The 56,881-nt window shown below is 70.5% G+C and carries 51 protein-coding genes (2 of these 51 running past the window's edge); 17 read left to right on the top strand and 34 right to left on the bottom strand.

Features of this window, described 5'->3' with window-relative positions; translation table 11 throughout:
• The 5 genes in view from AMA02S_RS18295 to AMA02S_RS18275 are tightly spaced (at most 51 nt apart) and all read left to right on the top strand, a layout consistent with a single transcriptional unit that may run on beyond the window.
• Positions 1-693, top strand: partial view of an amidase gene (locus tag AMA02S_RS18295; RefSeq protein WP_245667632.1) — the 3' end only. It extends 738 nt beyond the left edge of the window; 693 of the gene's 1,431 nt are visible here — the last part of the coding sequence; the start codon falls outside the window, past its left edge; it ends in the stop codon at positions 691-693.
• A complete protein-coding gene (locus tag AMA02S_RS18290) occupies positions 690-2,129 on the top strand; it encodes an aldehyde dehydrogenase family protein (RefSeq protein ID WP_067459945.1) in 1,440 nt (479 codons plus the stop codon). The genes AMA02S_RS18295 and AMA02S_RS18290 overlap by 4 nt, the downstream gene beginning before the upstream one ends.
• Positions 2,130-2,138: 9 nt before the next feature.
• A complete protein-coding gene (locus AMA02S_RS18285; RefSeq protein ID WP_067459943.1) occupies positions 2,139-3,188 on the top strand; it encodes an Ldh family oxidoreductase in 1,050 nt (349 codons plus the stop codon).
• Positions 3,185-3,958 carry an N-acyl homoserine lactonase family protein gene (locus AMA02S_RS18280; RefSeq protein ID WP_067459942.1) on the top strand — a complete coding sequence of 258 codons (774 nt, stop codon included), beginning with the start codon at positions 3,185-3,187 and terminating at the stop codon, positions 3,956-3,958. The genes AMA02S_RS18285 and AMA02S_RS18280 overlap by 4 nt, the downstream gene beginning before the upstream one ends.
• Before the next feature lie 51 nt (positions 3,959-4,009).
• Positions 4,010-5,011: an ArsR/SmtB family transcription factor gene (locus AMA02S_RS18275; RefSeq protein WP_067459939.1), complete on the top strand. Its 1,002-nt coding sequence runs from the start codon at positions 4,010-4,012 to the stop codon at positions 5,009-5,011.
• Here AMA02S_RS18275 and AMA02S_RS18270 read toward each other — a convergent pair.
• The 5 genes from AMA02S_RS18270 to AMA02S_RS18250 form a co-directional block, all read right to left on the bottom strand.
• Positions 4,986-5,855, bottom strand: a complete 870-nt coding sequence (locus tag AMA02S_RS18270) for a GlxA family transcriptional regulator (RefSeq protein WP_218005018.1) — start codon at positions 5,853-5,855, stop codon at positions 4,986-4,988. The two genes, AMA02S_RS18275 and AMA02S_RS18270, sit on opposite strands and share 26 nt — an antisense overlap.
• A gap of 329 nt (positions 5,856-6,184) precedes the next feature.
• The gene (locus tag AMA02S_RS18265; protein ID WP_067459936.1) at positions 6,185-7,222 is read right to left on the bottom strand and encodes a helix-turn-helix domain-containing protein; all 1,038 of its coding nucleotides are present in this window, start codon (positions 7,220-7,222) and stop codon (positions 6,185-6,187) included.
• Complete coding sequence (locus tag AMA02S_RS18260; RefSeq protein WP_067459935.1) at positions 7,212-8,114, bottom strand: JmjC domain-containing protein; 903 nt, start codon at positions 8,112-8,114, stop codon at positions 7,212-7,214. The genes AMA02S_RS18265 and AMA02S_RS18260 overlap by 11 nt, the downstream gene beginning before the upstream one ends.
• Positions 8,115-8,162: 48 nt before the next feature.
• The gene (locus AMA02S_RS18255) at positions 8,163-9,461 is read right to left on the bottom strand and encodes a lanthionine synthetase C family protein (RefSeq protein ID WP_067459930.1); all 1,299 of its coding nucleotides are present in this window, start codon (positions 9,459-9,461) and stop codon (positions 8,163-8,165) included.
• Positions 9,458-12,487 carry a lantibiotic dehydratase gene (locus AMA02S_RS18250; protein WP_084265281.1) on the bottom strand — a complete coding sequence of 1,010 codons (3,030 nt, stop codon included), beginning with the start codon at positions 12,485-12,487 and terminating at the stop codon, positions 9,458-9,460. The genes AMA02S_RS18255 and AMA02S_RS18250 overlap by 4 nt, the downstream gene beginning before the upstream one ends.
• A gap of 420 nt (positions 12,488-12,907) precedes the next feature.
• On the opposite strand from AMA02S_RS18250, the gene AMA02S_RS18245 reads away from it, so the two are divergent.
• Positions 12,908-14,812, top strand: coding sequence for an ABC transporter ATP-binding protein (locus tag AMA02S_RS18245; RefSeq protein ID WP_084265280.1), 1,905 nt, complete (start codon positions 12,908-12,910; stop codon positions 14,810-14,812).
• A 147-nt stretch (positions 14,813-14,959) separates the two neighbouring features.
• On the opposite strand, the gene AMA02S_RS18240 is transcribed toward AMA02S_RS18245, so the two are convergent.
• The 5 genes from AMA02S_RS18240 to AMA02S_RS18215 form a co-directional block, all read right to left on the bottom strand.
• The gene (locus AMA02S_RS18240) at positions 14,960-15,574 is read right to left on the bottom strand and encodes a pyridoxal phosphate-dependent aminotransferase (RefSeq protein ID WP_157430672.1); all 615 of its coding nucleotides are present in this window, start codon (positions 15,572-15,574) and stop codon (positions 14,960-14,962) included.
• Positions 15,571-16,836 (bottom strand): FAD-dependent oxidoreductase, encoded by a 1,266-nt coding sequence (locus AMA02S_RS18230; RefSeq protein ID WP_067459921.1) that lies wholly within the window; start codon positions 16,834-16,836, stop codon positions 15,571-15,573. The genes AMA02S_RS18240 and AMA02S_RS18230 overlap by 4 nt, the downstream gene beginning before the upstream one ends.
• 52 nt (positions 16,837-16,888) lie before the next feature.
• Entirely contained in the window at positions 16,889-19,978 is a 3,090-nt protein-coding gene (locus tag AMA02S_RS18225; protein WP_084265279.1) for an amino acid adenylation domain-containing protein, read from the bottom strand.
• Positions 19,979-20,031: 53 nt separating this feature from the next.
• Positions 20,032-20,577 (bottom strand): hypothetical protein, encoded by a 546-nt coding sequence (locus AMA02S_RS18220; RefSeq protein WP_067459919.1) that lies wholly within the window; start codon positions 20,575-20,577, stop codon positions 20,032-20,034.
• Positions 20,578-20,885: 308 nt separating this feature from the next.
• Positions 20,886-22,196: an NsdA family TPR-like regulatory protein gene (locus tag AMA02S_RS18215; RefSeq protein ID WP_084265278.1), complete on the bottom strand. Its 1,311-nt coding sequence runs from the start codon at positions 22,194-22,196 to the stop codon at positions 20,886-20,888.
• 145 nt (positions 22,197-22,341) lie between these two features.
• On the opposite strand from AMA02S_RS18215, the gene AMA02S_RS18210 reads away from it, so the two are divergent.
• The gene (locus AMA02S_RS18210) at positions 22,342-23,274 is read left to right on the top strand and encodes a LysR family transcriptional regulator (RefSeq protein ID WP_067459916.1); all 933 of its coding nucleotides are present in this window, start codon (positions 22,342-22,344) and stop codon (positions 23,272-23,274) included.
• Here AMA02S_RS18210 and AMA02S_RS18205 read toward each other — a convergent pair.
• Positions 23,266-24,216, bottom strand: a complete 951-nt coding sequence (locus tag AMA02S_RS18205; RefSeq protein WP_067459915.1) for a LysR family transcriptional regulator — start codon at positions 24,214-24,216, stop codon at positions 23,266-23,268. The two genes, AMA02S_RS18210 and AMA02S_RS18205, sit on opposite strands and share 9 nt — an antisense overlap.
• A gap of 176 nt (positions 24,217-24,392) precedes the next feature.
• Here AMA02S_RS18205 and AMA02S_RS18200 point away from each other — a divergent pair, with 176 nt between their 5' ends.
• The gene (locus AMA02S_RS18200; RefSeq protein ID WP_067459913.1) at positions 24,393-24,962 is read left to right on the top strand and encodes a snapalysin family zinc-dependent metalloprotease; all 570 of its coding nucleotides are present in this window, start codon (positions 24,393-24,395) and stop codon (positions 24,960-24,962) included.
• A gap of 138 nt (positions 24,963-25,100) precedes the next feature.
• Positions 25,101-26,090 carry a sulfotransferase family protein gene (locus AMA02S_RS18195; protein WP_067459910.1) on the top strand — a complete coding sequence of 330 codons (990 nt, stop codon included), beginning with the start codon at positions 25,101-25,103 and terminating at the stop codon, positions 26,088-26,090.
• Positions 26,091-26,124: 34 nt separating this feature from the next.
• Here AMA02S_RS18195 and AMA02S_RS18190 read toward each other — a convergent pair whose 3' ends face one another.
• The 5 genes from AMA02S_RS18190 to AMA02S_RS18170 all read right to left on the bottom strand — a co-directional run bounded on the left by AMA02S_RS18190 (position 26,125) and on the right by AMA02S_RS18170 (position 30,561).
• Positions 26,125-27,057, bottom strand: a complete 933-nt coding sequence (locus tag AMA02S_RS18190) for a glycoside hydrolase family protein (protein WP_067459907.1) — start codon at positions 27,055-27,057, stop codon at positions 26,125-26,127.
• 61 nt (positions 27,058-27,118) lie between these two features.
• Positions 27,119-27,790 (bottom strand): 3-keto-alpha-glucoside-1,2-lyase-like domain-containing protein, encoded by a 672-nt coding sequence (locus AMA02S_RS18185; protein WP_067459905.1) that lies wholly within the window; start codon positions 27,788-27,790, stop codon positions 27,119-27,121.
• A 22-nt stretch (positions 27,791-27,812) separates the two neighbouring features.
• Positions 27,813-29,000 carry a non-hydrolyzing UDP-N-acetylglucosamine 2-epimerase gene (wecB, locus tag AMA02S_RS18180; RefSeq protein ID WP_218005017.1) on the bottom strand — a complete coding sequence of 396 codons (1,188 nt, stop codon included), beginning with the start codon at positions 28,998-29,000 and terminating at the stop codon, positions 27,813-27,815.
• 92 nt (positions 29,001-29,092) lie between these two features.
• Entirely contained in the window at positions 29,093-30,340 is a 1,248-nt protein-coding gene (locus AMA02S_RS18175) for a glycosyltransferase family 2 protein (RefSeq protein ID WP_067459902.1), read from the bottom strand.
• The gene (locus AMA02S_RS18170) at positions 30,337-30,561 is read right to left on the bottom strand and encodes a hypothetical protein (protein ID WP_067459899.1); all 225 of its coding nucleotides are present in this window, start codon (positions 30,559-30,561) and stop codon (positions 30,337-30,339) included. The genes AMA02S_RS18175 and AMA02S_RS18170 overlap by 4 nt, the downstream gene beginning before the upstream one ends.
• Positions 30,562-30,823: 262 nt before the next feature.
• Here AMA02S_RS18170 and AMA02S_RS18165 point away from each other — a divergent pair, with 262 nt between their 5' ends.
• Positions 30,824-32,644 (top strand): DUF2334 domain-containing protein, encoded by a 1,821-nt coding sequence (locus AMA02S_RS18165; protein WP_067459896.1) that lies wholly within the window; start codon positions 30,824-30,826, stop codon positions 32,642-32,644.
• Positions 32,645-32,675: 31 nt separating this feature from the next.
• Here AMA02S_RS18165 and AMA02S_RS18160 read toward each other — a convergent pair whose 3' ends face one another.
• From AMA02S_RS18160 to AMA02S_RS18130, 7 genes are all read right to left on the bottom strand, one after another.
• Positions 32,676-33,719, bottom strand: a complete 1,044-nt coding sequence (locus AMA02S_RS18160; protein WP_157430670.1) for a glycoside hydrolase family 113 — start codon at positions 33,717-33,719, stop codon at positions 32,676-32,678.
• Positions 33,720-33,948: 229 nt separating this feature from the next.
• Positions 33,949-35,940: an acetoacetate--CoA ligase gene (locus tag AMA02S_RS18155; RefSeq protein ID WP_067459890.1), complete on the bottom strand. Its 1,992-nt coding sequence runs from the start codon at positions 35,938-35,940 to the stop codon at positions 33,949-33,951.
• A gap of 261 nt (positions 35,941-36,201) precedes the next feature.
• Positions 36,202-37,032, bottom strand: coding sequence for a PaaX family transcriptional regulator (locus tag AMA02S_RS18150; protein ID WP_245667631.1), 831 nt, complete (start codon positions 37,030-37,032; stop codon positions 36,202-36,204).
• Between the two features lie 163 nt (positions 37,033-37,195).
• On the bottom strand, positions 37,196-37,753 hold the full coding sequence (locus tag AMA02S_RS18145) for a snapalysin family zinc-dependent metalloprotease (RefSeq protein ID WP_067459887.1): 558 nt from the start codon (positions 37,751-37,753) through the stop codon (positions 37,196-37,198).
• 29 nt (positions 37,754-37,782) lie between these two features.
• Positions 37,783-38,505, bottom strand: coding sequence for a S1 family peptidase (locus AMA02S_RS18140; RefSeq protein ID WP_067459884.1), 723 nt, complete (start codon positions 38,503-38,505; stop codon positions 37,783-37,785).
• A gap of 647 nt (positions 38,506-39,152) precedes the next feature.
• The gene (locus tag AMA02S_RS18135; RefSeq protein ID WP_157430669.1) at positions 39,153-40,238 is read right to left on the bottom strand and encodes a S1 family peptidase; all 1,086 of its coding nucleotides are present in this window, start codon (positions 40,236-40,238) and stop codon (positions 39,153-39,155) included.
• 144 nt (positions 40,239-40,382) lie between these two features.
• Positions 40,383-40,919 (bottom strand): nuclear transport factor 2 family protein, encoded by a 537-nt coding sequence (locus AMA02S_RS18130; RefSeq protein WP_067459878.1) that lies wholly within the window; start codon positions 40,917-40,919, stop codon positions 40,383-40,385.
• A gap of 61 nt (positions 40,920-40,980) precedes the next feature.
• Here AMA02S_RS18130 and AMA02S_RS18125 point away from each other — a divergent pair, with 61 nt between their 5' ends.
• From AMA02S_RS18125 to AMA02S_RS18110, 4 genes are all read left to right on the top strand, one after another.
• Positions 40,981-41,898 (top strand): LysR family transcriptional regulator, encoded by a 918-nt coding sequence (locus tag AMA02S_RS18125; protein ID WP_169806846.1) that lies wholly within the window; start codon positions 40,981-40,983, stop codon positions 41,896-41,898.
• A 158-nt stretch (positions 41,899-42,056) separates the two neighbouring features.
• Positions 42,057-42,422 carry an ArsR/SmtB family transcription factor gene (locus AMA02S_RS18120; RefSeq protein WP_281181896.1) on the top strand — a complete coding sequence of 122 codons (366 nt, stop codon included), beginning with the start codon at positions 42,057-42,059 and terminating at the stop codon, positions 42,420-42,422.
• A complete protein-coding gene (locus tag AMA02S_RS18115; protein WP_067459875.1) occupies positions 42,394-42,876 on the top strand; it encodes an SRPBCC family protein in 483 nt (160 codons plus the stop codon). Before AMA02S_RS18120 ends, AMA02S_RS18115 begins: the two co-directional genes overlap by 29 nt.
• The gene (locus AMA02S_RS18110; RefSeq protein ID WP_067459872.1) at positions 42,863-43,435 is read left to right on the top strand and encodes a TIGR03086 family metal-binding protein; all 573 of its coding nucleotides are present in this window, start codon (positions 42,863-42,865) and stop codon (positions 43,433-43,435) included. The genes AMA02S_RS18115 and AMA02S_RS18110 overlap by 14 nt, the downstream gene beginning before the upstream one ends.
• Positions 43,436-43,604: 169 nt before the next feature.
• Here the strand turns inward: AMA02S_RS18110 and AMA02S_RS18105 are convergent, their stop codons facing one another.
• The 3 genes from AMA02S_RS18105 to AMA02S_RS18095 all read right to left on the bottom strand — a co-directional run bounded on the left by AMA02S_RS18105 (position 43,605) and on the right by AMA02S_RS18095 (position 46,411).
• Positions 43,605-44,519, bottom strand: a complete 915-nt coding sequence (locus AMA02S_RS18105) for a DUF4394 domain-containing protein (protein WP_245667630.1) — start codon at positions 44,517-44,519, stop codon at positions 43,605-43,607.
• Between the two features lie 214 nt (positions 44,520-44,733).
• Positions 44,734-45,855 (bottom strand): hypothetical protein, encoded by a 1,122-nt coding sequence (locus AMA02S_RS18100; protein ID WP_067459869.1) that lies wholly within the window; start codon positions 45,853-45,855, stop codon positions 44,734-44,736.
• On the bottom strand, positions 45,848-46,411 hold the full coding sequence (locus AMA02S_RS18095) for an RNA polymerase sigma factor (protein ID WP_169806845.1): 564 nt from the start codon (positions 46,409-46,411) through the stop codon (positions 45,848-45,850). Before AMA02S_RS18095 ends, AMA02S_RS18100 begins: the two co-directional genes overlap by 8 nt.
• 212 nt (positions 46,412-46,623) lie before the next feature.
• On the opposite strand from AMA02S_RS18095, the gene AMA02S_RS18090 reads away from it, so the two are divergent.
• The gene (locus AMA02S_RS18090) at positions 46,624-48,030 is read left to right on the top strand and encodes an FAD/NAD(P)-binding protein (RefSeq protein WP_169806844.1); all 1,407 of its coding nucleotides are present in this window, start codon (positions 46,624-46,626) and stop codon (positions 48,028-48,030) included.
• Between the two features lie 190 nt (positions 48,031-48,220).
• Here AMA02S_RS18090 and AMA02S_RS18085 read toward each other — a convergent pair whose 3' ends face one another.
• Positions 48,221-49,294 (bottom strand): hypothetical protein, encoded by a 1,074-nt coding sequence (locus AMA02S_RS18085; RefSeq protein ID WP_067459862.1) that lies wholly within the window; start codon positions 49,292-49,294, stop codon positions 48,221-48,223.
• 267 nt (positions 49,295-49,561) lie between these two features.
• On the opposite strand from AMA02S_RS18085, the gene AMA02S_RS18080 reads away from it, so the two are divergent.
• Complete coding sequence (locus AMA02S_RS18080) at positions 49,562-50,248, top strand: hypothetical protein (protein WP_157430667.1); 687 nt, start codon at positions 49,562-49,564, stop codon at positions 50,246-50,248.
• Between the two features lie 40 nt (positions 50,249-50,288).
• Here AMA02S_RS18080 and AMA02S_RS18075 read toward each other — a convergent pair whose 3' ends face one another.
• The 7 genes from AMA02S_RS18075 to AMA02S_RS18045 all read right to left on the bottom strand — a co-directional run bounded on the left by AMA02S_RS18075 (position 50,289) and on the right by AMA02S_RS18045 (position 56,297).
• Positions 50,289-50,579, bottom strand: coding sequence for a hypothetical protein (locus AMA02S_RS18075; RefSeq protein WP_067459856.1), 291 nt, complete (start codon positions 50,577-50,579; stop codon positions 50,289-50,291).
• Between the two features lie 137 nt (positions 50,580-50,716).
• Positions 50,717-51,835, bottom strand: a complete 1,119-nt coding sequence (locus AMA02S_RS18070) for a sensor histidine kinase (protein ID WP_067459853.1) — start codon at positions 51,833-51,835, stop codon at positions 50,717-50,719.
• 10 nt (positions 51,836-51,845) lie between these two features.
• Positions 51,846-52,538, bottom strand: coding sequence for a response regulator transcription factor (locus AMA02S_RS18065; RefSeq protein WP_067459850.1), 693 nt, complete (start codon positions 52,536-52,538; stop codon positions 51,846-51,848).
• Between the two features lie 128 nt (positions 52,539-52,666).
• Positions 52,667-53,641 (bottom strand): D-alanine--D-alanine ligase family protein, encoded by a 975-nt coding sequence (locus AMA02S_RS18060; protein ID WP_067459847.1) that lies wholly within the window; start codon positions 53,639-53,641, stop codon positions 52,667-52,669.
• Positions 53,642-53,654: 13 nt separating this feature from the next.
• Positions 53,655-54,707, bottom strand: coding sequence for an alanine racemase (gene alr / locus AMA02S_RS18055; RefSeq protein ID WP_218005016.1), 1,053 nt, complete (start codon positions 54,705-54,707; stop codon positions 53,655-53,657).
• Between the two features lie 71 nt (positions 54,708-54,778).
• Positions 54,779-55,444, bottom strand: a complete 666-nt coding sequence (locus tag AMA02S_RS18050) for a M15 family metallopeptidase (RefSeq protein ID WP_218005015.1) — start codon at positions 55,442-55,444, stop codon at positions 54,779-54,781.
• 502 nt (positions 55,445-55,946) lie between these two features.
• Positions 55,947-56,297 (bottom strand): VOC family protein, encoded by a 351-nt coding sequence (locus tag AMA02S_RS18045; RefSeq protein WP_067459841.1) that lies wholly within the window; start codon positions 56,295-56,297, stop codon positions 55,947-55,949.
• Positions 56,298-56,357: 60 nt separating this feature from the next.
• Between AMA02S_RS18045 and AMA02S_RS18040 the strand changes: the two genes are divergently transcribed.
• Positions 56,358-56,881, top strand: the 5' portion of a protein-coding gene (locus AMA02S_RS18040; RefSeq protein ID WP_067459838.1) for a TetR/AcrR family transcriptional regulator. It continues 7 nt past the right edge of the window; the window shows 524 of its 531 coding nt (coding positions 1-524); its start codon is at positions 56,358-56,360; its stop codon lies off the right edge, out of view.

The raw sequence follows: 56,881 nt of genomic DNA, 5'->3' as shown, positions 1-56,881 counted from the left end.
GAGTCGTTCGTCCACGGCATCGAGAAGGGCATCGCCGGCCTCTCGATCGGGTACTCGCGCGACCTCGGATACGGCAGCAACGACCCCGAGGTCGAATCGCTGGTGGACGCGGCGGTCGGCGTGCTCGCCGACCTGGGCGCGCACGTGTCCGAGGTCGAGCCGATCTTCGAGGATCCCGTCGCGGCGTTCCAGACGATGTGGTGCGCCGGCATCGCGAGGACGCTGCGGGGCTACCGCCCGGACGACCTCGGCCGGGTGGACCCCGTCCTGCTGGAGTATGGGGAGGAGGGCCGTGAGATCACCGCGCTGGCGTATCTGGACGCCGTGGCGGTGTGCGCCGATCTCGGTCACCGCATGGCGCGGTTCCACGAGTCGTACGACGTGCTGGTCACGCCGACCGTCCCGACCGTCGCGTTCCCGGCGGGCCAGAACGCTCCGGACCCCGCGAACTCGCGCGTCTGGGCGTCGTGGACGCCGTACACCTATCCGTTCAACATGACCAGGCAGCCGGCACTGAGCGTGCCCTGCGGCCGCACGCGTTCCGGGCTTCCGGTCGGCCTCCAGATGGTGGGCGCCCGCCATCAGGACAGTCAGGTGCTCAGGGCGGGACGCGCCTACGAGAAGCACACCGGCTGGTCACCGGTCGCCGAGGCGTCGCGGGCGCGGGCAACGAGGAGAGGACAGCCGTCATGACAGAACTTCCCACGGTCGCGAACCTCATCAACGGCACATGGGTGCGCAGCGACCACGAACGCACGGTGCATCACAAGTTCACCGGCGAACCGCTTGCGGTGGCGTACGACGCGACGACCGACATGGTCACCGACGCGGTGTCCGTCGCGCGCCAGGCGAGCCGGACGCCGCTGGATCCGCTGGAGCGCTTCGAGATCCTGCGGACGGTCGCCGGGGAGATCGCGAAGAACCGCGAGCGGCTCGCCCTCGACGTGGTCCGCGAGTCGGGGTTCAGCCTGAAGGACTGCCTCGGCGACACCGACCGGGCCGTCCAGACGATGCTGACGTCCGCCGAGGAGGCCAAGCGGATCGACGGCGCGGTCGTCCCCGTGCAGGCGGCGCCGGGGTTCGCCCACCGGATGGCGTTCACCATCCGCCAGCCGGTCGGCGTGGTGGGTGCGATCACGCCGTTCAACTCCCCGCTGAACACCGTCGCGCACAAGATCGGACCGGCGCTCGCCGCCGGGAACGCGGCAATCGTCAAGCCGTCGCCGTTCACGCCGATCGCGGCGGCGGCCCTGTGCGGGATGCTGCTGGACGCGGGGTTGCCGGCCGGCCTGATCGGCTTGGTGCTCGGCCCGGGAGATCCGGTCGGACGGGCGCTCGTCGAGGACGAGCGGGTCGATTTCGTGACGTTCACCGGCAGCACCGCCGCCGGCAAGAGCATCTCCGCGCGCCTCGGTATGCGGCGGGCGACGATGGAGTGCGGCAACGTGTCCGCGACCATCGTGTGCCGCGACGCGGACATCGCGTCTGCGGCGCAGCAGTGCAGCCGGGGCGCGTTCCGGAAGTCGGGCCAGGTGTGCACGTCGGTGCAGCGCCTGTTCGTCCACGCGGACGTGCTGGAGGAGTTCCTCGGCGAGCTGGCCACCGCCGCGTCCACACTCGTCGTGGGGGACCCGGAGGACCTGGCGACCGACATCGGGCCGATGATCAGTGAGGCCGCGGCGGCGCGGGCCGAGGACTGGGTGAACGCCGCGGTCGGCCAGGGCGCCCGCATCGTCGCCGGCGGGAAGCGGTCGGGCGCGACGATGACCCCGACGATCCTCGTCGATGTTCCGCCGGAGGCGCGCCTGCTGTGCGAGGAGGCGTTCGCCCCCGTCGTGTCGGTGGTCCCGTTCGACGACCTCGACACCGTCATCGACGCGGTGAACGACACCCCGTACGGCCTCCAGGCGGGCGTCTTCACACGGGATCTGGACACGGCCCTGGCGGCGGCGCGCCGCCTCCGGATGGGCGGAGTCGTGATCAACTCGCCGTCGAGCACCCGCGCGGACATGATGCCCTACGGCGGCGTGAAGGACAGCGGATACGGGGTGGAAGGGCCCCGCTACGCCATCCGCGAGATGACCGAGGAGCGGCTGGTGCTGATCGAGCCGGCGGGCGGGCCGAGGTGAGGACCGGAGATGTCGAGCGTACGGATATCCGCTGACGAACTGCGCGACGCCGCGACGCGGATATTCGTCGCGTGCGGGGTTCCGCTCGATGACGCCCGGCTCGTCGGGGACAGCCTGGTGCAGGCCGACCTGTGGGGCCACCAGTCGCACGGGGTGCTGCGCGTCGGTTGGTACGTCGACCGCATCCGCTCGGGCGTCATGGCCGGCGAGACGAAAGCCGAGATCGTCTCCGACGGCGGCGCCGTCGCGACACTGGACGGCCGCGACGGCGTCGGCCAGGTCATCGCCGCGCGTGCCGCCGAGGAGGCCATCGACCGGGCCGGACGGCACGGAATCGGCGTCGTCGCGGTGCGGAACTCGAACCATTTCGGGACCGCCGCGTATTTCACGAGGATGGCACCGCCGCGCGGCTGCATCGGAATCCTGACAACCAACTCCAGCCCGGCGATGGCGCCGTGGGACGGCCGCGGAAAGCTCGTCGGCAGCAACCCGTGGTCCATCGCGGCGCCGCTGGCCGGCGACCGGCAGATGGTGCTGGACATCGCCAATACGGCCGTCGCCAGAGGAAAGATCTATCTCGCGAGGAACCAGAACAGCAAGATCCCGGACGGATGGGCGGTCGGCGCGGACGGATCGCCGACACGCGACCCCGCTGAGGCGCTCCTCGGCGCGGTACTGCCCATGGCCGCCCACAAGGGATACGGCATCTCGGTGATGATGGACGTGCTGTCAGGAGTGCTGACCGGAAGCGGCTTCGGCTCGGCCGTCAACGGGCCCTATCAATCCGTCCACCCGGGCCGGTCGGGTCACCTCTACATGGCTTTGAACATCGCCTCTTTCAGCCCGATGCAGGAGTTCGAGCAGCGAATGGCGGACCTGGTCGCGGAGCTCAAATCCGGCTCGCGGGAGGGGGCGGAGGAAGTGCGGTATCCGGGCGAGCTGGAGAGCCTGGCGGAGTCGCGGAACTCGCGGGAGGGGCTGCTGCTGCCCGAGCGGACCATCGCCGACCTGCGCCGGGTCGGCGATGACCTGGGGGTCGACGTGCTGGGGGAGCGATGAGGGTCAGCGCGCTGCGCGTCGGCCGGTCGAGAAACGTCCCACTGACCAGTGCCGTCTACGGCTCGGCCAGCGACGACTCGATCGACGTCCACATGTTCATGTTCGTGATCGAAGCAGCCGGCACCCGCATAGTCGTCGACACCGGAACACTTTCCCCCGACTACGTCCGCCGGCACCATCCCTACGATTTCGCGCGTGCCACAGAGGAGTCGCCCGAGAACGTTCTCCGCGAAAGTGGGATCGACCCCGACGACGTCGACTTCGTGGTCAACACCCATCTGCACTGGGATCACTGCTCGAACAACGCCCTGTTCCGGAACGCCCAGATCCTGGTGAACCGCAAGGAACTCGAATACGCGGTGCACCCGTTGCCGGTGCACGAGCGCGCGTACGAGAAGCTTCCCGGGCTACAGGCACCATGGATGTCGGCCTGGGACCGTATCGAGGCGATATCCGGAGAGCAGAAGATCTGTCCGGGCGTGACCGTCGTCCCGCTCCCCGGACACACCCCGGGCTCCCAGGGCGTGCTCGTCGAAACGGGCACCGGACGCCACCTGCTCGCCGGTGACGCGATCGGCGTCTACGAGAACTGGAACCCCGACTGGCGAAAGAGCATCGCGCCGACCATCCACACCAACCTGTTCGAATGCTACGAGACCTTCGAATTCGTCGCCGGACTGGACTGCGAGGTCATCCCCAGCCACGACCACCGAATCCTCGACAGCCCCCTCTTCCGGCGTCCCACCACCTTGGTGTCACAAGAACGATAGGAGTCCGCCGGGGTGGGAACCCAGGGTCGGTTGTTGGGGTCTATCTAGATCGTGGACGACTATGTGATCCCGCTGGGGCCTCTGGAGCACGTGAGCGTCAGCGTCATCCGTCACCCGGGAGCGACGATGCTCTCGGTGCTCAGCGATCTGCTGGGGGGACGCAAGCATGGCGTTCCGGCCGTCCGGCGGGACGTCGTCCGACGGTCCCTGCCCGCGGCGGACGCGGCGGGCATGGTCGCGCTGCTCTCGTCGGCGGACGGGTGGCTGCCCGAGAGTCTCGCGCTGCTCCGGACGCTGGACAGCATCGACATGGCGACGGTTCTGGAGGAGGTGGACGGGCTCGATCCCGATCTGCTGGCGGCCGAGGTCGACGCGGGGTTCGGCGGTGACCCGCCGCCCGTCTGGCGGGCGGTGGTGGACCGGCCGGAAGCGTTCGTGGCGTCCTATCACCGGCTGGTGGCGGCGGCCTGGGACAGTTTCGCCCCCCTGTGGACGGAGTCGGACGGCCTGCATGCGCGCGAGGCGGAACGGGTCGGTGTCGCGGCGGTCAGCGGTGGTCTGGAGATCGTGATGAACGGTCTGCGTTCGGCGGTGAGTTTCGACGGCGGCCGGCTGCAACTGCCCAACTGCCGCCCCAACAGTGCGCCCTGGCAGCTGGCGAACACCGAACACCGCCGGCTCGTCCTCGTGCCGCTGGCGTCCGGCCTCACCGCCAGCATGTACAGCGTCGAGCGCGAGGACGCGGTGTGGGTCGGCTACCCGCTGCCCGGCCTGGGCCAGATCCTCGACCGCCGCCGCGCCGGGCCCGCGCCGGGCGATGCCCTCGCGCTGGTCCTCGGGCCGGTGCGCGCGGCGATCCTGCGGCACGCGGGGAACGCGCCGTCCGTGAGCGACCTGGCGAGCAGGCTGGAGCTCGGCCCCAGCACGGTGACCTACCACTGCGACCACCTGGTCAACGCGGGTCTCCTGGAACGCGCGCGCCGTGGACGGGAGGTCCGGCTGAACCGCACCGACCGCGGGACGGGCCTCATGAACCTGCTGTCCGCTCCCTAGCGGCACGGCGGTAGGCGTTGGGAGGGACGCCGTGCCGGTTCATGAAGTGCACACGCAACTGCGCCGGCTGGAAGCCCACCGCCTGGGCGATCGCGGCGATCGGCTCGTCGGTGGTCCGCAGCAGCTCCTCGGCGTGGTCGAGACGCTGGTCGCGCAGCCAGACGATGGGGGTCGTGCCGGTCGCCGCGCGGAAGCGGCGGGCGAAGGTGCGCGGGCTCATCGAGGCGTGCCGCGCCATCTCCCCGACTGACAGGGGCTGGTCCAAGCGGGTGCGCGCCCAGGACAGCAGGTCCACCAGGTCCGCGTCTTCGGGGGCCCGCCCCTGCGGCGGGGCCGGCCCATCGGCGTGGCACGCCATCAGCTGCCTCGCCACCGCCTGGGAGACCGCCGGACCGTGCTCCCGCCGCAGGAGGTACAGGCACAGATCCATGCCGGCGGCCGTGTTGATGCCGGTCACGATGCGGTCGGTGTCCACGTAGAGGGGCTGCGGCCCGTCCGTCGGTGGGGCCAGGCAGACGACCGGGCTCCGGTGGCTTCTCGCGCGTCGGCCGTCGAGCAGGCCCGTGCCGGCCAGCAGGGCCGAACCCGAGCAGAAGGCGGACACGATCGCGCCGCGGTCGTGGGCGGAGCGGATGGCCTCGACCGCCGGCTCGGGCAGCTGAAGCGGGCGGTGGGCGGTCGGCAGCACGATCACCAGGTCGGCCCGGGTCAGCGCGCCGAGACCGTGTGCCACGTCCACCCGCCAGCCGAGGTCGGTGCGGACGACCCCGGTCTCGTCGCCGCACATCATCAGCTCGAAGGGCGGCAGGCCCTGGCGCGACCGGTCCATGAAGACGCTGCCCACGACGCCCAGCCCGAACGAGCTGACCCCTGGCGTGAGGTAGGCGGCGATCGATCGGAAGGGCGTGGGGGTTCTGAGGACGGGAACCAGCGGTGTGCGACGGGTTCCGTGTTGCGCGCACCGGTTGATGTGAGGCGTGTGTGCTGTTCTCACTGTTCCTCCGCGGATCGACGGTCCAGCGCCTGGCGGTGGAATCCTGCCGGTGGCCGGCCACGACGACGAGCCTTTCGAGCATTATCGAAAGGTCGCCGGGACGACGGCCGTGCGGATCGGGCGTCGTCCCAGGTCGGAGGGGTTCGCGTGACGGTCGCACTCCGGCGGCGGCGTTCGGGTCAGAGAACGCGGGGGTCGGGTGGAAAGAGGCCGACGACTCGGCGGCCACGCTCGGTCTGGTGGATGCGGATCTCGCGGCCATGGCGTTCACGGCGTACCAGGCCGCTGCCCACCAACCGTTCGCAATGGTGGGTCACCGCGCTGGGGGAGAGCTGGGTCAGCCTGGCGAGCTCGCCCATGGTGAGCGGCCGCGCGACGGCCCGCAGCAGCGCGGCGCGTACGGGGCCGAGCATCGTGTCGAGCGACCCGGGGTCCGTCAGATCGTGGGCGAGCGGGTCGAGCGCGGGCAGCGGGTAGGCGATCCACACCGCGGCGGCGTCGTCGAAGTCGCAGATCAGCGCGTCCACGGCCGAGAGCATCGGGACCAGGACCAGGGGGCGTCCATCGAGGTCGAAGCGCGCCGGCTCGGGATCGGGAACGCGCAGCGCGCCGTCCTCGAAGGCGACGGCGGGGTGCAGGCCGTCCAGGACGGTCCCGAGCCCGCCGCGCACGAAGGCGACACCGACGCGTTCGATCTCGCGTTCCAGCAGCGGGAGCGCCTCCGCCCAGAGGGGCTCGACGGCGCTCCAGATTTCGTCCATCGTGTCGGCGTAGCCGTGCAGCCAGTCCCCGGGATGGTCCGCGACGTGCCGCCAGTGGGCGGGGAGGTCCCCGGCGGGGAACGCCGCCTCCAGGTCGTCGAGCAGGCGTTCCCCGGGGATGGCGCGAAGCCGTTCGACCTGGTCGCCGACCACGGTCTCGGTGATCGGGTTCAGCGGCTTCACGGAACCGGGGACGACCGACCGTCCCCGCACCGCGAGCGGGTAGATGGCCTGGATGCTGCGGGGTGCCAGGCGGCCGAGGACGTGGCGCCGCCACCGCGCCGGGGCACCGCTCCGGCCGGCGAAGGCGTCGACGCCCAGCGCCAGCGTCGACACGTACGGGTCGAGTGCCATCCGCACGTCGACGGTCCGGCCGACGTGCAGTTCGGTGGCCTGCTGGACGGGCGGCACCCCCCACCCCTCAGCGACGTCGGCCGTCATCTGGTCATGGGTCATGGCGCGCCGGCTCCACACCCGCGATGAGCGGGCTTTCGCTGATGCGCGGTTCGTGCCGGTCCGCCTTGGCCAGCAAGGCGGCGGGGTCGGTCTTGCCCGCCGCCTCGGCGACGTCGCGGAGCAGCGCGGCGACGGGGGTGAGACGGTCGCCGTCCACCGGGAGCCGGTCCAGCAGCGGAACGGCGGCCAGCAGGTCCTCCAGCAGCGTCCGGATGATCTTCCGGTGCGAGGTCGTCGACAACGCGATCGACAGGTGCAGCGATCCCCGCGGCCCGGCGAACGCCCGGTGGCCGGTGCCCGCCGGGATGTACAGGCCGTCCCCGGGCGCCAGCTCGATGACGTGGTCGGGGTCCCGGTCGGTGTGCAGGCTCTGGCTGGCCTGCCAGCCGACGCCGTCCTGGATGTTCCAGAGATTCCATTTCTTGGTGCCTTCGACCTGGAGGACGAAGACGTCCGCGGCGTCCCAGTGCGCGCCGACCCCGTCGTCCCCGGGAGCGGTGTAGAACGCGTAGGTCGAGATGCCGCCGCCGATGGTCGCGGTGAGCCGGTCGGCCAGCTCCGCGACGGGCCGATACCAGTCCTCGATCTTGACGAACCGCAGTGTGGCCCCCTGCCGGATCTGTTCGGCGATCGCGGCGGTGACGGGGTAGCCGGGCATGCTCAGGGCGAGGTACTGGCGGGTCTCGGTGAACAGCGTGGGCGGCACGCCGCCCTCCAGGAGGTTCACTTGGAACTGCGGGTAGCGCACCTGCCCGTACCGGATCCAGTCGTCGATCCGCTGGAAGCTCAGCAGCGACGTGGTCGTCGGGGACGCCGTGAAGCGCAGGTGCGTCCGGCCCCAGTCCACGCGCTCGCGGTCGGCGGGGTCGGCGAAGATGTCGGACCAGCTCATGCGTCGGTCTCCTTGTCAATCGAGGAGCGGGGCGGTCGAGGAGCGGGGTCAGTCGAGGAGCAGGGCGGCGTCCCAGCCGGTGACGGGTGGTGCGCCCGTCTCATGGCAGTGCAGGGCGAGGGCGATGCCGGCGGCGCCCTCAAGGAAGCCCGGCCGGTCGGTCTCGTGCGCCGCGGCCGGATGCACGTACCGGAACCCGAACGGCGCGTCCGGGTCGTAGGTTTCGCGGAGCCGGGCGGCGAACCCGTCGGCGGCGGACGCGTAGGCGGGGTCGCCGGTGTCGTGGCCCATGCGCGAGGCGATGTGCAGCAGCCCCGCCCAGCCGTGGCACAGCGCGGAATCGTGGATCGAGCGCTCGTCGGAGCTGGTGAGCGCGCCGCGCACCGCGGCGTCGCCGGTCTCCCGCCACTCCTTCTCGTCGAACGCCGTGCCCGCGAGGAACACGGCGCGACCCATCCCCGCCGCTCCGTAGCACCAGGCGTCGCGCGTCCTCCCCGGGTGGTCGTGCTCGTCGAGGGTGATCTCGTGCGGCCAGTAGGGGCCGGCCGGGTCGTCGAGCCGCCGGTCGTTGAGCAGCGCCACGATCGCCGCGGCGGCCTCGTCCTGCCGGTCCACCCGGACGCCCGCGCGCCAGGCCAGTGCCAGCAGCGCGAGCGGACCGCCCACACCGTGGGCCAGCCCGAGGTTGAGGTGGCCGCCGGGGACGTCATGGCTCCGGGTCATGTCATGGTGCACCCACCAGGCGGGGACCTCCCGGCCGTCCACCGTGACCGTCCCGGCGAGCGCGAGATCGACCAGGACCCCGAGGGTCTCGCGCAGCGCCTCGCCGGTCGCCTCGTCACCGGTCCGTTCGTGGCGCGCCAGGAGATACCGGCCGAACCCCGCCCCGCCGGTGATGACGTCGTAGCCGCTCCAGTCACCGATGGTGCCTCCGGCGGCGAGCCGCGACCGCCGTGCCCGCGCCCACCGCCCGACCTGGCCGGCGATGGCCTCATCCAGCTGGGACAGCAGCGTCCCGTACCCGCCCGACGCCAGCGCCGCCGCGTGGCCGGCGAACCCGAGGGCCACGGCGCCGCCGAACAAGGCGGGAACCGGTGGCGGCGCCTCCGCGGCGAGCGCCGCCGTCAGGTGGGCGTGCGCGCGCGCCCGCTGGGCCTGGTCGGTGGCAGCGAGTTCGGCGAAGAGCAGGGCCACCCCCGGATAGGCGTCCGACAGCCCGATCGGCTCCCACTGCCTCAGCACTCCCGACGGGAGGGTCAGTTCGTTCCCCGGACGGGTGGTGAGGTCGGCGACCCTTCCGGGGTCGGCGAGCCTGTCCGCGATGGATTCGACGATCTGCGATGTCATCTGGTCCGGTGCCGCTCTCGGTCGTGGTGGGCCTGGAGGACGCCGCGTGCGATGGCATAGGCGTCCTGCTCTGCGTGGTGATCGATGCCGGCGAGGCGGTTGTGGTGCATGTGGAGCACGCTCGCGAAGACGGCCGACGGATCGTCGAGGGCCTCGCGTACCGCCCTGCCATAGGCCACGACGGGGCCGGCGCGGTGCTCCCAGCCGTCCAGCAACGCCTGCCCGCCGGCCAGCGCCGACAGTTCGGTGAATCCCGTCGCCGGATCCAGCAGCCGCATCGCCTCCCGGCGGCGCTGTTGGAACGCCTTGTGGCGGGCGCCCTTCGGATAGGTCTGGAGCAGCCAGTCCTGCCACCCATCGCCGTACAGACGTTTCGCAAGGTCGAGGTGGTTGGCCGCGAGGAGCAGCGGCATGGGCAGGTCCAGCCGTCCCTCCTCGCGTGCCGCGAGCTGCCCGAGGACGCTGTCCGAGTCCGCGTGGAAGACGCTCTCGGCCGCCTCGATCAGCTCCAGGCCGCCGTACCTGCCCGTCTCGGGCAGGTAGGTGTCGAGGACGATCCGGCTGATCAGCCTCGCCCCGGCGAGATCCGCGGCCCAGCGGTGCACGATCGGCAGCAGCTGCGCGCTGAGCGCCGCGGGCTCCCCGTGGAAACGGAGCCGCAGATGAGGTTCGTCGTCGCGGTAGCGCAGGAAGAACCAGCGGTCGGTGATCGCCGCGGCCTGGCGGACGAGCCCGGGGACGTGCCGCGCGAGCAACTCGCCGTGCCGGCCCGGCGTGGCGTAGACCTTCACGTACAGCCATTCACCGCCGGGCGGGTGGGCCCGCCGGACGGCCTGCCGCCGGATGGTGTCCGCGTTCTCGCGGCGCTGAACCGGGCGCATCGGGACGGCGATCTCCGTCGCGTGTCCCCGTGCCCACCCGAATCCGTACCGGCCGCCGGCCGGAGCCTCCTGGAGCACCGTGCCCGGGCGCTTGCGCAGCTCCGCGTGCAGCGTCTGCAACTGGGCAGTGCTGGTCAGGTCCAGGCGCACCCGGTGGTCGGTGAAGGCCGCGTACACGACGTCGGGTACCGCCCAGTCGGCTCGCCACCGGGCGAAATGCCGCTTCCACTGTGCCCAGTCCGTTTCCTGCGTCAGCTGCGGGTCGGGAAGCCACCGGGCCGGGTACAGGATCGTCCTACCTCGCCGGACGCGCGGCAGGTACGGCATCTGCTCGGCCGCCTCCCAGCTCCACAGCGGCCACGCCGGCGTGGGGCCCTCGCCGATCTCCATCAGCAGCCGGACCGCGTTCGGCGTCGTGAGCTGGAGGTTCAGCGCGTGGAAGGGCAGGGGGGCCAGCTCGCGGCCGTCCCGCCCGGACACCACCAGGAACCGATCATGGTCGGCGCCGATGAGCAGCTCGTCCAGCGCGAGCGCCGCCGGGCGGTCGGCGAACACCCCGGCCGCCGCCAGCCCGCCGACCAGCCGCGGCACCTGGGCGACGTTGGAACTGCGGGAGTCCAGCACCGGCCCGACCACCTGCGCCGGTTCCGCGGGCGCGACCTGCTCACGTGCGATCTCCGCCACCGCGGCGCCGAGCTCCGGCAGCAGGTGCAGGAAACGGCCGAACATCGCGCCGGGCCGGGTGAAGTTCATCGGCGTCATGACGAGCCGGAACTCGCCGTCCCGCAGCCCGTCCTCGGAGTCGGCGACCAGCTCGGCGCACACCTCGGCGTAGGAGGCCGGCGCGTCGGCGTCCGCTGGCCGGGCGAGCCGCTCGACCAGCGCGTCGTCCAGCACGATCTCCTGGCCACCGCGCTGCGCCAGGCCCAGCAGCAACGTGTCGCGCTCGCGGTCCGGTACGGGACGGTCGGGAGGCCGCCGGTGTCCCGGGGGCAGCAGATAGCCGGACGGCGGCCCGATACCGATCTCCGGGTCGATCAGCTCCTTGATCGGGACGAGCGCGCCGGTCCCGTACCGTTCCAGGAACGCGGCCCGGTAGTCGGCCAGCGGGTCGAGCGGCGCCAGCCGGGACGGCAGGATCCGCCAGGCGACCGACACCGCGTCCACCAGTTCGGTCGCCACCGCGTCGGGGAGGATCACGTCGGCGTCCATCCCGAGATCGACCTGGATCGGCCGGTCGCCGGCGTGCAGGCCGCGCATCGCGGCCGTGGCCGTCCGCCACGCCGCGAGCCCGTTGCCCGGCGAGGTCGCGGAATAGGCGGCCAGCGCGTCGCGGACGCCGGCGAGCGCGCCTCGCTCCGGGAGGCGCTCCAGGACGTGGTGCAGCGGATCGGCCGCCGTGGCCGGTGGGCGCAGGTCGGTGAGGAGGAACTCGCGCTCGACCAGCTGCGCCACCATCCGCGCCACGACGTCCGGCGGCGCGTCCGGGAAACCCTCGCGCAACCGCCGGACGAGGTCGGCATGGCGGACGGGCTCGCGAGCGGCGGCCATCGCGGCGCGCACCGCGTTCGTCGCGCGCACCGTCTGCTCCTGGTCGTTCGGGCCCCGCTCGTCCGGCTTCCCCCGGACGAGCGGGAGCACCAGCCGGTCACCGCGGACGAAACAGAGGTCGTTGGCGACCAGGCGCAGGTGGGCGAGCACCTCCGGGTCGGACTCCCACGGGCGGATCACCTCGATGAGCCACCCCATGTCCGCACGGGCATGCTTGCGATGGTCGCCGCCGACACGGAACTTCGGCTCGGTGTCGAACCGCGCCTCGGCGACGCCCGCCATGAGCCCGAAGGGCGTCGGCCGGTGCGTCATCCGGGACAGGTAGCGGGTGGTCGCCAGCACCGCGCGCCGCAGGTTCGCCGCCGACATGGCGTCCCTGGACGTGACCTTGCGCAAGGCGCCGTCGAGCCCGGCGCTGGACACCGCGATGGCCTCACGGACCAGGGGATGTGCCGCCACCTCGCGCAGGTAACGGCGCATCACCTCGGGCGAGTCGAGATCGTCCGGCGGTACCGGCACCTCGGCATCGGCGGCCAATGCGGACAACCGGACCACGGCGAAACCGGGTCTGCGAAACAGTGAATGCCGGGTCATGCTCCCCCTCCCAGCGGTCAACCACGCACAGCCTATTCGCGCCAAGTGCCATGGCCCGCATATTTCCAGGTTCTTAGAAATGATGCCGACAGTGCTGATGGCCGATATAAGGTGACGGCATCGGCGACCTCGTCATTCTCGACAATGGGGTGCTGATAGGAGATCCGCTCCGAATAGCGAGAGAGGACTGTCAGATGGGGGAATTCGACCTCGACCCGAAAGTGGAGGGCGGCTTCGGCTGGGAGGCGCACTTTCGCAATGCCGCACCCGTGCCCGGCATAAGGATGGCCGACGACTCCGAGGGCTGCGTCTACCCGTGCGACCCCACGTGGCCCATCAACTCGTGCCGGTGCGCGTCCGCTGGATGCAGCCACACCTGCGGTGCCACCGGTCGCCCCTGCCTGTGCTGATCGAGCGCGAGTGAGGCGAACACGCCACCGGCGGGCCCCCGGCCGCCCAGCGGAGCACGACCCGCTGTTCGGGCGGGGGATCCGTCCCACGCACGGGCCGCCCTCCGAGGACGCCGGTACCCGTGCGGCGCTGCGCCGGCTACCCGCCATCATCGCGATCACCCTCCGGCTGGGGTACCGGGCGGATCCCGCCGCGCTCGCCGTCGTGGCGGTGAGCCAGTTCGTGCTGGGCGTCGCGACCTCGGCGACCTACCTCACGACGCAGCGGCTGCTCACCGGCCTGTTCTCGGCGGCGCCGCCGGACGAGAAGATCCACTCCATGGCACCGGTCGCGGTCGTCATGGCCTGCGCGATGGCCGTACGGGGGCTGTGCGACGCCGTGGCCATCGCCGCGTCCGGACGGCTCGGACCGCGCATCGCCCAGCGGGCCCAGCTGGTCCTGCTGGAGCAGGCCGTCCGGGTCGAGCAGGTCCTGATGGAGGACGCCGACTTCCATGACCGGCTGAGCACGGCCCGGCGCGGCGCCGACGCGACCTCGCGCGTGGCCCAGAGCACCGTCGGCCTGTGCGGCGAGGTCGTGTCGATCTTCGCGGCCCTGTGGGTGCTCGTCGCGCTGAACCCGTTGCTGACTCCCCTGCTGCTCGTCGCGCTGGCGCCGCGGGCGTGGAGCGTCGCGCGCACCGCCGCCGCCCGGCACTCCTCGATGAAGAGCTGGATGCAGCTGACCCGCCAGGTCGACCTGCTCGCCCAGCTGATGACCAGCCATGAGAGCGCCGAGGAGGTGCGGGCCCACCGGGTGGGCGGCTTCCTGCTGGCGCACTATCGCCGCCTGGCCACCCTGTCGGCGCGGGAGCAGGCGCGGCTGGCGCGCGAGGAGGCGCTCACCCGGTCCCTGGCCGGCGCCCTGAGCGGGCTGGCGGCCCTCGGGACCTACGCCGCGCTGCTGCTGCTCGTGATCGACGGCCGGACGACGTTCGCGACCGCGGGCACCGCCGCGTTCGCGATCCGCTCCAGCATGATGAGCCTGACATCGTTCGTCACGCGGTTCCAGCAGCTGTACCAGGACGGGCTGCTCACCACCGAGTGGCGCGAGGTCTGCGCGCGGGCGCGGGCCGGAACCGTGCCGGCGCGCGGCCGGCCGCTGGTGCCGCCGGTGGAGACGATCGGCACCCGCGGGCTGCGCTTCACCTATCCGGGCGCGCGAACCCCGGCGCTGGACGGCGTCGACATCGACGTCCGGCGCGGTGAGGTGGTCGCCTTGGTCGGCGACAACGGGTCCGGCAAATCGACCCTCGCCAAGCTGCTGACCGGGCTCTACCTGCCGTCCTCCGGAAGCGTCCGCTGGGACGGTGTGCCCACGGGCGACCTGGACCGCGACACTCTCTGGGACCAGATCGCCCTGGTGTCCCAGGACTTCGTCCAGTGGCCGTTCACCGCGCGCATGAACGTCGTGACGGGCCGCCCCGACCAGGCTCCGGACGAGCGCCGGCTGGCCCACGCGGCGCGGTCCACCGGCGCCGACGCCGTGGCGGACCGGCTCGACGACGGCTGGGACACGCTGCTCGCCCGGGAGTTCTTCGGCGGCACCGATCTGTCGGGCGGCCAATGGCAACGCCTCGGGCTCGCCCGGGCCTGGTACCGAGACGCGCCCGTCCTCGTCGTGGACGAGCCCACGTCCGCCCTGGATCCGGCGGCGGAGATCGACGTCTTCAACAAGATCACTGAGCTGGCCGGGCGCGGGACGACGGTCATCCTGATCACGCACCGGCTCGCCTCGGTCGCCCGCGCCGACCGCATCTACGTGCTGGAGACGGGCCGGATCGTGGAACAGGGAACGCATGCCGAACTGATGGGAACGGGCGGCAGGTACGCCGCTATGTACCGTCTTCAGGCCGAGCAGTTCCTGGTGACATGAGCCCCGTTCTCTCGTCGGCCCGCCCGTCACCTCTGCTGGGATCCGGGCTCGCGCCGGGCCGCGTTCCCGGAGCCGCCACCGCTTTTCTGGGGAGGCTCGACGATAATCCGGATGGCTCGCCCCCGCCGGGAATCCCGAGTCGCGGATCTACTGATATTTCCCGTCTCCATGGCGCGGCCCCCTCATTTTCTGAACGACGAGCAACACGTTTTCGTCGCTAGGTGACGTTTCGGTCGCACCCGAAAAGAGAATGCCATCGCGGATCTGCCCCTGGCCAGTCGTAATACAGCCAAAGATCATCTCTTTCCTGCCACTCCAGGACGCGCCGTCGCCGCCGGCAAGCGACCTTGCGCGGCGAGACGGCGGCGGGACCAGCACTTCCTCACCCGCGCCGAGCATGGCCTGGAGCGCCATCACGATCAGCTCGGACACGCCGTTCCCCAGGTAGACGTCCTCGACGGCGAGGCCCTCGAACCCGCGCCGCCGGTAGTGCCGGACGACCGCCTCGCGGGCGGGAAGGATTCCCTGGGCCTCGCTGTACCCGTGGGCGCGCGGCAGCTGTCGGATCACTTCCTGGACGATCTCGTCCGGTGCCTCGAAGCCGAACGCGGCGGGATTGCCGTTGTGCAGCTTGAGGATGCGATGCCCCTCGGCTTCCAGCCGCGCCGCCCGTTCGACGACCGGACCGCGCACCTCGTAGTTGATATCGGTGAAACGATCATGTGATGGGGTAGGCATTGTTTCCTTTCCGATGCCGCTCACCCGGTGGCGGAGTGGTCGAGCAGTCTCTTCAGGCGCGGGCCTTCGGGGGCGAGTTCGCGTGCGATGTCGACCGCGCTGGCGAGGGCCGATTCCTGGCTGTCGACGTAGTGGAGGTAGTGACCGGCGAAGTGGACTCCGCCCATGCCCTGGGCCGCGGTCACGCGCGCTCGTGCGCGCACGGCGGGCGGTGTCAGGCAGAGCTGCCGGAACGACGCCATGGCCAGCGGCCTCCGGGGCGCCTCCTCACGATGGGTTATCCAGCTCTTGAAGACGTCGGCGCCGGCCGGCCCGTACCAGGTGCTGGTCTCCGCCCACCCGCCGTGCACGGTGACGGTGTTGGTCGACCAGTGCCGGCGTTCGGCGGGCATGTAGGCCGGATCGGTGTGCGCGGCGACCAGCACGTCGATATAGCCGAACTCGTTCAGCGCGCTCACGAGCCGGTCGGTTCCGGCGAGGGACGCGACCAGCCGTGCCGCCTCGTCCGGGTGGGTGGCCAGGATGACCCGGTCCACCAGGTGCCGGCGTCCGGTCGAGTCGGTGACCTCGATCTCCTCGCCGACCCGGCGCAGGAGCGTGACGCCCGCACTCGTGCGGATCCGGCCTCGTCCGAGCCCGCCGGAGAGTGCGCCGGCGACCGCGCTCAGCCCCGTCCGCAGGTTGTGCCACACTGGCGCCTCGTCCGGGCTCGCGGGCGGGACGGCGGTGAGGAAGGCCGTGGCGGCGCGCGCGGACATCCCCCTGACCTGGGTGATGTCACAGCCCACGAAGGAGGCCGGCAGCGGGTAGAGGAGAGTGTCCTTGATCTCCCGGGTGACGGGGAGCGGTTCGACGAGTTCGCTGAGCGGTAGTTCCCATGACCTGTCCTGTGCCTGCCACTGCGCGGCCTGGCCGATCATCTGGCCCACCGCGGCCCACTCCTCTCCCAGAATCGTCGAACGTGCGTGGCCGGCGCCCTTGACGTGCGGGGTGACCATCGTCGGTGTGGGATTTGGATGCCGCAGGACCGTGGTCGACAGCGGGATCTCGACGAGGGCTTCCGTCGCCAGACCCAGCTCGTCCAGGAGACCGGCGTAGAGGGGGAAGGCGCCCGGCGCGACGTGCTGCGCGCCGATGTCCACGCCCTGTCCGGCGGACGTGGTGACGGTCAGGACGTGGCCGCCGATCCTCGGCTGGGTCTCGAAGACGACGACGTCGTGGACGGGGTCCAGGAGCCAGGCGGCGCCGAGCCCGGCGATCCCGGCCCCGGCTATGGCGATGCGCATGAAATTCCTCCCGTGTTCGGGCCGTGCGGGGGTGTGCCGTGCCGGGAGCCCGTCAGGAATCCGTCCGGGACGCGGCGGGCTCCAGGAAGCCGGACGTGACGAAGTAGTCCAGGTAGCGGTCGATGAGGTCCTCGTCGACCGGCGGGCAGTGGAGGCCGGCGCCGGCGATCGCGGACTCGAAGTTGCGGCGGCCGAAGTCCGGGAACGTGCCGGCGAAGTACATCTCCTTGACCGAGATGTCGGCGTTGGTGGCCGGCTCGACGAACATGGGCATGTACGGCGCCATCGGCTCGTCGGGGTCGGCGGAGGTGCGTTCGACCATTGCCGAGACCCACGCGTCGTACGGCATGTGCCGCACCGGGTAGCCGCGGGCCGCCAGCCGGTCGGTCAGCAGCCGCAGCCGGGCGTCGTCGGGGTTGGTGACGTGGTAGACGTGTCCGTCGGGCCGCTCGTTCAACACCATGTGGGCGAGCGCTTCGGCGGTGAAGTCGACGGGCACGAAGTCCAGGGGCAACGGGATGTCGGGTGCCAGACCCGTTTCGGCGATCGTGCGGAATAGGGCGCACATCATGGTGTCGGTGTTCCAGACGCCGGTGTCCCGGGTGCCGGTGATCTCGTAGGGGCGGTAGACCGAGACGGGCAGCCCCCGGTCGGCGGCTTGGTGCACCAACTGCTCGGCCACCCACTTCGACTCCACATAACCGAGCGAGATGCGGTCGGGGTGCGCCAGCGGGGTGTCCTCCTCCACCTGCCGCACGCCGGCCGTGCCGAATCCGGCGATGACGGCGATCGTCGACACGTAGTGGAGCGGCTTCATCCGGGCGGTGGTGGCGAACGTCAGCACCTCGCGCGTGCCTGCGACGTTGGTCGCGCGCATCGCCGCGTACGGGTAGGCGAAGTTCACGTAGGAGCCGTTGTGGACGATCGCGTCGGTGTCGGCGGCGAGGTCGTCGAACCGCTCGCCGAGGCCGAGGCGAGGCTGCGCCAGGTCACCGGCCACCGGGACGACGTGGTCCTGGACGGCGCTCCAGTCCAGGCCGTAGCGGCGCATGCGGGCGGCGAGCCGTTCGGCCGCCGCGGCGTCGTCGCGAGCCCGGACCAGGCACCGCACCTCAGGGACGCCCGAACGGACCAGCCGGTCGATGAGGAACACGCCCAGGAAGCCGCTGCCGCCCGTGACGAGGATCCGCTCGGGCCGGTCCGGTGCCCGGCGGGCGGGGAGGGCGAAGTCCCCGAGCCTGGCCTCCTCGGCGAAGTCGATGCGGGCACCGGTGTCGACCTCCGCCCCCGCCAGCAGCCGCTCGGCGGTCCGCGCGAACTCGGTCAGCGTGGGGTTGGCGAGGAGAGCACGGATCAACGTCCTGCTGTGGCCCGCGTCGACGCCCAGCCGCTCGTGCAGCGCGACGGCGACCTGGGTGGCCTGGAGCGACTGGCCGCCGATGGCGAAGAAGTCGTCGTCCCGGGCGATGCCCTCGACGCCGAGGACGCCGGACCAGACGTCCGCGACCGCCTCCTCCGCCCGGCCCCGCGGGCGCCGGTCCGCCGGCACGTCCGCCGCTTCGGGCTCGTCGGAGCCTTCGAGGAGCGTGTCGCGGTCGATTTTCCCGCTGTCGTTGAGCGGCAGGTCGTCGACGATCACATTGCGCGCGGGGATCATGTAGAAGGGCAGGTGATCGCGCAGGAACCGGCGGATCCGGCCCGGCAGGCGCCGGTGCGCCTCGTCCCCGTCGTCCCGCGGGACCACCCACGCGGTCAGCCGCTGGTCGCCGGACTCGGCCTCGTCCAGGGCGACCGCGGTCTCGCGCACCTCCGGATGCGTGGCCAGGGTCGTCTCGATCTCCGTCAGCTCGACCCGGTAGCCGCGGATCTTGACCTGCTGGTCGCGGCGGCCGAGGAACTCGATGACGCCGTCGGTCCGCCACCGCGCCATGTCGCCCGTCCGGTACAGCCGGGCGCCTGGACGGCCGGAGAACGGGTCGGGCACGAAGCGCTCGCGGGTGAGCTCGGGGGCGCCGTGATAGCGGAGGGCGACCCCGTCCCCGCCGAGACACAGCTCGCCCTCCCCGCCGGAGTCGGCCAGGCTGAGGTCGTCGCGGAGCACGTAGGCCGTGGAGTTGGCGATCGGACGGCCGATGGGGATCGACGCCGCCCCTCGGGGCACGTCCTGGATCGGATGCGTGGTGGAGAACACGGCGTTCTCCGTGGGGCCGTACCCGTTGAGGAACGACTCCGGCGGGCCGTGTTCCACCACCGCGCGGCACTTGTCGGGGCTGAGCGCGTCCCCTCCCGCGATCAGGCAGCGCAGCGTCGCGAACATGCCCGGGCTCGCGCTCGCGTGCTGGTGGAAGAGCCCCGCGCTCAGCCACATCACCGTCACCCCCTCCCGGTGCATGAGCTGCTCCAGATCCGGGGTCGACAGCAGGGTCTCCTTCCCGGGGAGGACGAGCCGTGCGCCGTTCAGCAGCACGCCGAAGATCTCGAAGCAGGAGACATCGAAGGTCAGGTTCGTGGTGGCGAGGAGCACGTCGCCGGGGCCGAGGGCGAGATAGTCGGTGTCACGCACGAGCCGGACCGGGCCGCGGTGCGCCACCTCGACGCCCTTCGGCTCGCCGGTGGATCCGGAGGTGTAGATGATGTACGCCCTGTCGTCGGCGGTGACCGCCGGGTCGTCCGGGCGGGACGTCTCACCGGCCGGTACGTCCTCGATGGTCAGGACGTCGTGTCCGCGGACCCGCGAGGCGTCCGCCGACCGGGTGATGACGACGCGGGGCCGGCACCCGCGCAGCACGGACTCCAGCCGCGCGTCGGGATGTGACGGATCCAGCGGGACGTAGGCCGCGCCGCTCATCAGGACGCCGAAGATCGCCGCGATCGCCTCGGGGGAGCGTTCCAGGAGCAGGACGACGACGTCCCGGGGCCTGGTCCCGGCGGCCTGCAACGCCCGAGCCACGCTCTGGGCCCGCCGGGCCAGTTCCTGGTAGGTCCAGGTCACCTCTCCCGACGTGATCGCCGGCCGGTCCGGCGCCTGCGCCGCCTGCTCCAGGAAGAGCTCGTGGAGTACGGCGTCGCGGGGGTAGTCGGTTCCGGTCTCGTTCCATTCGCGGACCGTGTCGGCCCAGCTGCGTCTCGTTGTGCGGGGCATGGCGAATCGCCCTTTCGGTTCGGTGTTGGTGCACGGAATTTCAAGCGGCGGGATCAGCGGGCCGCCTCGGCGACCGCGTCCCAGAACAGGCGCAGGTAGCCCGCGACCGGGCGCGCCGCCGCCATCGCGTGTTCGGATCTCTCGCCACGCCTGATGCCGTCGTCCGCGACGTCGAGAGCGCTCTCGAGGAGTGCTTCTGGGGGCTCGGCGTAGGCGGCGAAATAGGCGGTGGCCTCCTCGCTCGTGCCGTCCCGCCGCTGGAGGGCCGAGCTGATGCGCGCGCAGGATTCGCACCACAGGACGAGATCGGTGTGCAGGGCCAACGCGGCCCCGGCCTGGCCGGATCTCATCGCCAGCCAGCAGACGTAGCCGCCGAAGGCGTGTGCGGAAGCGGGGATCGGGGTGTCGGCCGGCTCGCCGAGCACCAGCCCGACCGACGCCGCCGCCGGGAGGAGCCGGGAGCGCGCCCCGTCCACCACACCGGCCAGTTCCATGAAGAACCCGGCCGCGGGGGAGTGGGGAAACCGGGAGGCGAGAAAGGCGAAGGCGGCGATCTCATTGAGCTGTGCATGGTGCTCGGCGGCGAAGAAGCGGCGCATGTGTGAAGGCCGGAGGCGTCCTTCTTCGGCGAGTTCGACGAAACCGCCTACCGCGTCGCCCCGTAAGTCCGCGACCAGTTGCCGGGAGATACGCCCGATGTGACCGCGCCTCGATGTCGGACTGCCCGTCGACGCCATGGTCACCCTCCCAGGTATTCGGTTATCCCGTCGCATGTTTCGCACCGGCAGTTGACCCGGCGGTTTCGCGAGATACGGGGCTAAACTCACCGAGCCGCGCGGCATTAATCGGCGGAACGCGGTGGGACCGGTTCAACTTTCGAGCGATCTTGACAGGCGGGCGCCTGAATTCAGGGCGCGGAGAGCGCGGTCGTGGCGTTGGCCACCCGAACGGCACGCTGGAGCAGCGCACTCGCCGCGGCGCTGTTGCCGTAGGGGCGGAGGCGAGCACGTAGGTCGGCGAGGAACCCGCGTATCCGTGCGCTCTGGATGGAGGAGTAGTCGTCGAGGAAACGGTGCGCGGTGACCACGGCCTCCTCCAGGAGACCCTGTTCGAGTTCGCACTCGGCTATGCGGGCGAGGGTGATGGCCCGGGACCGCCGTTCGGCCGCCGACCAGCGGGACAATGACTCCCGCAATGCGGCCAGAGCCGCCCGGCGATCGTTGAAATGGTCGTGCACCAGGGCCCTCTGGAAGGCCAGTTCGGCCGGATGGTAGGCGCCCACGGGGCGCGCCGGAGTCTCGGATGCGCGGCCGAGGAGATCCTCGGCCCGATCGAGTTCGAGCATGGCCCGCCGGCGGGAACCGATCGAGGCGAGCGCCACCGCCGTCTGTCCCGACACCGAGGCCCTGGTCAGCATGGTCAGGCGGGGGGAGGCGGCCGCCTCGATCAATTCCAGCGCCGGCCGGAAATGCCCGAGTGCGTGCGCCTGGACGCTCATCGCCCGCAATGCCCAGGCGTGTTCCTCTTGGCGATCGGCCTCCGCGGCGGTGAGCAGCGACGCTCGGTAGAACCGCTGGGCGGGGCCGTGCGCCTGGTCATCGAAGCTCATGAAGCCGCACACATGCGCGAGCCGGCTGCAGACGGCCAGGAGTTCGGGGCGCCGGGGGTCGTCGGCGGGCCGTTGGAACCATGGCCCGCCGACATGTGCCAGGAACGCCGATGCCGAGGCCCGCAGAACCCCGCCACCGTAACTCTGGTCGATCTTCGAGAACAGCAGCACCATGGCGTTGGCCAATTCCAATTCCGATCCATGGCTCCCCGATATCGGTCCGGCGCGGTGTATTCGTCGGGCCCCGTCCTGCCAAACCGGCACCTGGCACGCACCCAACCGGTAGACGCAGACGCGGCGCGCCGCCTGCCGGTCGGCGCCCGCTCCCGCGGCCAGCTCCTTGAGCTGGGCGGGGAGCCCCAGGCTCCAGTACGTGTCCTCCGCATCCTCGAATCCGGTCTCGGCAATGGTCACCGACCTGCCCAGACGCCGGGAGAACGCCTCGGCGATCAAGGCCGGGCCAGGGGGGCGGGGCCGGGTGCTCGAGGTCCACTGGGTGACCGACGCTCGGCCATATCTCAGCCCCAGACCGGCCTCGGCTCCCACGACGTTGACGGCCTGGGCCAGCCGTTCACCGGTCCATCCCGCCTCGGCGAGCAGAGAACGCAATCGATCATTGGACTGCGCGGGGGACATTCCATTCACGTCCGATCCCCGGCCAGTGCACACAAACGGGTTCGCCCGGCTTCAACCTTTCAACCGGCACGGCATCCGTCAATCGATGGCCGGTGTGGAGCCCGCTTAGGCTCTGTCCATGGAACTGGAATTCCGTCACCTCCGGGTGGTCCTCGCTCTGGTGGACACCGGCACCCTCACCGGGGCGGCCGCCCAGCTGGGCATCACGCAGCCGGCGGTGTCGGAGGCCCTGCGCCGGGCCGAGCGGGTCGCGGGGGGTGCCCTGTTCCGGCGGGGAGCCCATGGCGCCTCGCCCACACCGCTGGGAGAACTGGTCGCCGCGCACGCGCGGGGTGTGCTGGACTCGCTGGCCCAGTTGAAGGCCGCCGGGTCGGCGTTACATCTGAGCTGCACCCCCGGCACGCTTCAGCCCCATCTCGTCGTCCTCGCGGAGGAGGCGTTGGGGAGGGCGGTGGACGTGCACGCGGCACCGGAGTCCGCCGCGCCCGTGGAACTCGTCGCGGATGGCCGGGCGCATGCCGTCCTCGTGACGGACTTCCGCGGCCATGAGCACCCCGAACTGCCGGGCGTGCGGCGTACCGCGGTGGCGAACGAGCCGATGTTCGTCGCGGTCGCGGAGGACGGTCCTCTGGGCGACCGCCGTGAGGTGGACCTCGGGGACCTCGCGGGGATCACCTGGGCGGTGACGCCGGTCAGGGACCGGCGCCGGGCCTACCTGCTGGACGTGCTCACCGGAGCCGGGGTGCGGGCGCGGGTGAGCACGGTCGACTTCGCCGCGGCGTTCGGGCTGGTCGAGATGGGCCGGGTGGTGCTGCCCGTCATGCCCGGTGCCAGGCCGCGGGCGGGCATCGCGTTCCTGACGCTCGCGGGCACGCCACTGGTGGTGCGGACCAGCCTGTTCTGGCGGGCGGACGGTCCGCTGCGGCCGGACGACGTGATCCGGTTGCGTGACCGACTGGTGGACGCGCAGCACGCGCTGGTCGAGCGGACCCCGCTCTATCAGGAATGGCTGAAGAGGCACCCGGACTGGCGGACGACGCCATCACGGTGACGCGGAGCCCAGCCAGCCGTGATGACGGTCGAACCAGCCGGGCACCCGGCACTGGCTTCGCGCCGCCCGCCGGTACGCCCGGACGAGTTCGGTGGAGACTCGCTCGGCGTGCGCGCGGGCGGGCGAGGTCGTCAGCAGCACATGCCGGATTCTCAGCGGCGAGCCGCGTATCTCCGCCACCGCGCCCGGCATGCCGCCGCGCCCGAACAGCGCCTGCACCACCGTCACCACGGGATCGCCGCGCCGCACCGTCTGCGCCGCGCTGAGGAGGGCGGGAGTGCGTATCAGCGGCACCCGCAGACCCGCGCTCGCGCAGACGTCTCTGAGGTGCCCGACGAATTCCCCGCCGTCGAACCTGTCCATCAGCCAGACGAATTCCATCAATTGCTGCAATTCCACAAAGCCCTGATGCTCGATCTCGGGCGGGACGGTCACGAACACGGGTTCATGGCCGATCTCGATCAGCTCGATGCCTTCGGGAACGAAGCATGCGCGGCCGGGGTAGTCCACGTGCAACACGAGATCGAGCTCGTCGGCGACCAGGGCGTTGATCGCCTCGGCCCGGCTCTCCACCACGGTCAGATCCACCGGGTGCTCGGGTACCGCGGCGGACGCCGCTTCGCCGAGGAAGGCGGCCAGCACGGTGGGCAGGACTCCGATGCGCAGCTGCGGGCGGTCGCGCAGGGCGCGCATCGCCCGGGACAGGTCGTCCAGGCCGGCGAGCACGGTCCGCGCGTGCTCCAGCACCGCCTCTCCCAGCGGTGTCGGCGCCACCCCGTGTGAGGTGCGGTGGAACAGCGCGCCGCCCACGGCCTCCTCGATCCTGCGCAGCTGGGTCGTCAGCGCGGGCTGGGAGGCCCCCAGCCTGGCCGCGGCCCTGGTGAGGCTGCCGTCCACACTGATCGCCTCGATCATCCTCAGGTGGCGGACCTCCAGCTCCATGAGCCAAGTATGCGCCCAGGACGACGGCAAAAAGTGCCCATCAAAGAATATTATATGGATTTGTCATGTTCACTGGGAGACTTTATCTGGCTACTCTCCATCAGGTCGAGGTCACGAAACATCGACAAATCGGGGGGCCAGCCAGTTCATTACAGCCAACGGGAAAGGAGCCGGAGTTGTTCCGAACCAGATTCATCACCGCAGCGCTCGGTGGCATTGCCGCGCTCGTCCTGGTCGGCGCTCCCAGCGCCACCGCCGCCCCCCAGCGGGCGGCGGTGCAGACCATCTACTACGACGCGAGCCAGGCCGCCGAACTCAGCTCCCAGGTCGACGAGGCGGCCGAGATCTGGAACACCCGCGTCACGAACGTCAAGCTGGTAAAAGGGCAGGCCGGCATCACGGTGACCACCGCCCAGAACGGATCGGCACCGGGAACGGCCAGTTGCGTGGGCTGCACCCGCGGACAGATCTACTTCTACCGGAACCAGATCAAGTCGTCCGGCGCGGCCCCCCTGCGCGTGATCGTGCACGAGTTCGGCCACATCCTCAGCCTTGAGCACCCGCCGGACATCGGGAACTGCGACAAGGTGATGGCGGGCGGGCGCTGCGACAACCCCTACCCCAACGCCGACGAGCGCGCCGCGGTCGACCGTTTCTGGGGTCGCGGCCAGCCCCCCGCCAAGCCCGGCCCGGACCACGCCGACGAGAACGAGGTTCTCCGGGCACCCGCGCTCGCGGGCCGATAACCCGCCGCATCCTCCGGTACGCGGGGCCGGGCCGGGCCGTGGGTCCCCTCGGCCCGGCCCCGTACCATGCCGTTCGCCAGATTCCATACTTATTTGGTAGATTTGATCTACTTAGTACTGGAATGCGTGGGAGCTCGGATGGGATTGCCGGATTTCCTGGTCTGCGGTGCCCCGAAGGCGGGCACCACCGCGTTGCACGCGGCGCTCGCCCTTCACCCATCGCTGTACATGTCACCGGTGAAGGAGCCGAAGTTCTTCCTCACCGACGGGCCGCCGCCGACGCGGGGCGGTCCCGGGGACGTCCAGACCTATCGTGAGCACGTCTGGCGCAGGCCCGACTACGAGGCCCTGTTCGACGACGCTCCGCCCGGCGCGCTCCGCGGCGAATCGACGCCGTTCTACCTGTACGACCGGCAGTCGCAGCAACGCATCCGCGCACTGATCCCCGAGGCCCGGCTCATCACGATCCTGCGCGATCCGGTGGAACGGGCCCACTCCAACTGGACGCATCTCTGGTCGGCCGGGTTGGAGCCGATCAGCGACGTGGTCCGGGCCTGCGCGCAGGAGGAGCGCCGTATCGAGGACGGCTGGGCGGCGTTCTGGCACTACGTCGGGCTCGGCCGATACGGCGAGCAGCTCCAGCACCTGTTCACCCTGTTCCCCCGCGAGCAGGTCCTGGTCTTCCGCTACCGGGACCTGCTGGAACGCCCCGCGGACGCTTTGGACCGCATCTGCTCGTTCCTCGGCGTCGAGACGGGTGTCATCGACGAACTGCCCAAGGAGAACGTCACCGCGCACCCCGACCACACGACGCGCCACCGGATCCTGTCCCGGACGCTGCGGGCCGGTGTGACCGCCGGCGCGTTGCTCCCGGGCAACCTGGCCACCCGGGCGACGGCGCCGCTGGAACGCGCGCTCCAGGAGAACGCACGGCCCCGGCGACCGCTGACCTGGGAGCAGCGTGCCGCGCTCATCCCGCACTTCGCGTCGGACGTGAGGCTGCTGGAGGAGGTCACCGGCGAGCCGTTCGGTGACTGGCTGGAGCCGCGGCCGTCGTCCGGCGGCATGGTGGGCGCCCGGCCCGCGGGCCAGCGCCAGGCCCGCAACGGACGCCGCCGTCCCGCGTGAGCGGCGCCGTCTCCCGTGAGCGTCGACGTCTCGACTAGGCGGAGGGCGCGACCTCGTCGGACGGGTGGAACTCCGTCCGGATCTCGTGGGCTCCGTCCGCCCGTGTCGCCTCGTAGTACAGCCGCCACCCCTCGCCCGGGAGCGGGAGGGCGCACAGGTAGCGCAGCCCCTTGCCGTGGTGCGGCGATTCGGCGACGGGCGCGGTGCCTCGCGCCGCCATCACACCGAATCCCGTCCCGACCGCCAGGCCGGTGCGCTCCTCGTAGTTCTCCGCGGCGGTGGCGCGACCGTCGTAGTAGGCGAAGACACGGCCATGGTGGGGGATGACGGCGGCGATCCGCACGCCGCGGGCGTCCCAGTGCCCGGGCCGCCCGCTCAGCGCGGTGCCGTGCCACGTCCAGTCGAGCCCGTCGGCGCTGGTGGCGTAGTCGGTGACCATCTGGTCGGCCTCGGCGGGAACGGCGAGCGGATGGCAGGACGCCCACAGGTGCCACTTGCCTCCCTGCCGGAGGATCACCGGGTCCTTGACGCCGACGCTCGCACTGCCCGGCAGGACGATCCTGGACTCCGCGTCGATGAGGCCCCGCACGGTGGACGCCTCCAGGATCTCGACCCGCCAATGCTTCGTCCCGGGCGTCGCGCAGCTGACGTACAGCCGCCACCGCCCCTCCTCGGTGCGTAGGAGCGCGGGTCGTTCCAGGGACTCGGCGTCCATCCGGTCCTTCTCGAGCGTCGCTAGCGTCTCGAAGTGCTCCCCGTCGGCGGACGCGGCGATCACGACGGTGTGTCCGCGTCCCTCGCCCAGCGGTCGGCGCAGCCGGTAGGCCAGGTAGGTCACGCCGTCCACGACGCACGCGCTCGGCGCGCCGGCCCAGTGGCCCTCGCCGCCGAGGGGCGGCGGCACGGCCGGGCGGGACCGGTCGAACGAAGGTGCGGGAAAGGGCAGCGCATAATCCCCAGTGGCCATACTCGAATAATAGAGAACATGGCCGGGCCCCGCTTGGGCGGGGCCCGGCCATGTGGGCCGATCAGGGATGGGGACGGACGGAGATGTCGCGGAACTCGACCTCGGCGTCCTCGGTGTAGAGGCCGACGGCCCCCTGGGTGTACGGGCGTTCGGCGTCGGTGAACGCGGTCACCTCCTGGCCGTCCACCTGGACGGTCATGGTGGCGCCGCGGTGAGTGACGCTGATCTTGTACCACCGGCCGACCACGAAGGTCCGCCGGCCGGTGGCCAGGAAGCGCTGGCCTCCACGGTAGGCGGGATCGCGCTTGCCCAGCTCCCAGCCTGTGGGTTTCAGGATGAAGTAGTAGAAGCGGTTCTCGTCGGTGTAGGCCCAGGTGACCCAGGCGGCCTCCCAGGGGTTGGGGGCTCTGTCGCGTAGTTGGGCGATGGTGCGGGCGCGCAGGCGGAACACCATGTTCCCGTGCCGGGCCCGGGAGACGACCAGGCCCGCGTGCGTCTCCCCCGGAGCGGTCGCCGCCTTCGGCCGCAGCGAGATGACCTCGCCGCGGATACCGTTGACGCCGTCGCCGTCGAACACCGCCCGCCACGGGCCGTGGACGGTCCCGTCCCGCCACCGGACGAACCGGTCCCCGCCGCAGCCGGACACGGTGGCCACGGCCGGGAAGGTGAGCAGGACGGCGAGGGCGAGCGCCGGCGACCGCCGGAAGGCCGTGGATCCGGCCGAAGGGGACATGGTTGCCATCATGCGGTGCGGTTCACTCCGATGCGGTGGAGTACACGGTGTCCGGCCGGAGGCAGTCACGGACCATCGCGTCGAGGATCCGGTCCGCCGCCCTGCCGTCTCCGAAGGGATTGACGGCGCGGGCCATCCGATCGCGTTCGTCCGTGTCGTCCAGCAGCCGGGACGCCGCGGCGAAGACCTCGTCGGGGTCGGTCCCGACGAGCCGGGCGACGCCGGCCTCGATTGCCTCGGGCCGTTCGGTGGTGGCGCGCAGGACCAGGACCGGCTTTCCCAGGCTGGGGGCCTCTTCCTGGACGCCGCCGGAATCGGTGAGAACCAGATCGCAGGATGCGAGGGTGGCGGTGAAGTCGGGGTAGCCGAGGGGCTCGCAGATCGTGACACCCGGGTGGTCGGACAGGTCGGGAAGCAGAGACTCGCGCACCGCGGGGCTCTTGTGCAGCGGTAAGAGCACCTCGCAGTCGCCCCGTTCGGCCAGGCGCCGGATGGCCCCCGCGAGCCCGCGCATCCCGTCGCCCTGGTTCTCGCGGCGGTGCAGGGTCACGAGGATCCGCTCTCCGGTGGTGCGGAACGCCGACGTCCCGCTGCCCTGGTGGAGCATCCAGTGGAGGTTGTCGATGACCGTGTTGCCGGTCGTGACGACGTGCGCCCGCGGGATACCCTCGGCGCGCAGGTGGACGGCGGCGCGCTCGGTCGGCGCGAAGTGCCAGCGGGCGATGGGGCCGATCAGCCGGCGGTTCAGCTCCTCGGGGAACGGGTTGTACAGGTTGCCGGTGCGCAGGCCGGCCTCGACGTGGGCGACCGGGATCTGCTCGTAGGAGGCGGCGAGCGCGCCGCACATCGCGGTGGTGGTGTCGCCCTGGACGACCACGACGTCGGGATTCTCGTCGCGCATGGTCGCCTCAAGCGCGGTGACCAGCCGGCCGGTGAGTCCGGCCAGCCGCTGGCGGTCGCGCATCACGGCGAGGTCGGTGTGCGCCTGGACGCCGAGAGCCGTCAGCATCGGTTCCAGCATCTCCCGGTGCTGGCCGCTGCTCACCACGAGCGGCTCGAAGTCCGGTGAGGCGTTCATCGCGCGGACGACGGGGGCGAGCTTGATCGCCTCCGGCCGGGTGCCGAGCACGATCATGGCTCGGATCGGGGGCTCGGTCACGACGTTCCACGACCGGTTCCGGGCAGGGTGATGCAGGGGAAGGACAGTCATGTTCTGCTCCTCGCAGACGCGTGCTGTTCGCGCGGGAGGCCGGGCAGGGCGATGCCGGGCTTCGCACGGGATGGATCGGGGAGAGGGTTCGCCTAGGTTCGTGCGGTCTTGAGCCAGGTATGCCTGCCCGTGAGGACGCGGCCGACGGCCCACCAGCCGGAGACGAACCAGATGTAGCCGTAGATCACGTAGAGGTGACCGAGCAGCAGTGAGTACCGCCGGCTCACCGGCTCACGCTTGCGGTAGACGACCGCGTAGGCGGCGGCGAGGCCGAACGTCATCGCATAGAACCAGGGCAGCCACCACGGCGAGATGAGGCTGTGCCCGGCTCGGATCGAGGCGACGGCGGTGTCGCCGAGCATGAGGGCGAACGAGATCGGCAGTAGCGAGGTGAGCAGAAGCAGGGCCGGACTCGACAGGTGGTAGAGCAGGTCCGCCGCCGGGCGCGGCGCGATCCCGCGCAGGATCAGCGGCGCCAGCCGCGAGGCCTGGATGTGTCCCTGGAACCAGCGGGACCGCTGCCTGAGCAGCCTCCCGAGGGTGAGGACGGCCTGCTGATGGACGGCCGCGGTCCCGCAGTAGGCGTTGGTCCAGCCGGCCGCGATCAGGCGGACGCCGAGGTCGAGGTCCTCGGTGAGGCAGTCGCTCCAGGCCCTGCCGGGCAGTGATCGCAGCGCGCCGAGGCGCATGAACTGGCCGTTGCCGCCCATCCCGACGCTGCCGAGATGGCGGCGCGCGGTCTGGAAGATCTCTCCGTAGACGACGAATTCCATGTCCTGTAGGCGGGCGAGAAGGCGGCTGTGGCGGTTGTACATGCGCACCCCCACCTGCACCGCACCGACTTTTGGATCGTTAAAAAACGGGTCCACTTGTTCCACTGCGTGATGATCTAGTCGCCCATCGGCGTCGATCACACAAATGATCACGTCGTGGGCGTCCTTACCTTCTAGTAAGTTCGATTCGCCCAACCACGCAAGTCCGGCGTTGAGCGCGGCCCCTTTTCCTTTGCGGGCATCCGGAAGTCTGCGCCGGTAGAGGTGGATTCGGCCCGGGGCGGCGGAGGCCGCCGCGGCGACTTTTTGGGCCGTTCCATCGTCGGACGCGTCGTCCATGACGAGGACCAGAAAGTCGGCCAGCGGGAGACCGGTGAGACGCGCCAAACTCTCGCCGATCACCTTTTCCTCGTTCAGGCACGCGAGCATGAAGACGTAGGTTCGCTCCTTCCCCGGCTCTCCCTGGCGCGGCGTGCCGCGCCGGGACAGGACGAACATCCCGCTGTTGTAGGTGACCGCCAGAACGATAATTGCGAGGCTGCCGGCCACGGCCAGCTGGCCGATCATGGCCAGTCCCGGGTGGCGGCGGGCCGCGCGTCCGCCATGGCCCGCATCCTCACGCCGGCGAGAAAAAGACCGAATGCGGCCACGCAGTAGAGGCCGAAACCGATTCCAGTTATCTCCAGAAAAACCCGTGCCACCTGCATGGTCGGCGTCTTGCCCGGTGATGACACGACCCCTGAGAAGACGAGCAAGACACCGATCGTAGATTTCATGTACACCGCCATATACCCCCGGTTCCTCGCATGGCGACGAGTGGATGCCCCTGCGTTTCGCAGCCACCTGCGATCGATGCAGGATCCCGGTCACGTTCGAGACCGGGACTCCCCAAGTGTTTCAAGAGAACGGTACCTCGAAGTAAAGTCTCGTCAAAGTCGAGAAGAGGGAAAGGCTACGGGGCGGCCGGATCGCGCCACGTTCGACGGGGCGCGATATTCCGCTCAGTATGCGATGTTTCTACTCTTCGTAAAGGGACGTGGAGGCAGTTCCATGACCATGAAATGGCTCAGCCGAAAAGCGGTGGCCCTGCTGGCGGTGGTGACGGCGCTGGTCGCGCCCGCAACGGCCGTCCCAGCCGGGGCCGAGATCGGGCACGCGACCGCACCGGGTCACGCCGGCCCGACGGGACGCCACACCGATGAGTTCCCCACCGGGCGCCCGGCGCCCGCACTGAAATTGAAAGATTGGGCGAGGACCCAGCTTGCGTCCGACCGGCGCAGGCAGGAGAATCCCCCGCCGGTCCGGCGGCTCGACGGAGTCAAGATCGCGCCCGCCACGGCGGCGGCCCCCAGCACGGCCGCGGCCACCTCGGCACTCGTGCTCTACGACTCCGCCGGCCCGTACGGGTTCCTCGGCGAGCTGTACGGGATGGCCACGGCGAACCTGGCCGGCCGCTTCGGCACGGTCACGGCCAAGCCCGTCTCGAAGTACACCGCCGGAGAGGTCGAGCGGCACACGGCCACGATCTACATCGGCTCGACCTACTACGGCGGCTCCATCCCCGACGCCGTCCCGGACGCCTTCTACGCCGACGTCGCCGCCACGGCGAGACCCGTCGTGTGGATGAACAACAACATCTGGACCCTGGCCAACAAGATCGGCGTTGCCGCCTTCACCGCCAAGTACGGATGGAACCCCACCCAGTCGTACTTCGTGCCCGTCGGCACCGTGACTCGGGTCGACTACAAGAACCAGCCACTGACCCGCACCGTCCCCTCCGGAGGCGACGGCGGCATCCTGCGCCCCGCCATCACCAACCCGTCGGCGGTGACCACCCTCGCGGTGGCGCAGGACACGAGCACCTCGCCGGCGACGCCCTTTCCGTGGGCGCTCAGGTCCGCGAACCTGACCTACCTCGGTGAGATCCCGTACGCCTACATCAAGGAGACCGACCGGATCATCGCCTGGCACGACCTGCTGTTCGACGTCCTCGCGCCGAGCACGCCCACCCGGCACCGCGCCGTGCTGCGGCTGGAGGACATCAGCCCGGCCAGCGACCCGAACCAGCTGATGGCCGTCGCCCGGTACCTGGCCACCCAGCGCATCCCCTACGCGTTCCAGGTCATCCCCGTCTACACCGACCCCCAGGGCGTCTACAACAACGGCGTCCCGCAGACGATCACGCTGGCACAGAGACCACAGGTCGTCAGCGCCCTGAAGTACATGGCCGCCAACGGTGGCCGGATCGTGGCGCACGGCTACACCCACCAGTACAACAGCGTCAAGAACCCCTACTCGGGGACGACGGGCGACGACTTCGAGTTCTTCCGGGCGCACATCGACGAGAGCAACTACGTCATCCTCGACGGGCCGGTCGCGGAGGACTCCGCCACCTGGGCGGCCACCAGGATCAACACGGGAAAGGCCGCCTACGCTCCGGTCGGCCTGCCCACGCCCACGATCTGGACGACCCCGCACTACGCGGCCTCCGCTGTCGACTACGGTGCCGTCAAGTCCGCCTACGCGGCGCGGCTGGAACGCAGCCTGTACTTCTCAGGCCAGCTGTCCGGCGGTCCCGTCGACGGGCGCCGGTACATCGGCCAGTTCCTTCCCTACCCGGTCCGCGACATCGGCGGCGCCACCGTCCTGCCGGAGAACCTCGGCAACTACGAGCCCGAGGCACAGGACAACAACCTGCCGCGGTCGCCCGCCGACATCGTCCGCGCGGCCCAGTACAACCTCGCGGTGCGTGACGGCTTCGCGAGCACGTTCTACCACCCGTACTACGGAACCGGCCCGCTCACCCAGATCGTGAGCGGCATCCGTGGTCTCGGCTACACCTTCGTCGACCCAGCCACCCTGATCCCGTAGGAGCGACGGATCCTCCGGCGCCCCGAGTCATTCAGGGTCGCCACCAGCGCCGGAGGATCCGCTCCGCGGGCTTGCCGTGCGGCGAGTACGAGAGGCTCCGCGGGGTCTCGGCGGCGTCAGGCCAGTCGTCCCACATCCACCAGTGGACGCCCGCCCACCACGACTGGTCGGCGCAACTCGCGAGGAGGGCCTCATAGGCCGCGGCCTGCTCCGCCGCCCCGTCGGCCTTACTGATCTCCCAGGCGTACGGTTCCGTCGTTGATCCCTGCTGGCTCACGTACCCCGCCTCCGTGAACAGCACCGGACGCCCCCGGCTCGCCGAGAAGCGACCGACCCGCCGCAAGATCGGCGTCCACGCGCGCCGCAACGCGGCGACATCGGTGGTGGGCCGGCCCGCCAGCGGCCAGTAGGCGTCGATCCCGATCAGGTCCAGCGCGTCCCAGAACGCCACATGCTCGTACTCGTCGTAGTTCGCGGCGTAGACGAGCGTCCCGTGGAACCTCGCCCGCACCGCCTTGACGATGGCCAGCCAAGGAGCCCGGTCGCCCGAGAGCCCGGCGAGTTCGGTCCCGACGGCCAGCTCGTCCGCACCGGTCTCCCGGGCCAGGTCGGCGTAGTGCACGATGAAGCGCGTGTAGGCGTCGTACCAGCGGCGCGGATCCCGCGGCCGGATATCGGCCCGGTCCTGATCACCGGGCAGGTCCACGTGCGGTTTCACCAGGACCCGCAGCCCCGCCCGCCGTGCCAGGCCGACGATGTGCCGCAGGCCCGCGTCGTCGGCCGTTTGGGCGGTGCGGTGCATCTCGCCGTCCCGCGGCGAATCCTGATACCAGGTCGGGTTGAGCTGAATCCAACTCGCGCCCGCGGCGGCGATCGACGCGACGTAGGCGCCCGCCCGCGGACCGGTGTAGTCGTCAGAATTCCAGGACGGCAGGGCGATCCCCTGCTGCCGTGCGTCCGGCGCAGCCGAGCGGCGCGGTAAACGCTCCGGCACCCCACCGTCCGACACCGCACCGTCCGACACCGAGCACGATGTGGCCGCACACAGGGCGACGAGCAGCGCCGTGGCGCGCACGCCGCGATTGTGGGCCCAGGGCCCGTTCGCCTTCATCACTCGCCCCATTCCAGCCGAAGCGGCCGTGCAACGCGAGTGGGCGGCCCACCTTGGCCCGGTCCACCCTGACCGGAATTCGCCAACGGCCGCACAGACGGGAGCGTCCGCGACCGGAAACCGTCAGTCCATATGGACGCCATAGGCACGCGCCACCCCGTCCGACCCCGTGGCCTACGGCGGTCCCGGCGGTTCAGATGCGCGGGCGCTCTTCGGTGTTCGCCGCGGGATCGGTGCTGCGCCGGCGGGCGTGAGCGACGAAGGCGGCCAGGGAACGGGGGTCGGTGACGGTGTCGGGGCCGACCACCTGTTCGGCGGGTGCGCCGAGCAGGATGCGTTTGACGGGGACTTCGAGCTTCTTGCCGGTCAGCGTGCGGGGGATGGCGGGGACGGCGACGATGACGTCCGGGACGTGGCGCGGGGACAGCGCGTCCCGCAGGTCCTGGGCGAGTCTCTTACGCAAGGTGTTGTCGAGTCCCTGTGGGGCGACGACGAACAGCAGTAATTCGCCGATGCCGTCGTGGGGATCGTCGAGGTGGACGACGAGGCTGTCGTGTATCTCGGGGAGGTTCTCGGTGATGGCGTAGAACTCGGCGGTGCCGAGCCGGATGCCGCCGCGGTTGAGGGTGGCGTCGGATCGTCCGGTGACGACGCAGTGACCTTGGGGGGCGAAGCGGACCCAGTCGCCGTGTCGCCATACGCCCGGGTAGTGCTGGAAGTAGGCCGCCCGGTACTGCGAGCCGTCCCGGTCGTCCCAGAACCCGACGGGCATGGACGGCATGGGCTCGGTGATGACCAGCTCACCGAGCTCGCCGACGACCGGCTCGCCCCGCGGGTCGTAGGCGTGCGCGGCCACGCCCAGGCAGGGGCCGGAGATCTGGCCGGCCCGCACTGGTTGCATGGGGCCGCCCTGGAGGAGTCCGCTGCACACGTCGGTGCCGCCGCTGCCGACGTTGAGCAGGACCCGGTCGCCCAACTGTCGGACCGCCCAGCGAGACCCTTCGGCCGACAGCGGACTGCCGGCGACGCTGAGTTGCCGCAACGCCGACAGGTCGAAGTCGCGCGCCGGGTGGAGGTCGTGCCGGCGGCTGGCGGTGATGTAGCCGGGGCTGACGCCCATCAGGGTGGCGCGGGTCTGGGCGGCCAGCCGCCACTGCGCGTCCGGGTCGGGGTGCATGGGGTTGCCGTCGATCATCACGATCGAGGCGCGCAGCAACAGCGCCGACACCTGGGCGTTCCAGAGCATCCAGGCAGTGGAGGTGAACCACAGCATCCGGTCCCCGGGGTGCAGGTCCCAGCTCAGCGCGTGGTTCTTGAGGTGCTCGATCAGGATGCCGCCGTGGCCGTGGACGATCGCCTTGGGCGGTCCGGTGGTGCCGGAGGAGAACAGCACGAACAGCGGATGGTCGAACGGGACGGGCTCGAATCCCGGTTCCGGGGGGTGGGTGAGCAGGTCGGGCCAGCCGAGCGTGCCGGGCGGCCCGTCATCGCCGCCGTAGGGGATGTGGATGGTGTGCCGGACGGTCGGTAGTGCGGCGCGGATCACCGCGGCCTGTGCGCGGCGGTCGATGTCGCGGTCGCCGTAGCGGTATCCGGTGATGGTGAGCAGGACGGCGGGCCGGAGCTGGGCGAAGCGGTCGATGACGGCACGGGGGCCGAACTCGGGGGCGCAGCTCGCCCAGATCGCGCCCAGGCTCGCGGTGGCGAGGAAGGCGACGAGTGTTTCGGGAATGTTGGGCAGGTAGGCCACGACCCGGTCGCCTCGCCGTACGCCCAGCCGCCGCAGTGCGGCCCTGACTCGGGCGACCCGGTCACCGAGCTCGCCGAAGGTCAGTTCGATGGGCGGGCGGGTCTGGGAGTGCGCGATCACCGCCGTCCGGTCCCGGTCTTCGAACAGGCCGGTGGCATGCTCGGCGTAGTTGAGGGTGGAGCCGGGGAACCAGGTCGCTCCGGGCATCGCGTGTCGGCCCACCACCGCTCGGGGCGGGGTGTGTGCGCGGATGTCGAAGAACGACCAGATGGAGGACCAGAAGCCGTCCAGGTCCTGGACCGACCATCGCCACAGCTGGTGGTAGTCGCCGAAGACCAGACCTCGTTCGCTCTCCAGCCACCGCAGGTAGCCGCCGAGCCGGCTGTTCGCCAACGTCTGAGGATCGGGGGTGCTGAGGATCTCGGCCTCGTTCACGGCGCCACCTTCGCCGCCCGATTCCTCGGGAACGCCACGTCTTCGTGCTCGTCCATCGCGACTACCCGCGGGTGGGCGCGGCCAGGCTGTCCGAGATCGGGCGGAAGGGCGGCGCGCGATGCCGGGAGTGGTTCATGAGGGCTCCTCGCCGGGAGACGTGGGACGGAAACCTCCGCAATGTTCGGCATATCCGTTTTCAAAGTCAATGATCTGCCGAACTTTGTCATCCCCGTCCAAGGCCGTCTCGGACGTCCCGGTGGCTCAGCGGAGCTCGATCAGCTCCACGGTCCGGTCGGCGATGTCGCGTGCCTTGGCCTGGTAGCGGTCGCGCAGGGTGTACAGCAGTTTCTGGGCGCGGATCGCGGGCCAGTCGGTTGGCAGATGGCGCAGCGGGATGCGGGGGTCCGCGCGGACGAGGCCGAGCCACTCGGTGCTCATCAGCAGGTAGCGGATCAGGTCGTCGCTGGCCTCGGGCACGGGATCGGGCCGATCCCAGCGCTCCAGCCAGGCCCGGTACCCGGCGGCGAGCCCGTCCAGGTCGAACGCGTCGCGGATCATCCGCGGCTCGTCGGTGGGCGGCACGGACGGCCCGGCGAACACCCGGACGTGGGTGTCGAGCCCGAGGTCGGCGGTCACCTCGGCGACGTCCACCCGGGCGGGCGAGATCCACAGCCCGTTGCCGACCGGGCCGAACCCGGCCCAGGCCAGCCGGGAGCGCAGTTCATGCCGGCGGCTCTGCCAGGACTCGGGCAGCGAGAACGCCAGGACCGTCCAACTACCGTCCCAGTCGTCGTTGATCACGCTGCGCCGCCAGACCCGCTCCTCGCCGTCGGCCAGGATCCGTCGGGACCGTTCGGTCAGCCCGAAGAACATGCGGCGACCATCGGGATACCGGGCCAGCAGGCCGCGCGTCACCATCCGGCTCAGCATGGAGCGGACCGCGTGCTCGCCGATCCCCAACCGGCCCAGAACCTCGATGAAGCTTCCGGAGAACACCGCCACATCGCGTCCGAGCACGTAGTTGCCCAGGTACGTCAGCATCAGCGACTGCGGGCGGACTTTGAGGGCCTCGACCTCGACGGCTCTGGACACGGCCAGATCTTCCCACAGGGCGAAGCTCGACAGATCTCCGACGTCAGCGAGAAGAATGCCGGAAGGGGAGCCTGGGGGTCGCCCCCAGGAAAATACCCTCTGGACGGCTGCACCCCACCGCGGGCACGGCTATCGCTGTGCCCGCGGTGGGGGAGCGGGGTGGTCAGAACTGGTAGCAGTCCACGTACACGGTCGGCCGGCTCAGGGTCGCGGGGAACTTGCCGCCCGCGTTCCGCGTGACCTGCGCGGCTTCGGTCTCATGCGGGGTGGTGGTCTTGCAGGAGGTCGGCGAGCTGTGACCGGACATCAGGTAGTCACAACGTCCGTTGCGGTTGTCGGGCAGGCCGAGGGCGTGCGCGATCTCGTGCGCGGCGATCCGGGGCGGGTAGAAGCCGTCGGTGACCGCCTGGCGTCCCATGTAGATGGTGCCCCGGCCGAAGCCGTTGGACATGGTGCGCGGCCAGCCGTCGTCGGCGTAGACCTTGATCGTGGCCTGTGTCCCGGTCGCCTGCTTGAGCTGGATCACCGGCACGGCCTTGTTCCACGCTTCGGCGCCTTCGTCGACGGCCGCCTTGAACTCCTGTGCCCCGCTGGCGTCGTAGTAGATCGTGCGGACCGCGACGGGGGCCGCGGCCGACGCGGAGTCGACGATCAGTGCGGGCGCCAGGAAGGTCATTCCGAGTGTGACGGCCAAGGCCGTCATGATCTTGCGGACGAACATGGGAGCTCCTGCGATGTGGGGGCGGGGGGTCAGCTACCGATTTGCTGGTTGATCCAGGTCAGGTGCGGTGCGATGCCGGTGTAGAGCGTGGTGGTCGCGCACTCGCCGCGGTTGTCGCCCGGGCCGTGGGTCTCGCCGACGAGGGTCCAGTTGCCGCGGCTGCCGGTGACCGCCGGCCCGCCGGAGTCGCCGTGGCAGGCGGAGTGGGTCCGGTCGCCCGAGACGCAGACGTCGTTGGCGGTCCCGCCGCCGGCCGAGCACTGACCGCTGGGCAGAATGGTCAGGTCGATCTCCTGGAGCGTGGTGGCGTTCCGGCAGCTTGGCCAGCTCATGCAGCCGAAGCCGAGGAGCCGTACCGGGCTGTTCGCGGCGGGGTTGGTCTGCGTCATCTTCACCGGCGCCAGCGTGGACGGCGTGGTCAGGTGCATCACCGTGAGGTCGGTGCCCGGCTTGGTGACGCGCCGGTCGATCTGACGGCTCTCGCCGCCGGAGTTCTTGCTGTTCGAGCCGATCCGGCCCTGGGACGCCGAGCCGCAGTGGTTCGCCGTGACGATCCACTGCGGGGCGACCAGGCTGGCGCCGCAGCCGTTGCTCAGCGACACCATCCAGGAGTACGTCTCGGTGGCGTCGTGGCCACCGATGATGGGCATGTCCCCGCCACTGGGGGGTTCGGCGGCGTTCGCGGCGGTCGCACCATACATCGCAAGGGCGAGGGCGCTCGCCCCCAGTGCCGCTTGCATCACTTTTCGCATGGCAACTTCTCCAATCGGCAGTCGTGCCGCCGGTGGCCTCCGCCCTGCTCCGCTACCAGGGCGGGGCGGCGCGACCCCGAGACGGCGGGTCCGCGCATGTCGAAGCACGTCTCCGGGTCCCCAGGAGTGGCCAGGCTTCGTCGCGAACACCGACTACGCGAGTGGTCGGCATGGCATTGACGCACCATGTGATTCGTGGCTTGCGAGGGGGCACGACTCTCGTCGGTGGCCACGTCCATGCAGGCGATGCAAAAGGGGGCGGGGGGCGGGCATCGCACACTTCATCTGTTAGGCAGGCTTCCTATCAGATGGCTGCACACTAACCGACACTCCGAATAGTGGGCAAGGTCCCGTGGGTGCCACTGATTCGTGTGTGATTCCATCACCGCAGATCGGGGGACCGGAGAGCCTCTCCTCGCCGGAAAATTCGTGAACACTTGCCCAGCAGAACAGGGCGGGCGGGCAACGTTTGTGACAAGGCAAGCTGAGGGTGGATTTCGAGGGTTGTCGATGCCATTGTTGATTAACATAGAATAAGAAGAAGGGTGCAGTTCTCGTCGGCCCGCCAAGCGTTCGCCGGTGGCACCCGGGCAGTACGGAGGCCGGTTCCGCGCGGGGAGGAACCGGCCTCTTCTGGCGGTGAGTGGTCAGGTGACGCTGGCGCCGAATGCCTTGAGGGGTTCGGTCACCGGCTGGAAGAAGGTGACACCGCCGCTCTGGCAGTCGCCTGAGCCGCCGGAGGTGAGGCCCAGGGCGGTGTTCCCGCTGAAGAGCGAGCCGCCGCTGTCGCCCGGCTCGGCGCAGACGTTCGTCTGGATGGTGCCGGTGACGGTGCCTTCGGGGTAGTTCACCGTCGCGTTGACGGCGGTGACGCTGCCGGAGCGGAGACCGGTGGTGCTGCCGCTGCGCGAGACCCGCTGGCCGGCAACGGGGTCACCCGCCTGGGTGATGTCCTGCTGCTGTCCGTTGTACAGGTTGACCGCGCCCTCTCCCGCCTGGTCGGTCTGGACGAGGGCGAAGTCGTCGCCGGGGAAGCTGCTCTCCACGGTGGTGCCGAGGGCCTGGTTGCCCTGCTGGTCGGCGGTCCAGGCCCGGACGACGTTGCCGCAGTGTCCGGCGGTGAGGAAGAAGTTCTGGTCACCGCGCTTGACGTTGAAGCCCAGCGAGCAGCGGGCGCTCTCACCGAAGATCGCGTCGCCGCCGAGCGCGAAGGTACGGAGGCGTCCGGGAATGCGGTCCATCTTGACCGCCGGCCCCATCTGTCCGGCCATCCGGCGGACGGTGGCCATCCGGGTCCCGGTGACCGACTCGTCCGTCCAGACCGTCACCTTGGACGTGGCGGGGTCGACGGCGAAGGCGGTGCCCGGGATGCCCCGCGTCGTCCGGGCGAGGGTGGTGGTGATCCGGTTCAGGGTCGCGGGGCTCGTGCGCGTCGCCTTCGCCACCGCGCCGGCGGCGCGCACCATGGCGGCGTCCCTGGTGTTGGTGACGGTGACGACGGGCCGGCCGGCGGAATCGAGGTAGGCGCCGGCCGTGCGTCTGCCGAGCCGGTCGGCCAGCTTGGCGGCCAGGGCCGCGGCCGATGCGTTCGTCGGCCTTGTCGCCTGGTCACCGGCCAGCGTCGCCTGCTGCCCGCCACCCGACGCGTCCGGCATCCCGACCGCGTACAGCGAGCCGGCCGCGAGGCCGGCGGATCCGGCGGCCACCACGGTCCACGTGACCACGGTGCGCATACGACTCTTCCTCGCGGAGTTACGGCGCTTCATGGGTCCTCCAAGGTCCGATCCGTGCGTGGAGATACGGCCCTCTGCCGGACGGAGTTCAAGCCCCCGAGGGCGCGCAGGTGAGAGGCCCGCCGGTCTCGGGATGGTGGATCACTATGGACGGCGCGGACTCCGGGCAAGCCGCTTCGGAATCGGCGCGAGCGGATAGACACGCCAGAAGTAGGCGTCGGCGGCGTGCTGGTCCCCCGGATAGTTGACCGCCTCGGTGATGCGACCGTTCCTGATCCGGAACGCCAGCGCCCACACCTGGTCGAGCCCGGCCGGCGTGGTGCTCCATCCCCGGTGCAGGTCCACGACCCACTCCCCGTCCGCCGCCAGGAAGATCGGCTCGGCCTTCATCCCGGCGCGGGCGAGCAGTTCGAAGAACGCGATGACCTCGTTCGCCCCGCGCTTCGTGCCGGCCAGCGGATGGTGACCCGGAATCGTCCATGCGATGTCGGGCGCGAAGAACCGTTCGCGCAGAGCGCCCGTGTCCCCGGCGGCGTACGCGGCGTAGTAGCCGCGGATCAGTGTCACGTTCGGGTGCTCCCGGCCGGTGGCCGCGGCAGCGGGGCGGGAGGCGTCGAGGGCGAGTACGGACGCGGAGAGCCCACCGGCGCGCAGCAAAGTGGCTCGTGAAATGTCGGACATGCCATTCAGGCAACTACGCTTCTTCGGCGAGGTCCAAGACCTGGACCTATGCAGTAAACGCATGACTTCGGAGACTTCGTTGGACGTGGACACGCGTACGCTGCGGTACTTCGTCGAGCTCGCCGAACAGCTCCACTTCACCCGTGCGGCCGAGCGGCTCTTCGTGTCCCAGCCGTCACTCAGCCGCCGCATCCGGCGGTTGGAAGCGGACCTGCGCACCCCCCTCTTCGAACGCACCGGACGCGAGGTGCTCCTGACTCCGGCCGGTGAGGCGTTCCTTCCCGCGGCCCGGCAGCTGATCGTCGACTGGCAGGCGGCGCAACGGACCGCCCGTGTGGAGGCGGCCGCCCGGGCGCGGATCCTGCGGGTGGGCTTCGCGGCCTCCGGCGCCGGAACGCTGGGCACCCGCGCGTACGCCGCGTTCATGAAGCGGCATCCGGACGTCTCCGTCGAGCCGAAACGCTTCGACTGGGGCGGTGAGGTGGCGGCTCTGCGCGAGGGTGTGGTGGACGCGGCGTTCGTGTGGTTCCCGGCCGAGACAGCGGGGCTGCACGTCGAGGTCGTACGTGTCGAACAGCGCTGGGTCGGGTTGGCGGCCGGGCACCCGCTGGCCGGACGGGACGCCGTCTCCATCCACGACCTCTCCGCGGAGCCGATCGTCTGGACGCGGCAGGCGCCCCGGGAGTGGGTGGACTGGTGGGCGGTGAACCCGCGCCCCGACGGCGGCGAACCCGTCTGGGGACCGGAGAACGACAACGTGGAGGAGATGCTCGAACACGTCGCCTCGGCCTCGGCGATCTGCATCAGCCCCGAGTCGATGACCTCGCACTACACCCGCCCCGACCTGGCCTGGCGTCCGATCCCCGACATCCCGCCGCTGCGCATCGCCCTCTGCCGCCCGCTGACCGCGGTCAACGACCTCGCCGCCGACTTCGCGGCCCTCGTGCGCCACCTGTCCCAGGACGAATCGGAAAGGTGACTGCCCGGTGCCATGGTCGGCCCGTAGCGCACGTACGGCGGCACGTCCGCCCTTCCGCGACTGGGGAGGTAGCCACCCCAGGGGCCTGCGCTTTCAACCACACGGTTGACAGGCGACGGACGTGCGACCTACCCTTACTTTCAACCAAAAAGGTGAAAGTGGGAGGGGCGATCACGGACACGCTGTCCAGGGTCTTCGGCGCCCTCGCGGATCCGACCCGGCGCGACATGGTGGCCCGGCTCTCGGAGGGCGACGCGACCGTGAGCCAGTTGGCCGAGCCGTACCGGATGACGCTTCAGGCCGTGTACAAGCACCTGCGGGTGCTGGAGGAGGCCGGCCTCGTCAGCCGGCCGCGAGGGCCGCAGCCCCGGCCGGTGCGCCTGGAGCTCCAGGCCCTCGACCTGATGGACACCTGGATCGAGCGCCGCCGGGTCCAAGCCGAGCAGCGCTACCGCCGCCTTGACGCCGTCCTGGCGGAGATGAAGGAAGACGAACATGGACAGGATCACGGAGACAGCGATTGAAGCCGACCCGAGGCTCCCGGTCATCCGGATGACTCGTGACTTCGCGGCAACGCCCGAGCAACTCCTGCGCGCCCACACCGATCCTGCGTTGTTCGCCCGGTGGGTGGGTCCCAACGCCATGTCCACCCGGATCGAGCACTGGGACGCGCGTTCCGGCGGCAGCTGGCGCTACGTCGCGGTGCGCGACGGCACCGAGTACCGGTTCCACGGCTGCTTCCACGAGATACGGTCCGACCGCATCGTCCAGACCTTTACGTTCGAGGGCGATCCGGACGGGGTCGCGCTGGAGACGTTGTGGTTCGAGGACCTGGGGGACGGCAGGACGCGGCTGCGGGCGCAGTCGCTGGTCGACAGCTTCGAAGGCCGCGACGCGATGCTGCGCAGCGGTATGGAGGTCGGCGTCGACGAGGGTTACGCCAAGCTGGAGAGGATGCTCGTCGATGGCGCTGTCTGAGCACCCGGCCGAGCGACACCGGCAGGTCGCCGGGCTGTTCACCGACCGGGTCCGCGGGACGCGATCCTGGGACGCACAGTCCCCGGTCGCCGACTGGGCCGCCCGCGACGTGGTGCGTCACCTGACCGACTGGTTTCACGGGTTTCTGGCCTCCGGCGCCGGCATCGAGCTGCCCCGCGGACCGTCGGTGGACGACGATCCGGCCGCCGCCTGGCAGGTCCACTGCGACGGCGTGCAGGCGGTATTGGACGATCCGGAAACCCCGCAACGGGAACTGACCAACCCGCACATTGGCAGCGTCCCCTTGCAGACCGCGATCGACCGGTTCTACACCGCCGACGTGTTCATGCACACGTGGGATCTCTCCCGGGCCACCGGCCAGGACGACCGGCTCGACCCGGACTTCTGCGCCGAGCTCCTCAGCGGGATGGAGTCGATGGAGGAGGTCCTCCGCTCCTCCGGCCAGTACGGCAGCCGCGTCGAGGTACCCGACGACGCGGATACCCAGACCAGACTGCTGGGCTTCATCGGCCGGGACCCGTTCTGGTCGGCCCGCTGAGCCTGTGCGGGCGGCACCGCACCTGAGCGTCGTGGCCCCGGACGGAGCGGCCGGGCGGAGGAGGCTTGACCGCATCCTCGCGCCCGGTCGTCCGTCGGGCGGTCACGTTCGCCGCGACGAAACGCGGCAGGGACGTGACCGGCGGGGTGTCCCCGACTGTGGAGGGTGCTTAGCCCTGGTTGAGCGGCAATGCCACGTCGACGACCTGGCGCTGCGCAGGGAAGGCCCCGGTCGGTGAGACGCTACCGGTCAGCAGGTTCACCTGGTAGAACCGCTGGGCTCCCTGCACCTTGAGGGCGGCGTAGCCGGTGTTGGTCCCGGCCTTCGCGGAGCTGTAGATGTCGAAGCCCGCGCTGGGCCCGGCGTCACTGCCGAACTTGCCGGTCGGGGCCAGGTTGCCGGCGTTCGCGGGGGACTGCACCGACACCTGGTCGAGGGTGGTGTCCAGGTCGAACAAGGTCGTGGCCGTGTTCGCGTTGAGGTCGTTGTTGGTGTAGGCGGCCCCGCTCACCCCGGTGGCCGTGGCCGCCGGGGCGGGCGGCACCGGCGGGTTGGTCAGCGTCCCGTCCGCCGCGGTGACGCCCGCGGCGGGTGCGCCCGCCGGGTCGTCGATGTTGTGCCGTAAGTTCTGGCCGGTGTCGCTGATCACCCGGAGCCGGTTGGCGGCGGGGTTGAAGTCCACCCCGAACGACGTGCCCTGTAGCGCCACGGTGAGCTGGGAGACCTTGGTGGCCGTGCCGCTGGTGCGCAGCGTGTAGATCCCGCCCTTGTCGCCGACGCCGTACAGCGTCCCGTTCTGTACCCGGTAGTCGATCCCGACCAGGGTGCGGTCGCCGGCCAGGCCGGCGACCTTGCCGAGGTCCCGCACCCTGCCGGGCGCGGTCGTCTGGAAGCTCACCAGCCGCTGGTCGGCGGTGAGGCCGACCACCTTCAGTGCAGGCGAGCCCTGCTCACTGCCGGCCACCAGCCGGGTGCCCTGGTCTCCGGCCGCGTCACCGGGGCCCTGGGCCAGAGCACTGGCGGCGGTGGCCGTTCCGACACCGGCCGCTGTGGCGAGCGTGGCCATCACGATGATCCTGCGCATTGATGCCTCCTTGGGTGCACGCCCCCGCTTCCGGAGCGTGCCTCTGATTAGCCGCCGAGGCGCAGGCGGATGACCTTCGGCTGATCCCGTGGTTCGGCGGGGGCGTCCCACCGAGGTTGATCAGCAGCAAAGCGTGGAAATCAACGTCTTCCGGCATATCCGAACCACGTAAGGGCTCGCAGACAAATGCATTGCGGTGGTGTCCGTTAAACCGTCACAAGCGATGGGCGGGCAGGGTGGGGAGGGCGTTGGTCCACCCTTGACGGCGGACGAGGGTGAAGCTGTCGAGTTCGCCGGCGAGGTAGCCCTCCACGGCGAGGGGGTGCCCGGTCCGGGGATCGACGATCAGCTTCTGGTCCACGGCTCCGTTGTCGGCCCAGAAGGCCACTCCGCGGCGGCCGAGCTGGTCGGTGACGGTTCCATGGCTCCGGTTGACCGGCAGGCCGGCGAGGACCCGGTACAGGGCGGCCTGCATGGCCGGTGGCGTGGGAGCGCTCACCAGGAGGTCGGCGATCTCCTGCACGGTGACATGGGTCGGCACCTTTGCGTCCGGCCCGCTTCCAGCCGATGAGGCGGCGTGGAGCCACCATTGATCCAATACCGCCTTGAGCGCTCCGGGGTCGGTGGGCAACTCGGCGATCTGATCGAGGGCGATCGGAGTGCCCGCGACGCTCGGATAAGTCGGCTCGTCCCGCGATTCGGCGCGGACGCTGCGCTGGAGGGCGAGCGCGGCGGGCGGAGCCGACCGCATGCCGATGCTGGTGTCGTAGATCTGGCAACCGCGGACTCCCGGCGCCCCGGCTCGCCGCCAGGCCCGCTCGTCGGCACTGCTCAGCCTCCGGTCGGTGACCGAGTCGATGATGAGCCAGCTGGTGTCGCGGCTGGATCGAGAGGCCCACAGCCGGGCATTGCAGGTCGATTCGTAACGATACAGAGGTCTCGCCGTGGACGCCCCCGCTGGAGTGTCACCCACATAGCTGGCGGTGGTGTAGGTGCTGAGATCGGCTGTCCAGTACCTGCCGGTATCGGAGCTGCTGTTCCCGAGCGCCGTGGCGGCGGCGAGCAGAACCTGCCGCGCCGAGGGCTCGTCACCGGCCAGCCGTGGCACGGTGACCAGGCCGGCGACCAGGGCCGCCGCCGCGGTGATCGCCACGGTGTACCGGGTCGGCCGCGGAACCCTGACACCGGACCGGTGCCTGCGCGCTCGACGACGCGGTGGCACTCCTGAGGCCGCGATGGCGCGGAACCGTTCCAGCCGTCCGGAGTCGGCCGGAGGGTCGAGCTGGTCTGGACGGATGTCGGACAACGCCGCCAGGAGATCGGTCTTCCTACTCATCGGTGCTTCCCCCACTATCAAGGTCGGAGTCGTGTGCGGCGCTGATCTGCCGGTCGAGGTGACGGCGCGCACGGTGCACGCGCATGGTGAGCGCGGGCCTCGAACAGCCGAGGACGTCGGCGGCCTCGCGTGGGGACAGCCCGTGCCAGCTGAGCAGCATCAGGACTTCGCGGTCCCGCTCCGGCAGCGCGGCCAGCCCGCGCAGCAGGACGTCCCGATCGGTGATCAGTTCCGCGACGTCGCCGGTGAGCGGTGCGGACGCCGCCCAGGCGGTCAGCTCCGCGGCGATCAGGTTCTGGCGCAGCGCGTCCCGGTACTGCTCGCGGATCACGTTGCGGGCGACGCCGATCAGCCAGGCCAGCGGGACGTCCGGCACGACGTCCCGGCGCCGCCACGCGATGGTGAACGTCTCGCTGGCCACCTCCTCGGCCTGCGCGGTCCCGACCCGCGTTACCGCGTAGGCGTGGACGCGGGGGAAGTACCGGCCGAAGAGGTCGTCGAACCACCCGGTCGGTCTCTGAGCCTCGCACTCGATCGCCGATCCCCGTCTGCTCAACCCACGCTCCTCCGTTCCCGTCACACTGAGAAGTGGTCCAGAGCGGGCAGATGTCACACGAACCAGGAAACCGTCCAACGAGAAGGGGGGCGGGGCGATGCTCGTCGCTTCCGGCATACCTGAGCTCCGGCGCCCGCGTGAGAGCCTGGCACCGCCGCTGAACCCCTCGTTTGCCTATTATTCTTGTGGGAATTATCGGATACCATCGTGGGGTGGGTGAGTTCGCAGGCCGAAGCGGCTCCGTCCCGGTGGTCGCCATCGTGGGAGGCGGCGCCAGCGGCACACTGACCGCCGCGCACCTCCTGCTCCGGGGGAGGGGGCCCGGCGTCTCGCCGCGCGTGATCTTGATTGATCAGTACGGTCGCCACGGGCTGGGGCAGGCCTACGCGACGACCGACTCGCACCACCTTCTCAACGTCTGCGCCACCAGGATGAGTGCGCTGGAAGGCGATCCGGATCACCTGCTGCGGTGGGTCCGGGCCCAAGGGCAGGACGTGACCGGTGCCGACTACATTCCGCGCCGCCTCTACGGACGCTATCTACGCGCGGTACTCGCCGAGGCCCGACGAGCCTGGCCCGCGGGGCACCTGACCCAACTGACCGGGACGGTCACTTCACTCAGGGAACCGGGGCAGGGACGGCCGATACGGCTGACCCTGTCGGACGGGGGCCGCCTTGACGCCGACGCCGTCGTCCTGGCCACCGGCAACCGTCCCCCGGCGGCCTTGCGAGGGGTGCCGGCCGGTCCCCGCTGCGTCCCTGATCCGTGGGTGCCCGATGCGCTGACCGGCATCTGCGACGGCTCACCCGTCCTGGTGGCGGGGACCGGTTTGACCATGGTCGATATCGCCATCACCGTGACCCGCACCCATCCCGGGAGCGTGGTGTTCGCGGTGTCCCGGCACGGTCTGCTGCCGCGGACGCATCGCCCACTTCCGCCCCCTCCGGCCGACGTCCGCCTACCCGCCCACGTCCAGAACCTTGCGGGGCTGATGCGCGCCCTGCGCGTGGCGGTGAAGGACAACGGCGGCGAATGGCAGGGGGTCGTCGACGCCCTGCGCCCCCACGTGCCACGGCTCTGGGGCGGGCTGAGCACCGAAGACAAACGGCGCTTCCTCGATCTGGTGGCTCGCTACTGGGAGATTCACCGGCATCGGATCCCTCCGGCGACGGCGTCCCGTATCGCCCACCTGCGCGCCACCGGCCGCCTACGGGTCCTGCGAGGACGTGTCGGCTCCGCCGTCGCCGACCGCGACGGAGTGACGGTCGCCATCGACGCGGAGGCGGGCACGCGCGAACTGCGTGTCGGCTGGCTCGTCAACGGAACCGGCCCGGCCTCCGACGTGGCCGGCGTCCCGTTCCTGGACGAGCTGTTCACCAACGGTACGGCGCGCCCGGATCCGCTACGGCTTGGCCTGGACGCCGACGCCGCCGGGGCCGTCCTGGACGCCGCCGGACGTCCGCACGAAAGGATCTTCACCCTCGGCCCCACCCTGCGCGGTTTGCGCTACGAGACCACCGCCATCCCCGAGATCCGCGCTCAAGCGGCGGCGCTGGCGTCCCGTCTCGACCGAATGCTCACCCCGGGGAACCGCTGGCCCGATACCTCGGTGGCCTGAGCGGCCGCCCTTCGGTCTCGGTGTCGGAGCCGATATGGCTGTGCTCGTCGCCGACCACCGTGCGGCCGGGCCGGCGGCCGGCGAGTCCGGCACCGCGGTGTCCCGGCACCGCCGTTTCCGGACGCCGCGGCGCGGGCTCCGCGCCGTCACCGTGATCCCGGTGGGCCGTCCGCCAAACGGCGGGTTCGATTCAGCCGGCGTCCGGTGTGAGCAGCACAGCGAAGGAGAGGTGCCTGTTCGTGGTGGTGGTGGTGGCGGAGGCGGCGATCTGGCCGGCGTCGTTGATGCCGTACGCGGCCGTGATCCTCAAGCCCGTGTCCGGCGGGATCAGGGTGTTCAGGTCGGTGCGGACGCCGTTGCTGTACACCCAGCCGCCGCGGCCGTCACCGACGATCGTGCCGGCCTTGTTGATCGCCTGAGCCGTGTCGAACGTGCTGCCGCCGAGGTCCGGCCACAGGTCGATCACCTTGCCGCCCGCGAACATCACCGGATGCCGGGGTGCGAACTCGCCACCGCCGACCCCGGCCGCGCCGACCGCGACTCCGCTGGAGTTCATGGCGTGCACCTCCGACCAGGTGCTGCCGGGCAGTGAACCGAGATCGGACGGAGTGCCGTCGCGCCACACCGTGGCCTCGGCCTTGGTGGTGTCGTTCGAGGTCGAGGACAAGCCGAGAACTCGTCCGTCGGCGGTGATGCCGAACGCCTCTGCGGCGTGGCCACCGGGCAGCGGCGCGAGGACGGTGGCCTTCCCGTTCTGGTAGAGCCAGGCGGTACCGGTGTCGAAACCGGTGCCGGCGATCTGGCCGGCGTCGTTGATCGCCCGAGCCTGGACGTGACCGTCGGTGGGCAGGATGCCGAGATCGGTCGGGGTGCCGTTGCGCCAGACCACCGCGGTCTGCCGTACCGGCAACGTGTTGAAGGCGGCGCCGACGACGACGTCGGAGGAGTTGAGGCCGTACGCCACGGTGGCGTCCGCCAAGGTCGGGTCGTTGGGCACGATGCCCGGCAGGTGGGTCAGCTCAGTCGGGTTGGTGCTGAGGTAGGCGGCCTGGGCGCCGTGACCGGGGAACGAGCCTTCGCCCGCAGTGTGGCCGGCGGCGTTGATGGCCTGGGGAAGATTCCCGAACGCGCCGTTCAGGTCTCTGATCCTGGTCAGCTGGTAGTGGGCGGGTGCCGCGGCGACCGCCTGGGCGGGGACGACGGTGGTGGCGAAGGCGAAGGGTGCCGCCAGCAGGGCGAGGGCGCGCGTTGTCCGGTTCCACATGATCTCTATCCCTCCGAAGGTGAGTCGACAGAGGGAGATAAGTGCGCGGGATACACGCCGTTGAGTTCGCTGACGCGGATTGCCCCGCCCAGGTTCGTCGATATCGGCGCGCCCTCACCGGGACCGGGACAGCTCATGACCTGCCTGGGGGTTATCGGTCAGGCAACGCCGGGGACGGTGCAGGGCATGGCCGCGAATGGACACCGCGTCACGGCGGCGCGCGAAGCGGCAGCCGGGGGGACCATGAGTTGGACATATATACGTCGAGTGGCATCTGCGGCACTAGCCGGACCGATCGCCGTAGTCCCAGTGGCTCTGCCTCCAGTCCTCGCCGCAAGCCGGACTGGGCCGCCGGGTGGCGCCACGGACGCGAAAGGGCCTGGCTCGCACACGCCACGACCACCGCAGCTGCCGCGAGACTTTCGCGGCAAAGGCAAATGGATCGTCCGGGATCTGAACATCACGGTCCCGTTCACCTGGACGGGACGAGACGGCGACAGCCAGATGGTCGCGGGCGGTCCGCGGTACCCGATCTGGTTCACGAACCTGATCTATCGGAACTCGCTCTACACGCTGACCTACAAATGGCCTGGTCTCAACGAGCATCAGTGCTCGCGAATCCCCGGGTTCGATCTGAAGGCACTGAACCAGAAGCTCAGGACGGCGCGGTACGTCGGGCGGCAGATCTTGCAGTGGAATCCGCAGCGCCACGTGAACCACTGGAGGGTCGGTGTCGTCGCGCCGCAGCTGCCGCCAGGGAAATATCTTCGGTTTCCGCTTGCGCTCGGCGACATCTACGTCGATCAACGCAATCCGAGCACCTTCTGGCAGGTGCTGCAATTCGGTGTCCAGAATCTCTACGACCCCGAGCTGGACGAGTGGCTGATGATGGACACGTTCGAGCACAGCCCCGGAAGGGTCGCGCTTCCCAGCCAGTGCCCGCCGCCCTCGTGAACCCGTCCGCCCGAGACGCCGCAGATTCTGGGTGCCGGTGTCACTCCTCGCAGTTGGCTTGCAGCTGGGCACGGTAGTAGCGCCCATAGGGGTCGGCGGGATCGAAGAAGACCTGCGGTTCACCGATGGTGGTGCAGGGTCCGTAGTAGCCGATGGATTGCGCCGTGGCGTGGGCATCCTCCAGGGCGGCGTCGAGGGCGGTCTGGCGGGTGGGGCCGTATCCGCCGCCGTCGACGAGCACCGAACCGGCGGCTGTGGCTGTGGCCGCGGTGCTGGTGAGGACGGCGAGGGCGAGGGCGCTGGTGGTGACGGCTCCGCGGATACCGATCATGGGGACTACTCCGATCCTCGGGAATCTGGCCTGTGACCTCCGATCGGGTATTCGCGCGAGAGGCCCGAACGGATGTGATAGGGCAGAAGATTCTTGAATCGGGTCGGTACCAGCGGTCTCTCACAAGTGCCGCCGGACTAGTGGGCCCTGCTCGCGTACGGTGCCTGCGGCATCCCCGGAAGTCGAATCGTGACGAGGAGACCGCCGGCGGGGCGGGCGGTGAGGTCGAGGGTGCCGTCGTGTGCCCGGACGATGCTGTGCACGATGGCCAGCCCGAGGCCGACGCCGGCTTGTTCGTCGGTGCGGATGCGTTCGGTTCCGCGTTGGAAGGGCTCGAGGAGGGTCGGGAGAAGTTCCGGCGGGAGCAGATAGCCGGTGTTCTCGACCCGCAGCACACTCGCGTCGGGCCGCGCCTCGGTGTGGACCCTGACGGTGCCGCCGGGGACGTTGTGGACGATCGCGTTGTGGACGAGATTCATGGTCAGCTGTAGCAGGAGGGCTTGCGATCCGATCGTGGGAGTGATGTCGCCGCTGGTCTCGACGGTGACGCCATGCTTTTCCGCGAAGGGGAGGAGCGTTTCGGTGGCTTCCTCCGCCGCGAGGGACAGATCGACGCGCTCTCGGGCGAAGGACCGCCGATCCGCACGGCTGAGCAGCAGCAGTGCCTCGGTGAGGTCGATCGCTCGGGTATTGACGGCGTGGAGACGGTCGATCATCTCGTCGGTGTCGCGGTTCGGATCGGTGCGGGCCACGTCGAGGATCGTCTTCGAGACCGCCAGCGGGGTGCGCAACTCGTGCGAGGCGTTGGCCGCGAATCTCTGCTGTTCGGTGACGTGCGCTTCGAGCCGCTCAAGCATCGTGTCGAAGGCGTCGGCGAGTTCGCGGAACTCGTCCTTGTGGCCCGGTAGCCGGATCCTCTGGGAGAGCGATCCGGTCGAGGCCAGGCGGGTGGCGTGGGTGATGCGGGTCAGGGGCGCGAGCATGCGGCCGGCGAGGAGCCATCCTCCCAGGAGACCGAACACCAGCAGGAAGCCCATCGCCGTGACCGCGCGGGGGACGAAGGCGCGCTGGAGGTCGTTGCGGTTGGGGATGAACTGCGGGGCCGGTCCCCGGGGCCAGTCGTTGCTCGGCCCGGGGGTGATCACGCCCTCCGGGACGTAGCGCAGCAGGAACACCCACACCACGGCCAGGAGGAGGGCGCCGGCGACGAGGAGGAATCCGGCGTAGCTGAGGGTGAGTTTGAGGCGGACACTCAAACCGGGGGTCCTATCCACTGTCTCCCTCACGGCCGGTGTCTGGTTCAGTGTCGATGCGATAGCCGACGCCGGGCACCGTGGCGATGAGCCATGGTTCACCCAGCCGCTTGCGCAGGGCGGAGACGGTGATGCGGACGGCGTTGGTGAAGGGATCGGCGTTCTGGTCCCAGGCCCGCTCCAGCAACTCCTCGGCGCTGACGACACCGCCCTCGGCGGCGACGAGGACCTCGAGCACGGCGAACTGCTTGCGGGTGAGCGCGACGTAGCGTCCGTCGCGGAAGACCTCCCGGCGGAAGGGGTCCAGCCGCAGGCCCGCGATCTCGCTGACCGGCGGCCGGGCGTACGCGCGCCTGCGGTCCAGCGCCCGCAGCCGCAGGACGAGCTCGCGAAGCTCGAACGGCTTGGTGAGGTAGTCGTCGGCGCCGAGTTCGAACCCCGAGGCCTTGTCGTCGATCCGGTCGGCGGCGGTGAGCATCAGGATCGGGATGCCGCTGCCGGAGGCGACGATCCGGCGGGCGATCTCGTCGCCGGAGGGGCCGGGGATGTCACGGTCCAGGACCGCGAGGTCGTAGGAGTTGACGCTGAGCAGCTCCAGGGCTGAGTCGCCGTCGCCGGCGATGTCGGCGGCGATCGCCTCCAGCCGCAGACCGTCCCGGACCGCTTCGGCCAGGTAGGGCTCGTCCTCCACGATCAGCACGCGCATACCTCAAGCCTAGGCAGTACGGCATATCGCCGACGTATGCGGACCCGGATCGGTGACCGTGATTTTCCTTTGCCTTTCGCGACGTCTGCCCCGCCTTCCCGGGGTCGCCGGGCCACGGCTCCACAGGCTCAGGCCCGGGTTGGTGGGCCGGGCACGGTGGCAGCGGCGACCAGGCGCACGACCAGGTGCTCGTAGGGCAGTCCGGCCACGGCGAACATTCTCGGTACCTGGGACTCGGCCGTCATTCCCGGCATGGTGTTGACCTCGTTGAGGACGGGCCCGTGGTCGGTGAGGAAGAAGTCGATGCGGGCGACTCCGGCGCAGCCGAGCGCGTCGAACATCCGCAGCGCCGCCGCGGTCAGGGCCGCCCGGTCCGCGTCGCCGAGGTCGGCGGGCACGCTGAACCGGGCTGAACCGTCGTACTTGGACCGGGTGTCGAACAGGCCGTCGGCATGGATCTCCAGCGGCGGCGCCGCCCATCGACGGCCATCGGCCTCACGCAGGACGGCCACATCGATCTCCCGTCCCGTGACGACGTCCTCGACCAGGAGCCGGTCGTCGAACCGTGCCGCGTCGCGCAGCGCGTCGCGTAGCTGGGAGGCATCGTGTGCCAGGGCGACACCGAAACTCGACCCGGCCGAGACCGGCTTCACCACCACATCGGTCTTGAACTCGACATCGGCGCTCTCCGCCGCCGTCACCAGCCGGCCGGGAGCGGTGTGGATCCCGACGGCCTCCGCCACGAGCTTGGTCGCCCACTTGTCCATGCCGATCGCTCCGGCGCGCAGGTCCGAACCGACCATCGGCGTGTGCGTCAGGGCGCACAACGCCGCGAGGGTCCCATCCTCGCCGGATGGGCCGTGAACTGCGGGAAAGACGACGTCGGCACGTTCGATGACGCTCAGCGCCGCCGCCAGGGAACCGGCGGCCCGCGACCCGAGCGCGTCCGCGCCCCGCCTCCACACCCCGTCGCGGCCGATGATCAGGTCGTCAACGCCGAATCCGCCGGAACGCAACGCCCCGGCGACCGCTCTGGCGGTGGCCAGGGAGACGTCGTGCTCGGCGTTCTCTCCGCCGCCGATCACCGCGATTCGCTGTGTCACGCGATGCTCCTTTTCAAGCGATGCTCCTTTTCACACGCGGCCCGATGCCGGTGACGATGGTGTGCGGAATGGTCCCGGCCCAACGAGCCCAGTCCTGGACGGTCGGGGTCGCGCCCCCGTCCGGGCCGAACACGGTCGCGGACGTGCCGATCGGGAAGGACTCGGCACCGGTGTCGATCACGATCTGGTCCATCGAGACCCGTCCGACGACCGGGAGACGGCGTCCGCGGATCTCGACGCCGGCCTGCGGCGAGAGCTCGCGTGGGATCCCGTCGGCATACCCGAGCGGGAGCACGCTCAGGTGGGTGGCGCGATCGGTGACGAACGTGCCGGCGTAGCCGACCGGCGTACCGGCCGGGGCCGCCCTCGTGTGCACGATCGGTGCGATCAGACGGGACGCGCCGTGCATCGTCACGGTCCCGGAGGGATCGATGCCGACCAGCCCCGCCCCGACGCGGACCATGCCGAAATGCGTCGCCGGGTCGGTCAGCGTCCCCGAGGTGGCCGCAAGATGGGCAAGCGGTGAACCGAGCCCCGCCGCCCAGACCGCCCGCTGCGCCTCGCGCATACCGGCGACCGCCGGCGCGTTCGCCGCGGGGTCGGCCTGGTCGGCCAGTGGAAGATGCCCCATGACGCCCACGACGCGGACCCGCCGAGCCCGTTGACCACGCCGGGCGAGACCGATCAGTTCGTCCCACTGCCCGCGGGGGCAGCCGCCCCGCGCCATTCCGGTGTCCACATGCAGATGGATCCGCATCGTCGCCGCGGCTTGCGCGAGGAGCGCGCCGAGCTCGTCCACCGATCCGACCGCGATATCGACCTTGGCGGCTGCCGCCGCCTCGGCGTCGATCCCGCCGGGGTGCAGCCAGGCGAGGATCGGCACCGCCAGCCCCGCCGCGCGCAGCGCGGAAGCCTCCGCGACACTCGTGGTCCCGAGCCATCCGGCACCGGCGGCAACGGCGGCTTCGGCGACCGTGACGGCGCCGTGTCCGAACCCGTCGGCCTTGACCACCGCCATGACCGTGCTCCGGGTCCGCGCACGAATCTCGGCCACATTCGCGGTCACCGCCACAGGCAGCGTCTGCAAGGTCGGCGGCCGAAAGGTACCTGATCGGCGCTCCAGCACCGAGAGCCGGTTCACAGGTGCATCCCCCGGCGCTCAGCCGGATCCGCATACATCGGCGGCCAACCATTGCCGTAGACGTCGGGACGCGTTTCGTGACGCCAGGACTCGTCGCCATGGATCTGGTGCCCGTACGTGGCATCGCGTTCAGACCGCCAAGCCGCGGCAGCCGGATGAGGCAGCCGGACCGGCTCGACCGTGCGGTATTCGAAATGCCACCACTCGTTGTCGTAGACGCGGTAGAGCCCGTACCGTCCGCCGTGTTGTTCGAGCCACCGCGCTCCCTCGGTCGGCCGGACGTCCAGCGCCAGGCCCCGCACATGGCTGGACTCCTGCGGGGGCAACACCCGCCGCCGCGCCGCGGACACCGAGCCCGTGCGCCGCACCTCCTCGGTGAAGATCCGGTGCTGTTCCGCCGCGTCGCGGTGCCCCGAGGTGAGGCCGATCAGCTGCCCGTCGCGCCAGAACGCCTCGGCCCGCGCATGCGTGAACGCCGTCAGCGTCTCCGGTGCCAGCCCGCGCAGACTCTCAGCGGGGAAGCGCAGGCCCAGCGCCCATTGGCAGGCCAGGAAGCGGGCGCTGCCCGGTGCGCGGCAGAAGGCGATCGGCACCAGCAGCACCGCGACGAGCCGGGTGACGGCCGCAAGTACGCACTCTTTGATCGTCAAAGGTGGATTCACCGCACCTCACCGCCGAAGGGTCAGGCCGTACGCAGCGCCTGGGTCGGTGGGAGCCGGGTGGGCGATCGCCGCACCGAGGATCGTCAGGCTGACGAGCCCGACCCTGCGCGTACGGCAGGTCGGCGCTGACAGTGATGCGCGGTAGTTCATGCCTCCACTGAAGACGGAAGGCCATTGCGGTGGCGTATGAGATTTTCGATACGCCCGCGATACACGCAATCCCCGCAACAAGGAACGGCGCGCGGTGCGCCCCGGCTATCCGCGACTGCCGTTCCTCCCTCTGTGCGGGTAGATCCGCTCCGCACCACGGCGCTCCGAGATACGGGTCTCCCTGATATTCAACCCAATTCTGACGTACTGCAATCACAGGACTACAGAACACAAAGAGGTGGCTTACCTGAGATGGGTCAACCAGGGAACAGGAGAACCTTTATGAAGATCATGTCACATGCGGCACTGGGTCTGGCGGCCACCGCACTCGGCGTCGGCGCCACGGTGGCTCCTACGGGGCGCCTTGATCTGCCGCCTGGTCCATGACGTAGAGCGTCGCCCCGCCTGGATCCTTGTAGGTGGCCAGGCTGCCGCCGGGAATCTCTGACGGCGCTTCGACGACGGCGAGCGTCTCCGGGCGGGCGGCGTGGAAGGCCTCGACGCTGTCGACGACGAACAGCGGCCCGACCGGCGCCTTGGGGTCGTGTGCGTCGAGCATGAGCTGGACGTCGGTGCCCGGCAAGGCCAGCGCGACGGTCGCGTCACCCTCCCGCCATACCTCGTTGAATCCGAGGCTGTCGCGGTAGAGGGCGAGGGAGGCCTTCAGGTCAGAGGTGGGGACGAACAGGAACTCGAGCTTCATGGCTCATCCTTCCATGCTGCGTAACTAGACTTTCGGAGAGCATAACGCCATTATGTTCGGGTGCGCGAGTGGATCCCGGTCTCGACCTCCCCGAAGGGCCGGCTTGCGCTCGCCGCGGTCAAGGAGTTCGGAACGCGCCCTTTCGACGAGGTCACGGTCGCTGAGCTGGCGGCGGCAGCGAAGGTCACCACCGGCGCGCTCTACCACCACTTCGGTAGCAAGCTCGGGCTGTACGCCTTCGTGCGAGCGGACGTCGAACGGCGCCTGCTGGACCGGATGGAGGGCGCACTAGCGGCCGCGGGATCAGGGTCGGACCACTCGGCGGCGGTGACATCGGCGTTGCTGGTCGGGCTGGACTTCGCCGTCCGCGAGGGCTTCCTCCGCATCCTGGGAGACCCACCCGCGGGCACCGGACATGACCGCCTGGCCGAGATGCTCAGCGAGCATGCCGTCCCCGCGGTACCGCTTCTCGGCCAGGTGCTCGCGGCGGCCTGGCGTGCGGCACTGGCAGCTGTCGCCCAAGGCGCGGATCCGCAGCACGCCCGCGCTGCCATCGCGGCTCTCAGGCTCCACGTGCCCGACTG

This window comes from Actinomadura macra NBRC 14102 (assembly GCF_001552215.1).
Classification (GTDB): domain Bacteria; phylum Actinomycetota; class Actinomycetes; order Streptosporangiales; family Streptosporangiaceae; genus Spirillospora; species Spirillospora macra.
The sequence above is the reverse complement of the archived record's forward strand: the minus strand, read 5'-3'. Positions and strand labels throughout refer to the sequence as shown.

What these genes read in the sequence shown, in the direction of transcription:
- AMA02S_RS18230 (WP_067459921.1), bottom strand. Translation starts at nt 16,836, where the DNA reads ATGCGCATCGCCATAGCCGGGGCCGGGATCGCCGGGCTCGGCGCCGCC.
- AMA02S_RS18225 (WP_084265279.1), bottom strand. Translation starts at nt 19,978, where the DNA reads ATGCCCCGCACAACGAGACGCAGCTGGGCCGACACGGTCCGCGAATGG.
- AMA02S_RS18165 (WP_067459896.1), top strand. Translation starts at nt 30,824, where the DNA reads ATGACCATGAAATGGCTCAGCCGAAAAGCGGTGGCCCTGCTGGCGGTG.
- AMA02S_RS18105 (WP_245667630.1), bottom strand. Translation starts at nt 44,519, where the DNA reads ATGCGCAGGATCATCGTGATGGCCACGCTCGCCACAGCGGCCGGTGTC.
- AMA02S_RS18195 (WP_067459910.1), top strand. Translation starts at nt 25,101, where the DNA reads ATGGGATTGCCGGATTTCCTGGTCTGCGGTGCCCCGAAGGCGGGCACC.
- AMA02S_RS18210 (WP_067459916.1), top strand. Translation starts at nt 22,342, where the DNA reads ATGGAACTGGAATTCCGTCACCTCCGGGTGGTCCTCGCTCTGGTGGAC.
- AMA02S_RS18075 (WP_067459856.1), bottom strand. Translation starts at nt 50,579, where the DNA reads ATGATCGGTATCCGCGGAGCCGTCACCACCAGCGCCCTCGCCCTCGCC.
- AMA02S_RS18190 (WP_067459907.1), bottom strand. Translation starts at nt 27,057, where the DNA reads ATGGCCACTGGGGATTATGCGCTGCCCTTTCCCGCACCTTCGTTCGAC.
- AMA02S_RS18250 (WP_084265281.1), bottom strand. Translation starts at nt 12,487, where the DNA reads ATGACCCGGCATTCACTGTTTCGCAGACCCGGTTTCGCCGTGGTCCGG.
- wecB (WP_218005017.1), bottom strand. Translation starts at nt 29,000, where the DNA reads ATGACTGTCCTTCCCCTGCATCACCCTGCCCGGAACCGGTCGTGGAAC.
- AMA02S_RS18170 (WP_067459899.1), bottom strand. Translation starts at nt 30,561, where the DNA reads ATGGCGGTGTACATGAAATCTACGATCGGTGTCTTGCTCGTCTTCTCA.
- AMA02S_RS18280 (WP_067459942.1), top strand. Translation starts at nt 3,185, where the DNA reads ATGAGGGTCAGCGCGCTGCGCGTCGGCCGGTCGAGAAACGTCCCACTG.
- AMA02S_RS18185 (WP_067459905.1), bottom strand. Translation starts at nt 27,790, where the DNA reads ATGTCCCCTTCGGCCGGATCCACGGCCTTCCGGCGGTCGCCGGCGCTC.
- AMA02S_RS18110 (WP_067459872.1), top strand. Translation starts at nt 42,863, where the DNA reads ATGGCGCTGTCTGAGCACCCGGCCGAGCGACACCGGCAGGTCGCCGGG.
- AMA02S_RS18045 (WP_067459841.1), bottom strand. Translation starts at nt 56,297, where the DNA reads ATGAAGCTCGAGTTCCTGTTCGTCCCCACCTCTGACCTGAAGGCCTCC.
- AMA02S_RS18265 (WP_067459936.1), bottom strand. Translation starts at nt 7,222, where the DNA reads ATGACCCATGACCAGATGACGGCCGACGTCGCTGAGGGGTGGGGGGTG.
- AMA02S_RS18085 (WP_067459862.1), bottom strand. Translation starts at nt 49,294, where the DNA reads ATGTGGAACCGGACAACGCGCGCCCTCGCCCTGCTGGCGGCACCCTTC.
- AMA02S_RS18065 (WP_067459850.1), bottom strand. Translation starts at nt 52,538, where the DNA reads ATGCGCGTGCTGATCGTGGAGGACGAGCCCTACCTGGCCGAAGCGGTC.
- AMA02S_RS18175 (WP_067459902.1), bottom strand. Translation starts at nt 30,340, where the DNA reads ATGATCGGCCAGCTGGCCGTGGCCGGCAGCCTCGCAATTATCGTTCTG.
- AMA02S_RS18100 (WP_067459869.1), bottom strand. Translation starts at nt 45,855, where the DNA reads ATGAGTAGGAAGACCGATCTCCTGGCGGCGTTGTCCGACATCCGTCCA.
- AMA02S_RS18145 (WP_067459887.1), bottom strand. Translation starts at nt 37,753, where the DNA reads ATGTTCGTCCGCAAGATCATGACGGCCTTGGCCGTCACACTCGGAATG.
- AMA02S_RS18125 (WP_169806846.1), top strand. Translation starts at nt 40,981, where the DNA reads ATGACTTCGGAGACTTCGTTGGACGTGGACACGCGTACGCTGCGGTAC.
- AMA02S_RS18220 (WP_067459919.1), bottom strand. Translation starts at nt 20,577, where the DNA reads ATGCGCCGCTTCTTCGCCGCCGAGCACCATGCACAGCTCAATGAGATC.
- AMA02S_RS18255 (WP_067459930.1), bottom strand. Translation starts at nt 9,461, where the DNA reads ATGACATCGCAGATCGTCGAATCCATCGCGGACAGGCTCGCCGACCCC.
- AMA02S_RS18285 (WP_067459943.1), top strand. Translation starts at nt 2,139, where the DNA reads ATGTCGAGCGTACGGATATCCGCTGACGAACTGCGCGACGCCGCGACG.
- AMA02S_RS18140 (WP_067459884.1), bottom strand. Translation starts at nt 38,505, where the DNA reads ATGCGAAAAGTGATGCAAGCGGCACTGGGGGCGAGCGCCCTCGCCCTT.
- AMA02S_RS18290 (WP_067459945.1), top strand. Translation starts at nt 690, where the DNA reads ATGACAGAACTTCCCACGGTCGCGAACCTCATCAACGGCACATGGGTG.
- AMA02S_RS18135 (WP_157430669.1), bottom strand. Translation starts at nt 40,238, where the DNA reads ATGCGCACCGTGGTCACGTGGACCGTGGTGGCCGCCGGATCCGCCGGC.
- AMA02S_RS18115 (WP_067459875.1), top strand. Translation starts at nt 42,394, where the DNA reads ATGGACAGGATCACGGAGACAGCGATTGAAGCCGACCCGAGGCTCCCG.
- AMA02S_RS18260 (WP_067459935.1), bottom strand. Translation starts at nt 8,114, where the DNA reads ATGAGCTGGTCCGACATCTTCGCCGACCCCGCCGACCGCGAGCGCGTG.
- AMA02S_RS18205 (WP_067459915.1), bottom strand. Translation starts at nt 24,216, where the DNA reads ATGGAGCTGGAGGTCCGCCACCTGAGGATGATCGAGGCGATCAGTGTG.
- AMA02S_RS18130 (WP_067459878.1), bottom strand. Translation starts at nt 40,919, where the DNA reads ATGTCCGACATTTCACGAGCCACTTTGCTGCGCGCCGGTGGGCTCTCC.